The following is a 56821-nucleotide window of genomic DNA, read 5'->3' on the forward strand; positions in this document are numbered from 1 at the left end:
CCGACGTGGATCTGGCCGGCGTCGGCGGTGATCAGGGTGGAGAGGATCTTCACGGCGGTGGTCTTGCCGGCGCCGTTCGGCCCGAGCAGGGAGAACACGGACCCGGCCGGGATGTGCAGGTCGATGCCGTCGAGCACGGTCTTGTCGCCGTAGGACTTGCGCAGACCGACGGCGGAAACGGCGGCGGGCGACGGCGCACAGGACTGCCGTGGCGTGGGCATGACAGAAGAAGGCATGGAGTCCTCCCTTTCGGAGGCTGGAGCGACGGGGGAACGGGCGGGTTCGCGGGGCCGGCACTCAGGCCCGGGCGCGGCGGACGTCGATGTTGCCGTGCCGGGTCCGGGCGCGGACCTCGACGGTGTCCCCGTCCTTCTCCGGGGCTTCGGAGGCGGTGAGGGTGTTGCGCACCCATCCGTGGTCGGAGCTGACGTCGAGCCAGGCGGCCGCGCCCTCGCGGATGCCGACCTCGATGGCGCCGTAGGAGGTCTCCAACTGGACGGTGCCGCGGGCGACGTCGGCGACACGCAGCGTGCCGTGGGCGGTGGTGGCGGCGACGGAGCCCTCGGCGCGCGCGATGTCGATGTCGCCGTTGGAGCCCCTCACCCTCAGGTCGCCGGTGACGGCGCCGACGGTCGTGGTGCCGTGCGAGTTCTTCAGTACGGCGGAGCCGTCGGCGGTACCGACGCGCAGGCTGCCGGAGCTGGTGGTGATCTCGGAGGCGCCCTCGATCCGGTCGACGGTGATCGAACCGTGGGAGGCGGTCAGGTGGAGCGGCCCGGTCGTGTCGAGGCGGACGTCGCCGGACGAGGTCTTCACGCGGACCTCGCCCAGCCGGCCCTCGCCGAGCACCTGGGCCCAGGCGCCGGTCATGTCGACGCGCGAACCGGTGGGCAGTTCGACGGTCACGTCGACGGTGCCGGTGCGCCCGAAGAGGTTGCGCTGCTTGGGCGTCCTGACGGTCAGGACCCCGCTCGCGTACGTGACTTCGGTCTGGTCGGCCGACCGCACGTCCTGGTCCTTCTTCGGGTCGCGGGGCCGGACTTCGACGACGGTGTCGAGGCGGTCGCCCGCGGCGAACTGGATGGAACCGGCGTCCACGTGGGCGGTGACCGAAATCGGTTCGGGCGTGTCGAAAGAAGGCATGGCTGTCCCGTCCTCATGAGTCCTTGGGGCGTCCCGGCTGGTGGGACGCGGTGTGGGTGAAGTGGTGCGGGGTGAAGCGCGGCGGGCGGAGGGGCTAGCGCACCCAGCCCGTGAAGCTCTGTCCGACGGTCCGGGCCCTCTCCGTCGTCCGCGGCGTGCCACCGCCGTCGACCGCGGCGGACACGGCCCGCACGAGCCACGCGTTGACCGACAGGCCCTCGCGGCCGGCGGCCTCCTCGGCGCGGGTCTTGAGGTGAGCCGGCAGCCGCAGGTTGACGCGGGCGGTGCCGCCCTCGTCGCCCTCGGCGGGTGCCGCCTGCGCCGTGAGCGCCTCGACGGGCGCGGCCGGCTCCGCGGGGCGCCCCTCGGCGGGCGGCAGCGTCACCACGAAGTCGGGGTCGAGCCCGCGCAGCCGTACGTCGACCGAGCCGGGGGCGAGTTCGCGCGTGATCTCGTCCATCGCGGCGGAGAGCACGTGGAGCATGGTCAGCCGGGTCGCCGACTCCAGCGGAGCGGTGAGCCGCTCGGCCAGCTCGCGGGCGTCCTCCCCGCCGGCTTCGGCGGCCACCGCGAGTTCACGGCGCAGGGTGTCGACATACGGGGTCAGATCCATGACGCCATAATGGCACCACGATGGCGCCATCCGCAAGCCTGACGGCGCCTCACGTGGTCCGCGCTCTCGGATCACTCTCCTGACCTGCACATACAGGAAGCGGGCGGGGTGATCCAGGGAGGCACCACACCCACTCCGAGCCGCCATGGCGCATGGCATGGCGCCGAGTGGCGCCATGTGGCACCACATGGCGTCACATGGCGCCAACCGGTCCGTCCCCCACGGGCGAAGGGCATCGGCAACGGGGCTGCGCACCCGGGCCCGCGACGTGGTGCGGCCCGGTCAGCGGCGCTCGTTCACGTCGTCGACGACGAGGGACACGCCGATGCCCAGCAGCCAGACGTCCTTGGCCAGCGCGATCCCCTGCTCGGTCGGGCGCAGGCCGCCTTCCTCCCGCATCCCCGGAACGCGCAGGTAGAGCCCGAGCGTGCCGACGGAGAACGCGGTCAGCGCGCCACCGGCGACAGCGGCGGGGACCACCGGCAGGAGCAGGGCGGTGGCGATGGCGAGTTCCCCGGCGGCCAGCAGCCGGACGAACTTACGGGCGTCCTGCCCGCCCAGGAACGGGTAGGCCGTGGCGGCGAACTGCTGCAATCCCTCGGCGGTGGCCTCGTCCGCACCGATTTTCGAGAGCCCCGAGCTCAGGAAGAACGTGCCGGCCGTGAGCCTGAGCGGCAGTTGCCGCGCCAGGGCGGATCTCCATGCGCAACCGGTTGTCATGCGGAGCCTCCCGACATCGACCCCACATACCACCCTGCCACCCCTCCGGGGCCTGTCAAAACGGGGCTCCCGGCCGGACTGGACGCGCCTACGAGAACCAGCCGCCCGACGGGGCGGCCCTTCGTAGAATCGACCCAGGAACGGCTTGACCGGCGAACCTGCGGCAACGTAACTTCGACCGCACCTACTCGTGAGCCGCTGTACTGGAAGGGGGCGAAGCCGGATGTCGACCATCTCCGCGGTGCTTCGCCTGTCCCACCAGATCGCCTGGGCTCCGGGTCGTGTCGCACACGGCTGCTGACCAGCCCCCTTCCCGGCGTGCCCGATCGCGGCCCCGGCACCTTCCCCTCTCTCTCACCGCTCACGGCACCTCGCTGCGTGCCGATGTGCCGCGCCGCGCGTTGTCCGGATGCGGCGTCCCTGAACGAGAAAGCACTTGCAATGGCGACTAGGACAGTCAGATCGGCCACGCTCCGGAACGAGGACGCGCGATGGTAGCGGCGCGGATCACGGTCAACGGGAAAGAAACACCGATTTCACCGGCCGCACCCCACACCACCGTGCTGGATTTCCTGCGCGAGCGCGGCCTCACCGGCACCAAGGAGGGCTGCGCCGAGGGCGAATGCGGCGCCTGTTCCGTCCTGGTGGCCCGCCCCGGGGTGAACAAGCCCACCGACTGGGTCGCGGTCAACGCCTGCCTGGTGCCGGTGGCGGCGCTCGACGGCCAAGAGGTCATCACCTCCGAAGGTCTCGCCACCGTCGACGAATCCGGTACGCCCACCGCGCTGCACCCCGTGCAGGAGGAGATGGCCGTCCGCGGCGGATCCCAATGCGGTTACTGCACACCGGGGTTCATCTGCAGCATGGCCGCCGAGTACTACCGTCCCGACCGCTGCGCGCACGCCGGTCCGGCCGACGGCGCCCAGTCCGCCACCGGCGCCGCCGCCGACCCGGAGCACGGTCCGAACGGTTTCGATCTGCACGCGCTGAGCGGAAACCTGTGCCGGTGCACCGGATACCGCCCGATCCGCGACGCCGCGTACGCCGTCGGGACGCCCGCCGAGGACGACGCCCTCGCGCAGCGCCGCGAACAGTCCCCGCCCGCACCGGTCGCCACCGCCTACACCCGGAACGACAGCACGTTCCTGCGGCCGGGCACCCTGGCCGAAGCCCTGCGGCTGCTGCGCGAGCGGCCGGACGCGGTCGTGGTCGCCGGCAGCACCGACTGGGGCGTGGAGGTGAACATCCGGGCCCGCCGCGCCAGTTGCGTGGTCGCGATCGACCGGCTGCCCGAACTGCGGGAGCTGCGCGTCGAGTCCGACCACATCGAGATCGGGGCGGCGCAGACGCTCACCGAGATCGAACGCCGCCTCGACGGCCGCGTCCCCCTGCTGGCGGAGCTGTTCCCGCAGTTCGCGTCCCGGCTCATCCGCAACGGTGCGACCCTCGGCGGCAACCTGGGCACCGGCTCCCCCATCGGTGACAGCCCGCCCGTACTGCTCGCGCTGGAGGCGTCGGTGGTGCTCGCCGACGCCGACGGGGAGCGGGAGGTCCCCCTCTGCGACTACTTCACCGGCTACCGGCAGAGCGTGCGCCGTCCCGGCGAGCTGATCCGCGCGGTCCGGGTCCCGCTGCCGCTGTCGCCGGTCGCCGCCTTCCACAAGATCGCCAAGCGGCGCTTCGACGACATCTCCAGCGTCGCGGTCGCCTTCGCCCTCGACATCGAGGACGGGATCGTCCGCAAGGCGCGGATCGGTCTGGGCGGCGTGGCCGCCACCCCGATCCGCGCCCTCGCCGCCGAGGCGGCCCTGGAGGGCGAACCGTGGACGGCGCAGACCGTCGACGCCGCGTCCCGGGCGCTGCGGGCCCAGGGCACACCCATGGACGACCACCGCGCCAGTGCCGGCTACCGCTCCGCGATGCTCGGCCAGAGCCTGCTGAAGCTGTACGCGCGAACCACCGAGGAGGTGTCGTCATGAGCCATCTGTCCGACCGTCCCGAAAAGCCCGTCGTCGGCGTTTCGATGCCGCACGAGAGCGCCAACCTGCACGTCACCGGCGCCGCGCTGTACACCGACGACCTGGTCCAGCGCACCAAGGACGTACTGCACGCCCACCCGGTCCAGGTCATGAAGGCGCACGGCAGGATCACCGCGCTGCGCACCGAACCCGCGCTCGCCGTGCCCGGTGTGGTGCGCGTCCTGACCGGTGCCGACGTGCCGGGTGTCAACGACGCCGGGATGAAGCACGACGAACCGCTGTTCCCCGACGAGGTCATGTTCCACGGCCACGCGGTCGCCTGGGTGCTCGCCGAAACCCTGGAGGCGGCCCGGCTGGGTGCGGCGGCCGTCGAGGTGGACCTCGACGAGAAGCCCTCCGTGGTCACGCTGCGGGAAGCGATCGAGGCCGAGAGCTTCCACGGCGCCCGGCCCGTCATGGTGACCGGTGACGTCGACGCCGGCTTCGACGACTCCGCCCACGTGTTCACCGGCGAGTTCCACTTCTCCGACCAGGAACACTTCTATCTCGAAACGCACGCGGCGCTGGCCCACGTCGACGAGAACGGGCAGATGTTCGTCCAGAGCAGCACCCAGCACCCCTCGGAGACGCAGGAGATCGTGGCGCACGTCCTCGGCCTGCACAGCCACGAGGTCACCGTGCAGTGCCTGCGGATGGGCGGCGGCTTCGGCGGCAAGGAGATGCAGCCGCACGGGTTCGCGGCCGTCGCCGCGCTCGGCGCCAGGCTGACCGGCCGGCCGGTGCGGGTGCGGCTCAACCGGACCCAGGACCTGACCATGTCCGGCAAGCGCCACGGCTTCCACGCCACCTGGAAGATCGGCTTCGACGCCGAGGGCCGCATCCAGGCCCTGGACGCCACCCTGACCGCGGACGGCGGCTGGAGCCTGGACCTGTCCGAGCCCGTGGTGGCCCGCGCGCTGTGCCACATCGACAACACCTATTGGATCCCCCACGCGCGCGTCACCGGCCGCATCGCCAAGACCAACAAGGTCTCCAACACCGCCTTCCGCGGCTTCGGCGGACCGCAGGGCATGCTGGTGATCGAGGACATCATGGGCCGGTGCGCGCCACTGCTCGGCCTGGATCCGATGGAGCTGCGCGCACGCAACTTCTACCGGCAGGGCCAGTCGACGCCGTACGGTCAGCCGGTCCCCCGCCCCGAGCGGATCTCCGTCGTCTGGCAGCAGGTGCAGGAGGACGCCCGCATCGCCGACCGGCGGCGCGAGATCGAGGCGTTCAACGCCACGCACCCGCACACCAAGCGGGCGCTCGCGCTCACCGGGATCAAGTTCGGGATCTCGTTCAACCTCACCGCCTTCAACCAGGCCGGCGCGCTGGTACTGGTCTACAAGGACGGCTCGGTCCTGATCAACCACGGCGGCACCGAGATGGGGCAGGGCCTGCACACCAAGATGCTGCAGGTGGCCGCGACGACGCTGGGCATCCCGCTGCACAAGGTGCGGCTGGCTCCGACGCGCACGGACAAGGTCCCCAACACCTCCGCCACCGCCGCCAGCGCCGGGGCCGACCTCAACGGCGCGGCGGTGAAGAACGCCTGCGAGCAGATCCGCGAGCGCCTCCTCCAGGTGGCCGGCACCCAGCTGGGGGCGAACGCCTCGGACGTGCGCATCGTCGAGGGCGTCGCACGCGTCCTCGGCAACGACAAGGAGCTGGCCTGGGACGACCTGGTGCGCACCGCGTACTTCCAGCGGGTCCAGCTGTCGGCGGCCGGTTTCTACCGGACCGAGGGACTGCACTGGGACGCGAAGGCCTTCCACGGCTCGCCGTTCAAGTACTTCTCCTACGGCGCCGCCGCGACGGAGGTGGAGGTGGACGGGTTCACCGGCGCCTACCGGATCCGGCGCGTGGACATCGTGCACGACGTCGGCGACAGCCTCTCCCCGATGATCGACATCGGTCAGGTCGAGGGCGGTTTCGTGCAGGGCGCGGGCTGGCTCACGCTGGAGGACATGCGCTGGGACGCCGGTGACGGGCCGAACCGCGGCCGGCTGCTGACGCAGGCCGCGAGCACGTACAAGCTGCCGAGCTTCTCGGAGATGCCCGAGGAGTTCAACGTCAGGCTGCTGGAGAACGCCACCGAGGAGGGCGCGGTCTACGGGTCCAAGGCGGTCGGCGAACCTCCGCTGATGCTGGCGTTCTCGGTGCGGGAAGCGCTGCGGGAGGCCGCCGCCGCGTTCGGGCCCGGCGGGGTCAGCGTGGAACTCGCCTCCCCCGCGACACCGGAGGCGGTGTACTGGGCGGTCGAAGCGGTCCGCGCGGGCGGCGCGCGGCAGGGCGCCGACGCGCCCGGCGGCAGTGAAGTCGCCACTGAGGCAAGTGCTTTGAGTCATGCCTGACATGAGCTGGGTGGCCGCGGTCGCGCGGTTGCGGGCACGCCGGGAACCCGGTGTGCTCGTGACCGTCGCGACCGTGCGCGGCCACGCGCCCCGCCGGGCCGGTGCCAAACTCGTCGTGGGCCGGACCGAGACGTGGGGTTCGATCGGCGGCGGCAACATCGAGGCGGTCGCCATCGACCGGGCGCGCGAGCTGAACGGCGCGGCCGATCCCGAGCCGGAGCTGATGGAGTTCGCCCTGAACGACAAGGTCACCGGCCGGCACGGCGTGCAGTGCTGCGGCGGAGCGGTGACCGTGCTGCTCGAACCGCTGCCGGTGGTCCAGGCGGTGGCGGTCTTCGGCGTCGGGCACGTCGGACTGGAGCTGGCGCGCATCCTCGCCCGCCACCACCTCGATCTGCACCTGATCGACACCCGGCCGGACATGCTCACCGACGAGCGGCTCGGCGTGCTCGCGGACCCGGTGGCGCGGATCGACGTGCACCACACCCCGCTGCTTCCGGAGGAGGTGCTCGCGGAACTGCCGCCGGGCACCCACGTCCTGATCATGACCCATGATCATGCCGAGGACGCCGCCCTGTGCGACGCCGCCCTGCGCACCCCTGGTCTCGGCTCGGTCGGCCTGATCGGCTCGGCCGCCAAATGGGCGCGGTTCCGGCAACGCCTGGCCGACGAGGGCGGCCACGACGCCGCCGCCATCGACCGGATCAAGACCCCGATCGGGATCGCGGGGATCACCGGCAAGGAACCCGCCACGATCGCGGTGAGCGTCGCGGCGGACCTGCTCCGGACCTTCGAACAGGAGCGCCGCTGGGCCGCACCGGACACGCTGGCCGCGGTGGCGGACCCCCCGGTGGCCAGCAGCGCCTGAGACGCCGCGGGCGAGCCGTGCCGCAACGGCCTAAAGTGGGACCGACAGGCACATACGGCATGTCCGACGGCCTTCGAGGTGCCCCTGCCGAGGCTGGCCGTTCGGCTGGCCCGGGAGGCGTGATGACCGTACCCTCCGACGCGTCGCCACGGCACGCGCAGAGCGACCCCGAGGACGTCCTCAGACAGCTCGGGGGCTCGTGGCACTGGGCGCTCGGCTTCGCCCTCGCCACGTTGATCCCCGGCATCCTTGTACTCGTCTGGCCGGACGAGACGCTGCACGTCCTGGCCGTGATCATCGGTCTGCAGCTCCTGGTGGCGGGCGGCTTCCGGTTCGTCACCGCCTTCTCGCACGGCAGCGACGGGGGCGGCAGCAGACTGGCGGGCATCCTCATCGCCATGCTGGCGTTCCTGGCGGGCGTCCTCGTCCTGCGGCATCCGATGCAGACGATCGGCGCGCTGTCGCTGATCGTCGGGGTGTTCTGGCTGCTGACCGGAGTGCTCACGGCGTACGTCGCGATCGCGGACCGCGCGCTCGTGCACCGCGGCCTGCTCTTCGCCGTGGGCGCCCTCGGCGCCGTCGCCGGCATCGTGGTCCTGTGCTTCCCGGTGGACTCCGCGGTCGCGCTGACCCGGCTGCTGGGACTGTGGCTCGTCCTGCTCGGCGTGTTCGAAGTGGTGATGGCCCTCGCACTGCGTTCCGCCACCCGCCGCACATGACGGAAGCCGTCGACGGGTCACGGCACTAGTGCCGTGGCCGGGAGGGTCAGTTCGAAGCGGCAGCCGCCGGGGACGTTGTGGACGTCCGCGTGCCCGGAGTGGGCTTCGACGATGCCCCGGACGATGGCCAGGCCCAGGCCCGCGCCCGCGGGAGGGGTACGGGCCCGGGAGCCCCGCCAGCCGGTGTCGAAGACGCGGGGCAGGTCCTCCTCGGGGATCCCGCCGCACGCGTCGGTGACGGACAGCACCACGGCGTCCGCCCGGCGTTCGGCGGCGATCGCGACGGTGCCGTCGGCCGGGGTGTGGCGGATGGCGTTGACCAGGAGGTTGGACAGCACCCGGGTCATCTCCTTGCCGTCGACCTCCACCGGCAGCGGGGCGACGTTCCCGCCGGCCAGCCGTACGCCGTGCTCACGGGCCAGCGCGTCCGCTCCCGCGAGCGCGTCGCCGACCAGGTCGTAGAGGGACATGCGGGTGGGGGTGAGGGAGAGGGCGCCCGCGTGGATGCGGGACAGCTCGAACAGGTCGGTGACCATGGAGTTGAGGCGCTCCACCTCCGCGCGCATCTGCCGGTGGTAGCGGGCCGGGTCGGCCACGATGCCGTCCTCCAGCGCTTCCGACATGGCGCGCAGCCCGGCCAGCGGGGTCCGTAGGTCGTGCGAGATCCAGGCCACGAGCTCGCGCCGCGAGGTCTCCAGGGCCCGCTCGCGTTCGCGCGAGGCGGCGAGGCGCTCAGCGGTGAGGGCCAGCTCGCGGCTCAGCGCCGCGAGTTCGGCGGGGGCCGGTGCGGCGGGAGCCGTGAAGGTGCCTTCCTCCCCGAAGTCGTGTGCCGCGCGGACGAGTTCCCGGCAGCGCCGCACGACCTGCCGGCCCAGCAGCAGGGCCGTGCCCAGCGACACGGCCGCGGCCATGGCGACGACCGTGGTCACCACGGCGAGGTCGTGGGAGGAGAGGAACATCGCCCACGCCACCGCGAGCGTCCCGAAGAGCATCGCGGACACGGCGACCGCCGCGACGACCGCGAGGGTGACGGCGACGCTGCGCCGCCGCAGTATCCGCAGTGCGACGGCTCCGAGGAGCCCGGCGGCGCCCGCGCCGAGGAAGGCGTACAGGGCGATCAGCAGCAGGTCACGCACGGCGGTCCTCCGTACGTGCCCCGGGCGTGGCTTCCGCGTGCCCGGACGGGGAGGGGCCCGCTTCGAAGCGGTATCCGGCACCCCACACGGTCCGGATCAGCCGCGGATCGGCCGGGTCCTTCTCGATCTTGGCGCGGAGTCTGCGGACGTGGACGGTGACGGTGGACAGGTCGCCGAAGTCCCAGCCCCAGACCTCGCGCATCAGCCGTTCCCGGTCGCAGACCTGACCGGCGTGCCGGAGGAAGTAGGCGAGGAGGTCGAACTCCCTCAGGGTGAGGGCCAGCTCCGCGCCGTCCCGCGTCGCCCGGCGGGCGGCGGGGTCCACGGCCAGGCCGGCCGCCGCGAGCCGGGGTTCGTCGGCGGGGGCCGCCGTCGACGCCCTGCGCAGGACCGACCGGACGCGCAGGACCAGCTCGCGCGGGCTGAAGGGCTTGGTCACGTAGTCGTCCGCGCCGACTTCGAGGCCCAGGATCCGGTCGTCTTCGTCGCCGCGCGCGGTGAGCATGACCACGGCCACGGGAGGCCTCCCGTCCGCCCGCGCACGCAGCCGGCGGCAGACCTCCAGGCCGTCCATGCCGGGCAGCATCAGGTCGAGGACGACGAGGTCGGGGCGGTGCCTGGCGGCGGCCTCCAGGGCGGCCGGGCCGTCGGCGGCCCGGTGCACCGTGAATCCGGCCCGCTCCAGGTAGCCCGTCACGACCTCCGAGACGGTCGGATCGTCGTCCACCACCAGGACACGGCCGGTGCCCTGCCGGGTGGCGGGGGCACGCTCGGTTTCGCTACGGGATTCCATGGTCCCAGGGTGACACCGTGCCGCACGGCGCGGAGCCGCGCCCGCCGCCGTGCGGCCCGGCGTCCGCGTTCCGTAAGGTCTCGCCCGGAGCCCTTCGTCAACCCGGCGCGGGCGGTCGCCTCCGTCCGGTCAGTCGACGCCCAGCAGGCGCCGCCTGTCTTCGGGGCGGGACCGGAACTCCGCGCAGGGCGCCTCGTGGACGATGCGGCCCTTCTGCATGACCGCCACGTTCCGGGCGACGGAGAAGGCGAGCCCCAGGTTCTGTTCGACGAGGACCACCGACATGCCCTGCGCGCTCACCTCACGGATGACCTCGCCGACTTGGGCGACGATCGCCGGGGCGAGGCCGTCGGACGGCTCGTCGAGGAGCAGCAGGCGCGGGTTCCCCAGCAGGGACCGGGCGATCGCGAGCATCTGCTGTTCCCCGCCGGAGAGCTGGTCACCGCGGTGCCCGAGCCGCTCCCCGAGCCGTGGGAGCAGGTCGAGGACGCGGGCCCTCGTCCACGGCCCGCGCGTCGAGGGCCGCGACGCGATGGCCAGGTGCTCGGCCACGGTCAGCGGTGCGAAGACCCGGCGCCCCTGCGGTACGACGCCCACCCCGGCCCGGGCGATCACGTCGACGCGGGATCCGGCGATCTCCCGGCCGCCGAGGGTGACGCTGCCCCCGTACGGCCGGACGAGGCCCATGACGGTGGAGACGAGGGTGGTCTTCCCGACCCCGTTGCGGCCGAGGACCGCGACGGTCCCGCCTTCGTCGAGGTCGAGGTCGACGCCGCCCAGGACCACGCCCCCGGCGTATCCGGAGCTCAGGCCGCGGATGCTCAGGAACGGCTTCACGAGGCGGCCTCCGTCGTGCCGAGGTAGGCGCTCTGGACCTCGCCCGAGGCCCGCACCTCGTCCGGGGAGCCGGTCTTCAGGTGTCTGCCGAGGTGCATGACGGTCACCGTGTCGGCGAGCTCGAAGACCATGTCGAGGTCGTGTTCGATCAGGAGCACCGTCACCTCGTCCGGCAGGGCCGCGACGAGTCCGGTGAGCCGCGCCGTCTCCGCAGGCGACATGCCGGCGGCCGGCTCGTCCAGCAACAGCAGCCGGGGTTCGGTGGCCAGCGCGACGGCGACCTCCAGCTGCCGCCGTTCGCCGTGCGAGAGGTCGGCCGCCCGGACGTCGTGCCGGGTGGGCAGCCCGACCCGCTCCAGCAGCGTCCGGGCCCGTGCGAGCGCCGCCGTCCGGGCGGTCACCTTCCGCAGGCCGCCGAGTCCGGCACCGGCCGGGCGCAGCACGGCGAGCAGGACGTTCTCCAGCACGGTCTCGCGCATGAAGAGGCTGGAGTGCTGGAACGTCGCGGCGACACCGAGTCCGACCCGGCGGTCCACGGGCAGCCGGGTCACGTCCTGGCCGTCGACGAGGATGGTTCCGGCGGTCGTCGCCAGCGTTCCCGAGATCAGGCCGAACAGCGTCGACTTTCCGGCGCCGTTCGGGCCGATGACGGCGTGCCGGGCACCGCGGCGCACGGTGAGGTCGACCTCGTCCAGGGCCCGGAAGGAGCCGAAGTGCCGTGAGACCGAGCGTAGTTCCAGTAGGGCGTGTTCCGTCACGTGGTCCTCTTCCGGGTCGGCTTGGGCGGGAGCCGTACTCCGGCCAGCCCGCGGGGCAGCGCGTAGACGGCGGCGACGAAGAACAGTCCGAGCAGCAGCGGCCCGCGGCCCGCGACGGCTTCGAGGTTTCCGAGGTAGTCGCGGGTGACCCAGACGAGCGCGGCTCCCGCGCAGGCCCCCCACAGCGAGCCGGAGCCGCCGATGACGACGGCGAGCAGGGCGAGTGCGGCGATCTCGAATCCGGCGTCGCCGGGCGAGACGAACCGCTGCACGGACACCCACAGGGCCCCGGCGACGCCGGCCAGCGCACCGGCGCCGCAGTAGACGGCCAGGGCGTAGCGACGGGTGGGGTACCCGATCGCGCTCATGCGGCGCTCGTTGTCGCGGATGCCGCGCAGGGCCAGGGCGAACGGTGTCGAGCCCAGGCGGGAGACGGCCGCGAACAGGGCCAGGAACACGGCCAGGACGTAGCAGTACACCAGTCCGTCCAGCTCCAGCGCGGCCATGCCCGGCAGTGGTACGACGGGCGGGACGCCGGACAGGCCGTCGGTGCCGTTGGTCAGCGATTTCCAGTTCACGGCGGCGCTGTAGGCGATCTCGCCGATGGCGAGCGTCAGCATCAGGAACACCACGCCCCGGGCCCGCACCGCCAGCCATCCCGTGGGCACGGCCACCAGCGCGGAGACCGCGGCGGCGATGAGCAGTTGGTAGGCGCCGACGTCGGTGAGCCGCGTCGCGACGACGGCCGCCGTATAGGCACCGACGCCGAAGTAGGCCGACTGGCCGAGGGTCGGCAGTCCGGTCAGGCCGGTGAGCAGGTTGACGCTGATCGCGAGGAGGGCGAACACCAGGATCCGCGACAGCGTGCCGATGGCGTACGGGCCGAGGACGAACGGGGCCGCCGCGAGCGCGAGGGCGACGGCGGCCGGGGACAGCCGCCGGACGGCGGATCCGGCGGGCCGGGGCGGGCTCATGCGCGCACCCCCGACGGGACCAGGCCGTGCGGGCGGACGACGAGCACGGCGAGCATGGTGCCGAAGAGCAGGAAGGGCGCGTACTCCGGCAGCAGCGCCACCCCGAGCGTCTGCACCTGGCCGATGAGGAGCGCGCCGGCGAGCGCGCCGCGCACGGATCCGAGACCGCCGACGACCACGACGACGAGCGAGAGGACGAGGACGGTCTCGTCGACGCCCGGGCCGGGGCCCAGGATCGGTGCTCCGAGGACGCCGCCGACCACGGCCAGGGCCGCGCCGAGGGCGAAGACCCCGTAGAGCACCCTGCGGATGTCCACGCCCAGGGCGCGGACCATGTCCCGGTCGGCGACGGTGGCCCGCACCAGGGCTCCGAGCGAGGTGCGTTCGAACAGCAGGTACACGAGGGCGGCGAGGCCGGCCGCGACGCCGATGAAGACGAGCCGGTACACCGGATAGGCGTGGCCGAGGAGGTCCACCGTGCCGCGGAGCGCGGTGGGCGGGTCGGTGGGCAGCACGTCGCCGCCGAAGGCCGCGGCGAGGAGGTCGGCGACGATGAAGGTGACGCCGAGCGTCAGCACGGCCTGGTCCAGGTGCCCGCGCCGGGCGAGCGGCTGGGTGAGGAACGTCAGTGCCGCTCCGCCCAGGGTGCCCAGCAGGGCGCCGGCCGCCAGCGCGAGGAGCAGGCCCCACAGGCTTCCGTCGGACAGGGCGTAGGCGACGTAGGCCCCGGCGAGGTAGAGGGTGCCGTGGGCGAGGTTGAGCACGTCCATCATGCCGAAGACCAGGGACAGGCCGACCGCGATCGTGAACAGCAGCAGACCGAAGGCGATCCCGTCGATGACGCTGACGAAGTTGCCGTCCAACCATCCGTACACGTCAGCCGCCCAGGCGGACGAGTTCGGAGCTGACGGTGTTGGCCCCCTGCTTGACCTCGCGCAGGTACCAGGGCTGGACGGGCGTGCCGCCGCTGTTGAACCGCCAGGTGCCCCGCGGGCTGTCGATGTCCCCCGCCTTGGCGATGGCGGCGTTGACCGTCTCCGGGGTCACCGTCTCGCCTGCGGTCCCGATCGCCCGGTCGAGCACCTGCGCCGCGTCCCATGACGCCATCGCGTAGGTGGTCGGGTCGGTGCCGTAGGCGGACCGGTAGGCGGGGGCGAACTGTCCGTTGGCCGCGTTGTCCAGGTCCGCGCTGTAGTTGAGTGCGGTGAGGATGCCCTCGGCCGCCTCTCCCTGCCCCTTGAGCACTCCGCCCTCGGTGAGGAAGCCGGGCGCGTAGAGCGGGATCTTGCCGGCCAGGCCGAAGTCCCGGTACTGCTTGACGAAGTCGACGGCCGCACCTCCGGCGTAGAAGCAGAAGACGGCCTTGGCTCCGGACCGCTCGATCTGCGCGAGGTACGGCTGGAAGTTCTTGGTGCCGGGGAAGGGCGTGTAGACCTCCTCCCCCGCGATCTTGCCGCCCGCCGGGAGGAAGGTGGACTTGAAGCCGTCCACCTCGTCCTTGCCCGCCTGGTAGCCGGCGGCGATCAGGAAGACCGGGCCGCCGGCCTTCTCGGCCACGTGCTTGCCGAGGGCCTTGCCGGGTTCGTCGTTGACGTACGAGGTCCGCCAGATGTACTCGGTCCCGGTCAGGGTCGTGGGCGAGGCGTTCGAGCCGACGAGCGGGACCTTGCTGCTCTCGAAGAGGTCCTTGACCCCGTTGATGGTGGCCGAGCTGACCACGCCGCTCACCGCCAGCACGCGGTCCTGTTTGACCAGCTTCTCGGCCGCCGCCTTGCCCGAGTCGGCCGTCTCCCCCTCGTCCGCGACCACGATCTCCACCGCGCGCCCGCCGAGCTTGCCGCCGTGCCTTTGGACGTAGAGCTCGAAGCCCTGCTTCATGTCGTCGCCCAGCGCCTTGTAGGTCCCCGACTGCGGGACGAGGAGCCCGATCTTCACGGGCCCGTTCTGCTGGTCGCCGTCGCCCGTCCCCAGGCTGGCGCCACCACATGCCGTGGTCAGGAAGAGAGCTGCCGTCGTCACGGCGATCAGACCAACGGGACGAAATCGACCTGCCATGGAAACTCCGAACGTAGTCAACCATCCCTTGCGGGACGGATGTTGCTGATGGGGCTGCCTTGAGGGGTCCGGGCGGAGGGGCCGGCCCGGGGATGGTCCGGCGACCGGTCGGGGTGCGCGTTTCGCCTCCGCCCGGACGGGCCCGGAGCGAGGGCCGGGGTCGGGGCGAGCGCGTCGGCCGCCCGGCGGGGATACCGGAGGTGACACGTGTCTATCGTGTATATACGACGCACGTCAAGAGTTCGCGATATCACCGGCTCCACGGGAGCCGGGACCCTTGACCCCGGCCCCATTCATGTCGTAACACTGACCCTCGTCAAAATCACGCCATGCCGATTCGGCGACGGGCTCTTGATCAGTCAGGGAGTGAAGCACCATGACCGACGATCCATCGCGGCGCAAGGTCCTCAGGAACGGCGGGGTCCTGGCCGGTGCCGCGCTGCTCTCCGGCATGCCGGGCGGGGGCGCGGCGCAGGCCGCCCCGCACCCGGCCGCCGCCTCCTCACCCGTGGTGGACGCGCCCGCGGGCCGGCTGCGCGGAAGCACGGAAGGGGGCCTCGCCGTCTTCAAGGGCGTGCCCTACGCGGCGCCGCCCGTCGGCCCCCTCCGCTGGCGGCCGGCCCGGCCCCACCCCGGCTGGCAGGGGACGCGCGACGCGACCGCCTTCGGGCCGAGCGCGCCGCAGCCCTACCGGGAAGGCGGCGACCAGGTACTCGGAACGCACGGCTCACCACCCTTCGACGAGGACTGCCTCACGCTCAACGTCTGGACGCCCGGAACCGGCGGCGCCAAGCGGCCGGTGATGGTGTGGATCCACGGCGGCGGCTTCGTCTCCGGATCCGGCTCGATGCCCCAGTACTCCGGCGAGACCTTCGCGCGGGACGGTGACCTCGTCGTCGTGACGGTCAACTACCGCCTCGGGCCGCTGGGTTACCTCTACTTCGGGGAGGACGGCGCCGGCGGGAACTTCTGGCTCACCGACCAGCTCGCCGCGCTGAACTGGGTACGGGACAACATCGCCGCGTTCGGCGGCGACCCGGACGAGATCACCGTCGCCGGACAGTCCGGCGGTGCGCTGTCGGTCGCGGCGCTGGCCGGTGCCAGGACGGCCAAGGGCCGCCCACTGTTCCGGCGCGCGATCCTGCAGAGCCCGCCGCTCGGCCTGAAGATCCCCACCCGGGCCGAATCCCTGCAGCGCAGCGCCACCTTCCTGGACATCGTCGGAGCCAAGGACGTGGCGGAGCTCCGCGCCGTGCCCTGGCAGCGCCTGATCGCCGCCACCTTCGAGATGTTCGGGCGCACCGCACAGTGGGGGTACTGGTCGACCCCGTACCTGCCGGTGCTCGACGAGGTCACGCTGGACCGCGACCCGGCCGATCTGCTGCTCAGCGGCGCCGGGGCCGACATCGAGGTCCTGGTCGGCTGGACCAGGGAGGAGGCGAACTTCGCCTTCGCCCTCAGCGAGCCGTACGCGGCGGCGACCAAGGAGCAGGTGCTCGCCAGGGCCCGGAACACCTTCGGCAGCCGGGCCGCCCAGGCCTACACCGCCTACGAGGAGGCCCGGCCGGGCGCCCGCCCGCTGGACGTCCTCATGGACCTGATCACCGACGACCTGTTCCGCATGCCGTGCGTGGCGCTGGCCGAACGGCGGGCGGCCCGCGGCCGTCCGGTCTGGGCCTACCAGTTCAACCTCCCGACGCCCGCGCACGACGGCCGGCTCGCGGCCGCGCACTGCCTGGAGCTGCCGTTCGTGTTCCACAACTTCGACAAGTGGTCGCAGGCCCCCTTCCTGGCGGGGCTGGCCCCCCGGGTCCGTGACGGTCTCGCCGCGACCGTGCACGCGTCCTGGATCTCCTTCGTCCGCACGGGCGACCCCAACCAGCACCCCATGCCGCGGTGGGACCGCTACGGACGGGACTCCCGCACGACCATGACCCTCGACTCGGTCACCACCGCCACCGAGGACGTCGCCGGATACTGGCGCCGACTGCACCATCCGGCGGTCCCGTAGGCCGGGTCGTCACGGTCGAGCCACCGGGTCCCGCGCCGCCGCGCCCCGCGGGACCCGGTGCCGCCGCCAGTGCGAAACCCTCCAAGCCCGGCCGGGCATCGTTGTACCGGTCAAGATCACCGCGGGCGTCCGCACGACCGCAGACTGGTGGGACGGGGCGGCCGGGGCGGCCGCCGCGGCCCTGTCCGTGCCGACACCCGGGACACCACACCGTGAACGAACGCGTCATCGCGCCCAAGAGCCGGGGCTTCCTGTTCCTCGACTCCCACCCAGAAGGCTGCCGACGGCTGGTGGACGAGATGTGGCGGGCCGTCCCCGCCCCGCTCGCCGCCGGGGGCGAAGGGCCGGTGGCCCTGGTCATCGGCTCGTCCGCCGGGTACGGCCTGGCCGCCACGATCGCGGGCCTGGCCCGTGTCGGCATCCGCGGCATCGGCGTGTGCTTCGAGAAGGCGCCCGCGCGGCGCACCGGTACGGCCGGCTGGTACCGCACCGCCGCCACCGACCGGCTCGCCCGCCTGCACGGGCGGGACATGGTCTTCCTCAACGGCGACGCGTTCGGCGACGCCATGAAGGAGCAGGTCGCCGATCTCCTCGCCGAGCGGTTCGGGGGACGGCTCGACTACCTGGTCTACTCGGTGGCCGCGCCCCGCCGCACGGACCCGGACACCGGCGAGGTGTACGCGTCGGTCCTCAAGCCGGTCGGCTCGCGGCACACCACCAAGACCCTCGTCTTCGACGACCACGGCGCCCCGGAGGTCAAGGAGGTGACCACCGCGCCGGCCGAGGGCGACGACGTCGAGCAGACCGTGGCGGTGATGGGCGGCGCCGACTGGGAACGGTGGATCACGTTCCTGGCCGGCCGGTCCCTGCTTGCCGAGGGCTTCACCACCGCCGCCCTGTCCTACATCGGCTCGCCCCTGACCGCGGCGATCTACCGGCAGGGCACGATCGGCGCCGCGAAGGCCCATCTCGAAGCCACCGCACGCACGTTGGACGAGCGCCTCGGCAAGACCCTGGGCGGCCGGGCCGTCACCTCGGTCAACGCCGCTGCCGTCACCCAGTCCTCCACCGCCATCCCCGGCATCGCCCTGTACACCGGGCTGCTGCGCGGTGTCCTCGGCGACGCGATGGTGGCACCCGTCGGGCAACTGGTCTCTCTGTGGGACCAGTTGACGGGCGCTCAGCCCCTCGCCCTCGACGACGAGGGCCGGGTCCGCCTCGACACCTGGGAACTCGACCCCGCCGTGCAGAACGCCGTCGCCGAACGCTGGAACACCGCCACCGGCGACACCGTCACCGAGCTCGCCGACCTCGGCTGGTTCGGCGACGAGGTCCGCCGCCTCTACGGCTTCTGCGTCGACGGCGTCGACTACACCGCCCCCGTCGAGACCGACGTCCCCTGGCCCGCCCGCCAGGACGTGCCAGGGGACGCCCCGGTCACGGCGCCAGGCCGGTGACCTGCCGTACGTGCAGCAGGCTCGGCTCGGCCAGTACCTCGTGGAGTTGCTGGAAGGTCTGCCGCGCGGCGACCGCGTTCCAGTCCGCGGGGAGCAGCTCGCTCGGCAGACCGGGGTCGAGGTAGGGCAGCCGGCGCCATTGGGTGAGCATGGGTACGTAGTGGCGGAAGGCCTCGCCGCCGTCGATGTCCCGCTGCCGCGCGAGTCCGGCGGCGACGGGGCCGTACGCGTCGGTGAACGTGGCGTACTGCTCCTGGATCGCCGGGAAGTCCCACCACGAGCTGACCGTCCCGGGCAGGTCGCTGAAGGCGGCGTAGTCCGCGGCGAACAGGTGGACGTACTCGCTGAGGCCGCGCCGGACGAGCATGTCGCGGGCGTCGCCGAGGAGCCGGCCGGGTGCCAGCCAGACGCCGGGGGCGATGTTGCCGAAGCCGAGCCAGGTGAGCCGGGTGCGGAGCTGGTAGCGGTACGAGCGCTCGGACTCCGGTACGGAGAACACGGCCATCGCCCAGCCGTCGGCGAGCTCCGCCGGCTCCAGGCTGCCGAAGATACGCCGGTCGCCCTCGTCGAAGACGGGGTGCGCGGCCGGGCTCAGCCGGTAGCCGGTGGCGCCGCGGTGTTCCGGTTCGAGTACGCCCTTCTTCTTGAGCCGGGAGATCGCCGAACGCGCCGCCGGGCCGTCGACGTCCAGCTCGGACATCAGGGTGATCAGGTCGGCGACGGAGATCCAGCCGCCGAGCCGGCGCGCGAACGCCCCGTAGACCGTGTTGATCAACGAGCTGGGCCTGAGGGGACTGTCCGCCATGATCGCCTTCCGTCGTCTGCGGTCGCGATCCTACCGAGCCCGGCGGACGGGGCGCCGTCCAGGTCCGGGTCACGGCGGGCCGGACGTGCGGCGACGGGGCGGCGCGGCGGCGTCACCGCGCGGTGGGCGACTGCCGCGCCGGCGGCGATTCGGCGTGGGCGCCGGACAGGAGGTGGCCCGCGCCGGGGGCCACGGCCGGGAGGTCCAGGGCGCGCAGCATCTGGTGGACGGTGCACACGGCCGCCGAGACGACGGGCTTGCCGAGGAGCTGTTCGGCTTCGTCGATCGCGCCCAGCGAGGGCATCTGGACGCAGGCGGAGAGCACGAAGGCGTCGGCGTCGGCGTGGTCCAGGGCCTGGGCGAGGCCGGGGAGCCGTGCGGGGTCGTGTGCGGCGACGTCGAGGTTGTCGGGGATCTCCAGGGCCTGGTAGTCGAGCACCTCGATGCCCTCGTGGGTGAGGTAGTCGACGACGGTCTTCGTCAGCGGGCGCATGTACGGTGCGATCAGGGCGATCTTCTTCGCCTTGAGGGTGTGCAGGCCGTGCACGAGGGCTCCGGCGCTGGTGACGACGGGGGCCGGGGCGCCGTTCTCCACGGTGCGCACGTGCAGGCGTTCCTCGGAGGTGCGGTGGTAGCCGAGCCCCGTGCTCATGATGGCGACCAGGCAGGCGTAGCCCAGTACGTCCACCCGCGCGTCGGAGAGCTCGACGGCGCAGCGGTCCGAGTCGGCATCCATGGCCTTGAGCTGTTCCGGGGTGACGTGGGTCATCCGCATGCGGCTGGAGTGGAAGGTGAAGCGTTCCGGCGCGATGGTTTCCCGGGCGCGCAGGATCGCGGGGACCTCGGTCTCCATGGTGACGTTGGAGCTCGGCACGATCTGGCCGATGCGGTAGGTACGGGGGGCGCGGGCGGACATGTCGCTCCTCAGCGGGCGTCGACGACGGGGTTGGTCAGGGTGCCGATGCCTTCGACGGTGGCCTCGACGGTGTCTCCGGGGTGCAGGAACTCGGGAGGGACCATGCCGGCGCCGACGCCGGCGGGTGAGCCGGTGGCGATGACGTCCCCGGGCTCCAGGGTGACGCCGGAGGTGATGTCGGCGATGAGGCGGGCGATGGGGAAGAGCATGTGGCGGGTGTTCGACTTCTGCTTGGTGACTCCGTTGACGCGCAGCGAGAGGTCGAGGTCCATCGGGTCGGGGATGTCGTCGGCCGTGACGACGGCGGGGCCGAAGGGCGCGTAGGAGTCCTGGCCCTTGGAGAAGAACCACTGGCCCGAGCGGCGCTGGTCGCGGGCACTGATGTCGTTGACGATGCTGAAGCCGAAGATGTGGTCGTACGCGTCCTCCTCGCTCACCCGGAAGGCGGTGCGGCCGATGACGACGGCCAGTTCGCACTCCCAGTCCAGCTGGGTGGTGAGGTCGGCGTTGTGCAGGACGGGCTGTCCGGGGCCGGTGACGGCGGTGGCGGGCTTGCTGAAGAGCACGGGGCGCGTGGGCCGCTCCTTGTCGGTGTCCAGGCTGCGGCTGGATTCCGCCACGTGCTCGACGTAGTTCAGACCGACCCCGATGATCTTGCCGGGGCGCAGCGGGGCCCGCAGGGTCACCGCCTCGGCCGGGTGCACGGCCTCGGCGGGCCAGGCCGCGGGTCCGGCGGCCAGCAGGCCGCGTGCGGTCTCCTGGGCGGGTGCGCCGGCCCGGATGAACGACAGCAGGTCCAGGGGCAGTTCCACGGCGGCCCGTTCGGCCAGGGCCGCGAGGTCGACGACGTGGTCGTCGACCTGGGCTCCGAGGCGCACGGAATCGTCGTCGAGGGTGTAGCTGATCAGCCGCATGGGGGCTCCTTGCGTGGGAGGGGGATGGTGCGCGGGGGCGGGGCTCCGCCGCACCGGCGCCGGTGTCAGGGCCGGCGGCGTCCGGTGCGGCGGAGCGGTTCAGGCGGTGGGCTGGTGCCCGCCGTTGTCGGTGTAGGCCTCTTCGCGGTGGAAGCCGAGCGAGCGCATGACGGGGAAGTCGTTGAAGGAGAAGAGGCAGGCGTCCTCGGACAGGTCGAGGTTGTGGTGCTCGTGCCAGGCCCAGGAGGGCACGCAGAACATGTCGCCCCGCTGCCACTCGAACCGCTGTCCGGCGATCACCGAGACGCCGCGTCCCTTGGCGGCGGTGTAGATCACCGAGCCGGTGTGGCGGTGGGCCCGCGTGGCCTGGCCGGGGCGCAGGAGCTGCAGGTGGGCGCCCATGGTCGGCATGACGGAGCCGCCGGTGACCGGGTTGGTGTACTCCGCTATGACGCCGTCGTACGGAGATCCCTCGGTGGCCCTGGCGAGGCCCCGCAGGGCCTCGTAGGTGGGCTCCCAGGGGAAGGCGAGCAGCGGGGAGTAGGGCCGGGTCCACTTCTCGACGCCGTACGGCAGCAGGTTCCCGCCGTAGGTGAGCACGGAGGAGTTGATGACCTTTCCGGGGGTCTGGTACAGCTCGGGGTGGACCTCGTAGAAGCCGGCGTCCAGGGCGTTGACGAGCGGGATGTCGAGGCCGTCCTGCCAGATGACGGGGGCGTCGTCGGCCTCGTTCCCGTGCTCGTGCCAGGTGCCGTTGGGGGTGATCGCGAAGTCGCCGGGGCCGACGCGCAGCTTCTGTCCGTCGACGATCGTCCAGGCTCCGGTGCCCTCGTGGACGAAGCGGAGCGCGGCGGCCTGGTGGCGGTGGGCGGTCATCGCCTCGCCGGGGCCCATGATCTGCAGGCCGGTGTAGAGGAGTCCGACGGCGGCGCTGACGTCCTTGCGGCCCGGGTTGACGAGCATCACGACGCGGCGGCCCGCGTCGTCGGCCTTGACGAGGTCGAGGGCCTTGCGGACCAGGGGGCGCAGTTCGCTGTAGCGCCACAGGACGGGTACGGACTTCGGCTGCGGGTACCAGGGCTCGATGTCGTTGGCCACGGTCCACAGCGCACCGGCCTGGAGCTGGGCGAGTTCGCCGTAGAACGCGGTGAGTTCAGGGGAGTCGGACACCCGGGCTCGGCCCAGTCGGCTGTCGTCGTACTCGGTGGTCATGCGTCCTCCTTCGTGATGCCGGTGGATTCCGTGGAGAGGGGCGGGAGGGGTGACGGGGGCGGGAAGGGCGGCGCGGCGTGCGCCGGGTCCGTCGCGAAGGTCACGGGGGTGCGGGGGCGGTTGTCGACGTGGAGCTGGAAGACGTCGAACCGGTTGTAGTGGCCGACAATGTCGTGCATCTGCTTGGGCTGGATGCACCTGGCCAGGTCGATCTCGGCGTACACGATGCCCTCGGTGTCGATCAGCGGCTCGGTGACGGGCCGGCCGTCGGGGCCGAAGACGCCGGACAGGGCGCTGCGGGGGCGGGCGAGCGTGCGGCGCGCCTCCTCGTCGTCGCCCGCGATGGCGTCGACGATTTCCGGGGAGATCGTCGAGCAGGCCACGACGGAGAACACCTTGCCCTCGAAGCTGTGGGCGGCGGTGCGGACGGCGATGGCGTCCGCCATGTCGTAGTCGGCCGGTGCCACCGGCAGGGCGATGTAGCAGGAAGCGTGGACCAGTTCGCCCTGGGCGAGGAGGGTGAAGCGGGCGAGGGTGTTGGTGTTCTCCCCGCAGGCGAGGGCCCCGAGCGGGCCGACGGGGGTGGGGTGGACCTTCAGCGAACTGCCGTCACCGCCGGTCCAGGTCAGCTTCTCGGCCCAGGTCGGCACCAGCTTGCGGTGGACGCCGAGGAGGGCGCCGTCGGGGCCGATGGTGAGGAGGGTGTTGTAGAGGACGCCGAGGCTGTGCGGGCCGCGTTCGTTGACGCCGATGACGAGGACGACCCCGTACTGGCGGGCGGCGGACCGCAGTCGGTCGACGTACGGGCCGGGGACGTCGACGGCCGAGCGGTAGAGCCGCTCGAACCAGGGCGAGCCCTGGACCGGGTTCATCGTCCAGTTCCAGTACGGATAGCCGGGGACGAACACCTCGGGGAAGACGACCAGTTCGGCGCCGCCGGCCGCGGCCTCCGCGATCAGGGCGATCGTCTTGTCGACGGTCGCCGCGGCGTCCAGGTAGACGGGAGCCGCCTGCACGGCCGCGGCGGTGAAGCGTGGCAGATCCATCGGTACTCCAGGTCAGCGGGCGGATGCGGCGGCGGTCGCGGGGAGGCTCGGAACCCAGCGCAGGTGCACGGGGGCGGAAGGCTCGCGGAGCAGCTGGAGCCGGGGCGCGATCCGGTCGGTGCGCGCACCCGGCGGGCGGCCGCTGCCCGCCCGCCAGGAGGCCGGCCAGGGCGCCGCCGGACCGCTGTAGTCCTGGGCGGCGGCGGCGTGCAGCGTCCACAGGGGGTCGTGCAGCTGCGCACGGCCGACACCGCACAGGTCGGCCCGGCCCGCCAGGATGATCGAGTTCACGTCGTCGTACGTGGAGATCGCGCCGACCGCGATGGTCGGGACGTCCGTGGCGTTGCGGATCAGGTCCGCGTACGGGGTCTGGTAGCTGCGCCCGTACCGGGGCCGCTCGTGGGCGACGACCTCGCCGGTGGAGACGTCGATGGCGTCGGCTCCCGCCTCGGCGAGCGCGCGGGCGATGCCGACCGCGTCGGCCTCGCTCAGGCCGCCCTGCGCCCAGTCGGCCGCCGAGATCCGGACGAGCAGCGCCTTGCCGAACGGCCACACCGCCCGTACGGCGCGCAGCACTTCCAGGGGGAAGCGCAGCCGGCCGGCCAGGCTTCCGCCGTACTCGTCGGTGCGCCGGTTGGTCAGCGGGGAGAGGAACCCGGACATCAAGTGGCCGTGCCCGTACTGGAGTTCCAGGGCGTCGAAGCCCGCCCGGTCGGCCCGCTGGGCCGCGCGCACGAAGTCCCGTACGAGGGTGTCCATGTCGGCGCGGGTCGCTTCGCGCGGCACCGGGCTCCGGTCGTCCCAGGCCAGCGGGGAGGCGGCGATCGGCGGCCCGTCGGCATGGGCCGCCGCGCGGCGGCCGGCGTGGGTGAGCTGGATGCCCAGGCAGGTGCCGTCCTGGCCGGGCCGGCCGTGGACGAAGTCGGCGATGTGCCGCCAGGCGGACTCGTGTTCGTCGGTGTACAGGCCGGGGCAGCCCGCGGTGGCGCGCCCCGCGGCGCTGACGGCGGTCATCCCGGCGAGCACGAGACCGCTGCCGCCGAGGGCCTGGGTGCTCAGGTGGACGAGGTCGAAGTCGCCGGGGACTCCCTCGCGTGCGGTGTACAGGGCGGTGGGCGGTACGACGACCCGGTTGCGCAGGAGCAGTCCGCCGAGCCGGAAGGGGCGGAACATGGGCGGCACGGGCGAGGAGGAGTTGACGGCGGTGGTGAACCCCTCGTCACGTACGCGCAGGTTGTCGTAGGTGACGCGGCGGCTGCGGGTGAGGAGGTTGAAGGCGAACTGCGGGGGTTCCTGGGCCGTGTAGCGGCCGATGTTCTCGAACCATTCGAGGCTGGCCTGGGCGGCTCGCTGGGTGGATTCGACGACGGGCCGGCGTTCGTTCTCGTAGGCGGCGAGCGCCGAGGTCACGTCGGGGTGTTCGTGCAGGCAGGCGGCCAGTGCGAGCGCGTCCTCCATGGCGAGCTTGGTGCCGGAGCCGATGGAGAAGTGGGCGGTGTGGGCGGCGTCGCCGAGCAGGACGACGTTGCCGTGGCGCCAGGAGGCGTTGCGGACGGTCGTGAAGCGGATCCACTTCGAGGCGTTGGGGATCAGGCGGTGGCCGTCGAGGTGTTCGGCGAGGATCTCCTCGCAGAGCCGCACGCTCGCCTCGTCGCTCTCGCCGCGTGCGAACTCCCGGTCGGCGAGGGCTTCGAAGCCCGCCCGGCGCCAGTCGTCCTCCGCGATCTCGACGATGAACGTGCTGCGCTCGCCGTCGTAGGGATAGGCGTGGACCTGGATGCTGCCGAAGTCCCGCTTCTCGACGATGAAGGTGAACGCCTCGAAGACGCGGTCGGTGGACAGCCACATGTAGCGGCAGTGGCGCTCGTCCAGGTCGGGGCGGAAGCTCGCCGCATAGGCCTCGCGGGCCGTGGAGCGGATTCCGTCGGCGGCGACCACCAGGTCGTAGGCGGCGGAGAGTTCCTCGACGGGCGGCGCCTGGGTGCCGTAGCGCACCTCCACGCCGAGGTCCGCGCAGCGCTTCTGCAGGATCTCCCGCAGCCGGTTGCGGTCCAGGGCGGCGAAGCCGTGGCCACCGGAGACGTGGACCTCGCCGTCGTAGCGGACGTCGATGTCGCTCCACCGGGCGAACTCCGCGGACATCGCCGCGAACACGGCGGGGTCGGCCTGTGCGATGCCGTCCAGCGTCTCGTCGGAGAAGACGACGCCGAAGCCGAAGGCGTCGTCGCGGGCGTTGCGCTCCCAGACCGTGATCCGCCACTCCGGTGAGAGCTGCTGGGCCAGGGCCGCGAAGTACAGCCCGCCGGGCCCGCCTCCGATGACTGCTACGCGCACGGTGTTCCTCCTAGTGGTTCCGGAATCAGAGTATGTTGCATATTTGGCGATCGTCAAGATTCCAACACATCGCGAGACGGGTGCCCGGCCCGTCGCCCCGGATCACGCGAACAGCTCGGGGGCCTGCGGACCGGCCTTGGTGAGGACCTCCCGCACGTCGTCGGGCCAGGCCGCGGAGCCGGTGGCGCGCGGAGCCGAGTGGGCGATGACCATGCGCCCGGTGGCGGCCGGCTCCTCCCCCTCGCCGCGGACGGTGAAGGCGTAGTGCAGGGAGCTGGTTCCGACCTCGGTGACCTCCAGCTCGGTGCGGACGGTCTCGCCGAACCACAGCCGGGCCCGGTAGTCGGCCTCGAAGTGGACGCGGGGGGTGCTGCCGAAGAGGTGGGCCAGTCCCAGCCGCCGCAGCAGGACGGCCTCCGCCGCCTCGACCCAGCGCACCACCGTGGAGTGGTGGTAGTGGCCGGCCGCGTCGGTGTCGGGCCATTCGACGCGCCGCTCGACGATGACGCTGGGCAGGTTCCGCGCGAGGGCTTCGGGGCATCCCGCGGCGCAGCTGTCCGCCGCCGCGGAATCCGCGGGCCGCGGTCCGGAGGTGTCCGTCGTCGTGCCTTCCGTCGACCCCGAGGGGATGGGGCGGGAGGCGTGCCGGGCGCGCTCGCGCAGCTCGGCGCGCCGGAGCTTTCCGTTGCTCGTGCGCGGGAGGCCGGTGACGAACTCGACGGCGCGCGGGTACTTGTAGGGCGCGACGGTCCGCTTCACGTGGTCCTGGAGCTCCTTGACCGTCGCCGCGCCGGGCGCGGTTCCGGGGCGCAGGACCACGTACGCCTTGACGATCGTCCCGCGCTCGTCGTCCGGGGCTCCGACGACGCCGCATTCCTCGACCCAGGGATGGGTGGCGAGCGCCTTCTCGACCTCGGGGCCGGCGATGTTGTACCCGGAGGAGACGATCATGTCGTCGCTCCGGGCCACGTACCAGAAGTAGCCGTCGGCGTCGCGGACGTAGGTGTCGCCGGTGACGTTCCAGCCGTTCCTTACGTACGCGGTCTGGCGCGGGTCCTCCATGTAGCGGCAGCCCGTGGGGCCGGTGACCGCGAGGAGGCCGGGCTGCCCGTCGGGGACGGGCTCGCCCTCCGCGTCGACCACCCGGGCCCGGTACCCGGGAACGGGTCTGCCCGTGGCGCCGGGGCGTATGTCGCCGTCGGACGCCGAGATGAACACGTGGAGCATCTCGGTGGCACCGATGCCGTCGATGATGCCCAGCCCGGTCGCGGCGTGGAACTCCTCCCACACCGCCGCCGGCAGCGCCTCCCCGGCGGACACGCAGCGGCGCAGGCCCGACAGCCGGCCCACCGCGCCGGCCGCCATGATCGCCCGGTAGGCGGTGGGCGCCGTGAAGAGCACCGTGACTGCGTGCTCCTCCACGAGCTCGGCCAGCCGCTGCGGCGCGGCCTGTTCGACCAGCAGCGTCGACGCACCCACGGAGAGCGGGAAGACCACCAGTCCGCCGAGTCCGAACGTGAAGGCCAGGGGCGGGGTTCCGGTGAAGACGTCGTCCTGGCGGGGCCGCAGGACGTGGCGGGAGAAGGTGTCGGCGTTGGCCAGCACGTCGCGGTGGAAGTGCAGGGTCGCCTTCGGCCGCCCTGTCGTTCCCGAGGTGAAGGCGATCAGCGCCACGTCGTCCGCCGCGGTGGCGACGGTGGAGAACCGGCCGTCCTTCGCGGCACACCGTGCGACCAGGTCCTCCTCGCCCGGACCTCCGTAGGCCAGCACGGCGGGGCCGGACGTGCCGGTGGCCGCCAGTTCGCCGAGGTAGCGGTGGTCGCACACGGCGACGGCCGGCCGGCTGATCCCGTAGAGCTCCGCGAGCTCACCGGCGCGCAGCAGCGGCATCGTGGTGACGGCCACGCCGCCGGCCTTCAGCACCCCGAACCAGGTGGCCACGAGCCAGGGGTTGTTGGGCCCGCGCAGCAGCACCCGGTTGCCGGGGACGAGGCCGAAGTCCTCGGTCAGCACCTGGGCGACCTGATTGGCGCGTTCCAGCAGGTCGCCGTAGGTCCACCGCTCCGTGGGAGTCAGCAGACAGGGCCGGTCGGCCCCCCAGCGCAGGACGGCGTCGTCGAGCAGTCGACCGGCGCAGTTGAGCCGGTCCGGATAGTGCAACTCCGGTAGGTCGAAGTGGAGTTCTGGCCAGAGGGCGAAGGGCGGGAGCCGATCGCGACAGAACGTGTCGACATGGGCGGACGGGGAGAGCTCCATGGGGCGGCACCTCAATCTCGGGGCAGCGGGGAGAGTGAAGCAAGTATCTCGCTAAACTTGCGACCGTCAATGATGCGCGATATCCGAGTTAGTTAACAGCGTGTTGCGCGGCGCCGTCCACTGGCCGCGCTCCACCGTCTGTTACACGTGTAACATGCTAGGCACCCCCGCCGGAGAAGTTCAAGGATTTCGGACAAACCGGACCTGAACCCGGACCGCTCGACGAGAGCCGGAAAATGCCGGCCGGGGATGTCGAGAACCCGCGTCCGGCTCCGTCCCCGGTATGAAGGCGGCCACAATGGGCCGCAGGAGCGACGAGGAGAACCACCATGGCCAAGTACCTGCTGTTGAAGCACTACCGGGGCGCGCCGGCCGCGGTCAACGACGTGCCGATGGACCGGTGGAGCCCGGAGGAGATCACGGCACACGTGCGGTACATGCACGACTTCGCGGCCCGGCTGGAGGAGACCGGCGAGTTCGTCGACGGCCAGGCCCTCGCCCCCGAGGGCGCGTGGGTCCGCTACGACGGCGAGGGGCGCCCGCCCGTCACCGACGGGCCGTTCGCGGAGACCAAGGACCTCATCGCCGGCTGGATGATCATCGACGTCGACAGCTACGAACGCGCCATCGAACTGGCCGGGGAACTCTCGGCCGCACCCGGAGCGGGAGGCAAGCCCATCCACGAGTGGCTGGAGGTGCGCCCCTTCCTGACCGCGCCGCCCACCGTCACGGAGTAAGCGCGCCGTGACGTCACCGATCGACGAGGTCCTGCTCAGGAGCCTCACACCGGGCGTCCTCGCCGTCCTCGTCCGCCGCGGAGCGGACTTCGCGGCGGCCGAGGACGCCGTACAGGACGCCCTCGTCGAGGCGCTCCGCGTCTGGGCCGCGGACCCCCCGCGGGACGCCAAGGGCTGGCTGGTCACGGTCGCCTGGCGCAAGTTCCTCGACGCCACGCGCGCCGACACCGCCCGCCGCCGGCGCGAGGACCGCGTCGAGGAGGAACCGGCGCCCGGCCCCGCGCCCGGGGCGGACGACACGCTCCAGCTCTACTTCCTGTGCGCCCACCCGTCGCTGACCCCGGCATCGGCGGTCGCGCTCACGCTGCGCGCCGTCGGCGGGCTGACCACCCGCCAGATCGCCGAGGCCTACCTGGTGCCCGAGGCGACCATGGCGCAGCGCATCAGCCGGGCCAAGCGCACCGTATCCGGCGTGCGCTTCGACCGGCCCGGCGACGTCGCCACCGTGCTGCGCGTCCTCTACCTCGTCTTCAACGAGGGCTACTCCGGCGACGTCGACCTCGCCGCCGAGGCCATTCGGCTCACCCGGCAGCTCGCGGCCCGCATCGACCACCCCGAGGTGGCCGGGCTGCTGGCCCTCATGCTGCTCCACCACGCCCGGCGGGCCGCCCGGACCGAGTCCGACGGCCGCCTGGTGCCGCTCGCCGAGCAGGACCGGCGCCGGTGGGACACCGCGCTGATCGCCGAGGGGGTGGGGATCCTCCAGGCGGCCCTCGCCCGTGACCGGCTGGGCGAGTTCCAGGCCCAGGCCGCCATCGCGGCCCTCCACGCCGACGCGCCCACCGCCGAGGAGACCGACTGGGTGCAGATCGTCGAGTGGTACGACGAGCTCGCGGGCCTGACCGACAACCCCGTAGTCCGCCTCAACCGCGCGGTGGCCGTCGGGGAGGCCGACGGGCCGCGCGCCGGCCTGGCGGCGCTCGCGGCGCTGGACGCCGCACTGCCCCGCCACACGGCGGTGACGGCGTACCTCCACGAGCGCGACGGCGACCTGGCGACGGCGGCGCGGCTGTACGCGGAGGCGGCCCACAAGGCGCCCAACCTCGCCGAGCGCGATCACCTGACGCGCCAGGCGGCCCGGCTCAACGCCCGCCGGCCCGGTTGACGGGCCGCACGCCGGGCGCGTCGTCGGGCGTCGGGCGCGTCGTCGGGCGTCGGGCGTCGGGCGTCGGGCGCGTCGTCGGGCGTCGGGCGTCGGGCGTCGGGCGTCGGGCGTCGGGCGTCGGGCGCGTCGTCGGGCGTCGGGCCACCTTCCCGGGTCAGCCGAGCCGGAGGCCGAACCCGTAGGGGAACAGCGGGTCCGTGGAGTCGTCGGGCACGTCCTCGTGCCCGGCGACGACGCTGTCCATCGAGCGGGGGAGCTCGAAGGGCAGCCTCCCTTCGGCCGCCGCCCGGCCGAAGAGCACGTCGAGCAGTGCGGTGTCCGAGGCCCCGAAATCGGCCACGAGGGCGGCCGCCCGGTCGGCGATCTCGGGTATGACCGCCGCCCGGTCCAGGAAGATGTCGACGACGGCCGGAACGGCGGAGGCGACGTCGAGCACGGGCCGCAGCTCGTCCTCGGTGAAGTCGAGGCGGCCCGCCCGGAAGAACGACTCGAAGCCGGTCGTCCGTTCCTTGTCGTACGGGGCCGAGATGCGCAGGACGGCCACATCGGCCTCCTCCGGGGTCTCCACGACGGTCGCGTACCGCGCGGCGACGGCGGGATCGACGCCCTCCGTGTAGATCCTGATCCCGGCATCGAGCGGCAGCAGGGGTTCCGCGGCGCCGGCGGGGCGGTCCTTGAGGACGGTGACAGAGCGGCTCTGCGCGGCCAGGCCGGCCGCGGTGAACTCCGGGTTTCCGCAGATCCGCGCGGCGCGGTCGGGGTCCGCGTACGGGTCGTCGAAGAGGCCGAGGACGAACTTCTCCCTCAGCAGTCGCGCGACCGACCGGTCGATGCGCTCGGTCGTCACCCGGCCGGTGCGGACGAGTTCGACGACGAGCTCGGGTGCCGCCTCGCCGCCGAGCTGGTCGGCTCCGGCGTCGAGGATGCGTTCCACCCGGGTGGGCCGGTCCAGTTCCTCCACGCCCCAGGCGCGGGCGGGGAAGGGGCTCCCGAAGATCTGCGTGTCGGTGACCAGGCCCCAGTCGGTGCAGATGATGCCGTCGAAGCCGTACTTCTCGCGCAGCAGACCGGTGATGACGCCCTTGTTGAAGCCGAAGCCGACCTCCTCGTACGGCGTTCCGACCGGCATGGCGTAGTACGGCATGACCTGCGAGGTGCCGGCGGCGAAGGCGGCCTCGAAGGGGATCAGGTGGTAGTCGAAGTTGTCGCCCGGGTAGACCTGTTCGCGTCCGTACGGGAAGTGCGCGTCCTCCCCGTTCAGCTGCGGTCCCGCGCCGGGGAAGTGCTTCGTCATCGCCGAGACGCTGCCGGCGCCGAGCTCCTCGCCCTGGAGCCCCCGGACGTACGCGGCGACCATCCGCGCGGCCACTGCGGCGTCGGAGCCGAAGGTGCCCAGGACGCGGGGCCAGCGGGGCTCGGTGGCCAGGTCGGCCGTGGGGTGGAGGGCCAGGCGGATGCCGACCGCGAGGTACTCCTGGCGCACGATGTCGGCGTGGCCGCGCACGAGTTCCTCGTCGCCGACGGCGGCCAGGCCCGGTGGTTCCGGCCACAGGGAGAACCCGTCCGTCTGCGCGCCCGCCGCGGGGTTGTCGACGAATCCGTTGCGGGGGTCGGTGGAGACGGTCACCGGGATCCCGAGGCGCGTCGTGGCGGCGAGGTCCTGGAGGCGGTTGTTCCATTCCGCCATGCGGCGCGGGGCCGCCGCGCCGAACAGGTTGAAGTGGCTCATGAGCTTGCCGGTGACCATCGCGGAGGTGGAGGCCCGCATCGGGTCGTCGTCGGGTGCTCCCGGCTCCGGTTCCACGAGGGAGCCGTCGGGGTTGATGGTGATCATGGTGTGGAAGAGGAGGCCGGCCTTTTCCTCCAGCGTCATGCGGGCCAGGAGGTCGGCGACGCGCTCGGCCACGGGGAGCCGGGGGTCCTCGTAGGGTTCCATGACGCCGTTGCCGTTCAGGTCCCGGAACGGCGTGCCGTCCGGAGCGGCCAGGACGCGCGGCCGTGCCGCCGGGGTGTGTGCCATCGAATGCTCCTCCGAGCTTCAGGGGCGTACGGGCCGCCCCTCGGGACTGCGGGCTCCATGGGCCGGCCCCGGGCGCTCCCAGCGCACCCGGGACCGGCACGCCGCTCCCCCCGGCGCGGCGTCCCCAGCCGCGAGATTACACGTGTAACTCACGAAACCGCAGCCCTCGGCGGCATCTGTGACCGGCCAGGGCACTCCACAGGCAGCGTGCGCTGGCCCCCGCCCATCCGGTTCAGCAGGGTTTGCGCCAGGTGTCCAGCTCCGGGTTCTTCAGCATCGAGGACAACTTGAGCCGGCGGGCCTGCGGGCAGAAGGCCGAGGGGGCTCCCTCGTACTCGACGTGGAAGACCGCCTTGCCGGCCTTGATGAAGGGGGTCAGCGCCTCGCACTCGCCGAACTGGGCGCACTCCTCGTTGACCGCGAAGTCGTAGACGCCCTCCAGCTGGGGAATCTGCGCCAGGTCGTTCTTGAGGCCCACCGACAGCCCCCGGGCGTGGGCGATCTCGGCGATCATGCGGTTGTAGGCGAGCTGGTGCTCCGGGGTGAGCGGGAACCCGGTGTCGTTGCCGTAGCCCTCCACCAGATCGGGTTCCACCGCGTCGAAGCCCTTGTCGCGGCACATGTCGAAGCGGCGTTCCATGATCGGGCGCAGCTGGTCGATCCGGCGGATGTCCAGCCACCGTTCGCCCTTCCAGCCGTTGGGCTTGCCGAACAGCGTGGCGGGGAAGGCGTCCCGGTCCGGCCGGAAGTCCTCCCACGCCCCGACGTTGATGTAGCAGATCACCTTGCGGCCGTCCCGGTGCAGCCGGGCCACGTCGGCCGCCGAGTTCTCGAACCCGTCGATGTCGTACACGGGGACGTCCACCGAGGGGTCGGAGCGTCCGTCGAGCTGCCACTGCCAGGCCAGCCCGGGTTCGGGCTTCCAGCGGGGCTTCGCCTGGCCGCCGGGAGCGGCAGTGGAGCCGGTGCCGCCGCTGCCGGGCGAGCCGCCGGCGGACGCGGTGGCCGCCGGTGACCCCGGGGGCGGGGACGGGGGGACGGAGGAGGAGGGGTCGGGTGATCCGGGCGTCGGCCCCTGGGTGCCGGCGCCCGGACCGGAGGGCGGCGGTGCGGCGGCGTCGTCATCGTCGCCGGAGGTGGTGGTGCAGCCCGTCAGGACCAGGCCCGTCAGGACGGCCACCAGGCCGATCCGGGCCGGCAGGGTGCGGATCATCGTTCCGTTCCGGTGAGTGCGGGGGTCAACTGCGCCCATGGATTGGGCAGTTCGCCCGACACCGGCCCGGACACCGCCGCTCCGCGCTCGCGCGCGGTGCGTACGGCGAGCGGGACCAGGGCCTCGGGCACCCCGTAGACGAGGTGGCAGAACCGTTCGGGGTCGTGCCGGGCCGTCCACGCGGGTCTGGTGAAGGACGAGACGTACGTCGACCAGTGTCCTTCGAAGGTGACGGTCAGGTCCGCGAGGCGCACGTACGCGGACACCGGATGGACGCCCGGGTTCAGCACGACGGGCGTCGCCCCCAGCCTGCGCAGGGAGCGGATCAGCCGACGGGTACCGGGCAGTTCCTGCCGCGTCGGGTCCACCCGGTCGAGGAAGCAGCCGTCGACCGCGTACCACTCCTGGTAGCGGCACATCTCGTGGATCACCTCGGCCTGGCCGCGGGCCCCGTACGCGGTGTCCACGTAGCCGAGGAGGCGGGCGCCGGCCGTCCGCAGCGCGGCGGCCGCCGAGGCGAACGCCGGGTCGGGGCGCTCGCCGGGCCCGTCGGCCGGGTTGATCACCACCCCGTACGTGTCGGCGGCGCCGGTGATGAGGCGGTGCCAGGCGCCCGGATCCTCGGCGGGGTGGACGTACAGCGGAACCAGCAGGGTCATGGTGTTCGGGGTCCTCCCGGGAAGGTCGCCGCCCACAGCGTGGCGAGGGTGTCGCCGAGTGCGTGGACCGGGCGCCAGCCGATGGCCTCGTCGGCGGCGGTGATGTCGGAGCACTGCCACGACACCTGGGCCGAACGGACCGACCCGCTCGCCTCCTCCTCGATGCGGCCCCGGAAGCCCGCCCGCTCGGCCAGGCCCCGGACCAGCTCGCGGACCGGCACGGCCCGGCCGGCGCCGATGTTCAGGACGGGCGGCAGCGGGCCCGGGGCGGTGACCGCGAGCGCCACCGCGTGCGCGACGTCGCGCACGTCCACGAAGTCGCGGTACGCCGAGAGGTCGCCCAGCCGCAGCACCGCTTCCGGGTCCGCGCCGGCCTCCCGCAGCAGTGCCGCGATCCGCCCCGGCAGTCCGCTCGGCGGGGCGCCGGGGCCCACCGGGTTGCCCACGCGCAGGACGACGCCGTCGAGCCCGGAGGCGGCCACGGCCACGGTGCCGGCCAGTTTGGTCGCGCCGTACGGGGTGACCGGGCGGGTCGCGGCCGACTCGGCGACCCGGGTGGGTGGCTCCCCCGGCCCGTACTCGGCCGCCGAACCCAGGTGCACCAGTCGTGCCGCGGGCGCCGCCTCCCGCAGCGCGGCGCACAGCAGCGCGGGGCCGCGGGCGTTGACCTCCGCCAGCGTCACGGCGTCCCCGCCGGTGGCGCCCGCGCAGTTGACCACCGCGTCGGGTGCGGCCGCGGCCAGGACGCCCGCCAGCCGTTCGGGCCGGTCGGCCGCGAGGTCGACGCCGAAGTCGGCGTCGGGAGAGCGGCCGCCGTCGAACACCCGCGCGCCCGGGAGGGCGCGCAGGCGTTCGGCCACATGGGCGCCCAGGTAGCCGGTCCGGCCCAGGACGAGAATGCGCATGAGGTGCTCAGGCTCCCTTGAGCAGCAAGGACTTGCGGCTGGTGAACTCGGCGTTGGCCCGGTCGTAGTCGTCGGGGCGCCCGATGTCGAGCCAGTAGCCGTCGAAGGCGTAGGAGTGCGGCGGGTTCTGGCCGGCCAGCAGGTCGAGGACCAACTCGTCGAAGCCGAGCGGCAGTCCGGGGGTGTAGTGGTCGAGGGTGGACCGGCTGATGCCGTACACGCCCATGGAGACGTGGTAGTCCATGCTGGGCTTCTCGGTGAAGCCGACCACCCGACTGGCGTCGGTGGTCAGCACCCCGAAGTCGATGTGCACCTTGCGCGGGTACGTCGCGATGGTCAGCGGCGCTCCCGAGGCTTCGTGCGTGCGCAGCACGTCGGCGTAGTCGAGGTCGGTGAGGACGTCTCCGTTCATCACGAGGAACCGCTCGGGCAGGCGGTCGCGCAGGTTGAGCAGGGGGCCCATGGTGCCCAGCGGGCTCTCCTCCGTGGCGTAGTCGATGCTCATGCCCCACTGGGAGCCGTCACCGACGTAGGCCCGGATGATCTCGCCCAGGTGTCCGATGGCGATGGTGCACCGGGTGAACCCGGCCGTGGAGAGCTGGCGCAGCACGATCTCCAGGATCGTGTGCTGGTCGCCGATGGGCACGAGGGGCTTGGGCAGGGCCGTGGTGTAGGGCCGCAGCCGGACGCCCTTGCCGCCCGCCAGGATCACTGCGTACATGGGTCTCCTCCTTGGGTTGCGTGGGGGGACGGTGGGTGGGGTGGGAACGGGGTGGACGTGGGTGGACCGCGGGGCGGTCAGATGTTGTAGATGCCGGTCTTGTAGCGGGCCAGGTTGGCCGGGTCACGGAAGAAGTCGACGGTGTGCGCGAGGCCTTCCTCCAGGCTGTGCCGTGGTTGCCAGCCGGTGGCGGCGGTGAGCCGGCTCGCGTCGGCGACCAGGCGCATCACCTCGGAGGCGGGCGGCCGCAGGCGTTCGCCGTCCTCGCGGACCTCGATCGGGACGTCCATGACCTTGCCGATCAGGGTCACCAGGTCCGCGACGGAGATCTCGCCGCCGGTACCGGAGTTGAAGGTGTGTCCGACCACGCGGTCGGCCGGTGCGGTGCCGGCCGCGAGGAAGGCCTGCGCGGTGTCCTTGACGAAGCTGAAGTCGCGGGTGGGCCGCAGGTCGCCGAGGGTGATGACGCGTTCGCCGGCCGCCACCTGGCCGATGACGGTGGGGATCACCGCGCGCATCGACTGGCGCGGCCCGTAGGTGTTGAACGGGCGCAGGGTCACCACCGGGGTCTCGAAGCTGGCGTGGTAGCTGTCGGCCAGCCGGTCGCCGCCCGCCTTCGAGGCGGCGTACGGGGACTGGGTGTTGACGGGGTGGTCCTCGGTGATCGGCACGGTCCGCGCGGTGCCGTACGTCTCGCTGGTCGAGGTGTGCACCAGGCGCGGCGTGCCGAGCGCGCGGACCGCCTCCAGTACGTTGAGGGTGCCCGTGACGTTGGTGTCGACGTAGCTGTGCGGGGCCCGGTAGGAATACGGGATCGCGATGAGCGCGGCCAAGTGGTAGGCGGCGTCGGCGCCTTCGAGGAGTCCGCGGACGGATCCGGGGTCCCGGACGTCACCGAGGACGATCTCCACCTGGTCGAGGACGTCGGGAGCGAGCGTCTCCAGCCACCCGTACGAGGAGAAGGAGTTGTACTGGGCCATGGCGCGGACCCGGAAGCCACGGGCGACGAGGGCCTCGGTGAGGTGGGAGCCGATGAAGCCCTCGGCTCCGGTGACGGCGGCGAGCGGTGCGGTGGTCAACTGATCTGCCTCTCGGATGTGTGGGCGATGCGTACGGGAGTCGGTGACGGGCGGTCGTGCCCGGCGGCGGATCCTCGGCCCGCCGGGCCGTCAGCCGTGCCGGGCCGGGCGCCCGAGGATCCACAGGGCGCAGACGACGAGGCCCGGCGCGGCGAGGCCGCAGGACAGGGTCAGGGCCGGCGCACCCGCCGCCGGCCCGAGGAAGGTGGCGGTGGCGGCGCCGGCCGCCGCCGCCCCGCAGAGCAGCGCCGGCGGCCAGGCCACGCCGAAGGCCTGGAGCAGCAGCGCGGTCCACAGGGTCGCGGCGAGCAGCAGCAACGCGGCCGGGGCGGCGCCGGTCAGCAGTGCCACGGGCAGCAGGAGCAGCAGGTAGGCCGCCAGACAGAGCCCCAGGACCCCGGCGGACCGCAGCAGGAACCCGGAGGGCGTCGAGGCCGCGCCGAGGGCGGTGACGGACAGGCCGCGGAAGCGGTACAGCAGCCACTCGGCCGGACCCATGCTCACGGTCAGCGCGATCACCGCGTACGGCTCCAACCGCCCCTCCAGCAGGACCAGTACGGCCGCGGCCAGCCCGAAGAGGCCGTACGGGAGGGACCGGGACAGCGGGAGCCGGGCGCCCCCGTCCGGCGCCGCCGGGGCGGCGTACGCACCGTGCAGTGCGCGGGCGGCCATCCCCAGCGTCGCGAGGAGCGTCAGGGCCGGGAGCCCCGCGCGGAGCAGGGGCCCGGGCTCCCACCAGGGCAGGACGGCGGCCCCCGCGATCAGCGGCGTGAGCGCGATCAGCAGCAGCCGCTCGCGGCCCAGCACCAGCAGGTTCCCGGCGGCGGCCAGGTAGAGCGACTGGGCGGCGACTGCCCAGGTGACGGAGCCGCCTCCGGTGGCCGCCGCGCCGGCCGCCGTGGCGACGGCCGCCCCGAGCGGCGCCCCCGTCAGGAGGGTCCGGCCCGCCTCGCGGCGGCCGGCCACCATCCGCAGGTAGGCGCGGTGCCCCAGGGCCTGGCCCCACGCCCAGGACACGATGCCGGCGACGATCAGGGCGGTGGCGTGCCGGCCGGGGTTCCACAGGGGCGCGGTGAGCAGGTAGGCGAGTCCCGGGAGGGCGAAGAGCACGCCGCGCAGCAGGCACCGTACGGTGTCGGGGCGCCACGGGTCGGGCGCCTTGACGGGCTCCGGGAAGACCCTCGGCACCCGCTCGTACAGCGCGGCGGCGAGCGAGAAGATGTTGGGGTGCCCGTACCGGCCGCGGATGGTCTCGGCCGACAGGCCTTCGGCCTCCAGCAGGGCGGCCACCTCGTACGGGTGGACGGCCGGCCCGACGCGGTCGGCCAGTTCGGCGGCGAGCCGGCTGACCTCCGCCTCGTCGGGTCCGGGCAGTTTGAGGGCGAGGGTGGTCTCGGCCCACGCCCGCCGGGGCGGGCGCGCCGCGGTGTCGGCCAGCCTCAGCGCCAGGGTGTCCTGGTGCGCGCCGCCGGGTTCGAGTGACATCGGCCCGCTCATCCGGCGAGGCTCCCCGTGCCGGTGGCCGCGGAGGGCACGGACGGACGGGCCCGGTCCTGTCTGCGTGCCCGTCCGGTGGCGACCGCGACCGGGGTGAGCACCACCGGCACGGGCGTCGGGGCGGGGAGTTCGCTGCGCACGGCCGCTCTTTCCGCGACGCGTGCGGTCCGCTCCGCGGGTCGGCCCGCCGTCGTGCTGGGCGTGCGGTCGAGTCCGGGGAGTTCCAGGTAGATGGAGCGGAAGGTGTCGATGGTCTGGCGCAGGGTGAACTGTTCGATGACCCGCAGCCGGGCCGCCTCGCCCATCGCCGCGCGCCGCCGGGAGTCTCCCAGCAGTTCCAGGGCGGCTTCGGCCATGGCCGCCGGATCGCGCGGCGGGACCACCAGGCCGGCGTCGCCGACCGCCTCGCGGACCCCGCCGACGTCGGTGGACACGGTCGCCCGGCCGCAGGACATGGCCTCGATGAGGGTGAACGGGAAGCCCTCGCTGATGCTGGAGAGCATCACGACGTTGCCCGCCGCGTAGGCGTCCTTGATGTCGTCGACCCTGCCCTCGAAGGTGACCGCGTCCGCGTGCCCGAGGTCGCGGGCCAGCGCCTCGCAGCGTTCCCGGTACGCCTCCCCGCCGCGCGGTGTGCCGCCGAACAGCCGCAGCCGGGCCTCGGGGACGCGTTCGCGGACCAGGGCGAAGGCCCGGATCAGGGTCTCCAGGTCCTTGATCGGGTCGACGCGGCCGGCCCAGCTGAGGGTCGGCGCCTGCGGCTCCGGCCCGGCGGGCGGGAACGCGGCGGGGTCGACGCCGTTGTAGACCGTACGGATGGCCTGCGGATCGGCGCCGCCCTGCTCCTCCCAGAGCCGGTTGTAGCGGTTGCCGGGGGTGATCAGTGCGGCCCGCCGGTAGCTCTCCTCGGCCAGCAGCCGGAAGAAGCCGAGGACGACGGCCTTCACGGGCCAGCGGTACGGGGCCGTGCGGTAGCCGAGGTAGCGTTCGCGCAGGTAGACCCCGTGTTCGGTCAACAGCAGCGGGACGCCGTGCCGCTCCAGCGCGGCGAGCCCGGGCAGTACGGCGACGCCGCCGCTGACCGCGTGGGCCACGCCGTGTTCCGGTGGCGGGGCGGCCAGCGGGCGCAGGGCGTGTTCGAGCAGGGAGGTCGCGGTGAGAGCGTCGTGCAGGGTGGGCCGGGCCTCGCGCGCGGCGAGCCCCGGGCGGTTCCAGACCGCCGCGAGCACCGCGATCGCGTGGTCCCCGCGCAGGTAGGGGCTCAGGGCCCCGTCGGACGCGGCCCGCGCCATCGTGGAGAGGGCGGGGGCGAACCCGGCCTCCGCACAGGGGTCGAGCAGCGCGGTGAGGAACTGTTCGTAGGCGCCGGAGAGCCTGCGGTGACCGCGTCCCCGCGGGGCGCGGCCCTCCGGGGGTGCGCCCCACATGGGTACCGACCTGACGCCGAGGACGTGACCGGGCAGGTCCCAGACCAGCGGTTCGCGGCCGGTGCCGGTGACGGCTATGACGTCGAAGTCGACGTCGGGCATGCCCTGGACGAGTTGATCGCACCAGACGCTGACGCCGCCGTGACTGTGGGGATAGGTGCCTTCGGTGAGCAGGGTGACGTGCGGCGCGCCGGTGCGTCGCGCGCCGTGGTGAACGTGCATGGGTGTGCTCCACGGCCGGTGTGTGGGGGTGGTCGGGCCGGTCCGGGCCGTGTGCGGCCCGGACCGGCGGGACGCCGGTTCAGCGCCGGTCGGTGTCCGTCGCGCCCTCGCGCACGGCGGGCGGGACGCGGGTACCGGGTGCGGGTGCGGTGCCGGTCGCCGGCCGGGGTGCCGCCAGGGCGGACGGGGCCGCGGGCGTCGTTGCCGGCAGGGTCAGGGTGAGCGCGGTGCCGGTCGAGGCGGTCCATCCGGAGGCCCGGCCCGCGTAGGGGCTGCCGAACGCGGCGCCGCCCAGCAGGGTGCCGGCGGGCAGGGTCGCGGTGACGTCGAGCCCGTTCGGTGCCACGACGGTGACCGTGCCGCCGACGCGGTAGGCGGTGACCTGGCCGGCCCGGACCGCGCTCTTCCAGGCTCCGCGGCGGGCGAGTTCGGCCCCGACGTCCTTCATCCGCTCGTTGACCAGCGGGGTGTTGGCGGCGAACAGCGCGTCGTAGCCGTCGATGACGCCGTTCAGCACCGGGTAGGCCAGGCGCTCTTCGGCCAGGTTCGACTGGTGGATGAAGTGCGGCTTCGGGTCGTTCGAGAGGACGTGTCCGAGTGCGGTCCGGGTCTCCGTCGGCACGATCCGGTCGGCGTACCCGGTGGTGGTGTCCAGGGGTGCGGTCAGGCAGGTCGTGGTGTCCGCGTGGTCCTCGCAGATGCCGCTGCCGCCCTGGGCCCGGGAGGTGTAGATCCAGTTGTACTCGTCGACCGCCTCGGCGGCCTTCCCGACGTTGTAGTAGATGTTCATCGGGTAGCGGGCCACGGTCGAGGCGGATCCGACCCGGCGCTGTTCCGGGTCCCGGGAGTTGTCGGAGGCGAGCCACTTGACGCCGTTGCCGGTCAGGGAGAGCGCCAGGTTCGGGTTGTCCTGCGGCTGTTGGGGCAGGACCGCCATGCCCGAGTGCTCGCCGGTGACCAGCTCGTCGTTCTGCAGGGGCAGGCCGAAGTTCTGGCCCCACAGGCGGTTGAGGACGATCTCGTCGTCGATCGCCGCCCGGCTGACCCACTTCGTGGTGCCGCCCGGCTGGGTGGCGCACCGCCACGGCACCACACTGGTGTCCTGTTCGCAGCCCAGGAAGGCGTGCGTGTAGGTGTGGTTGATCCAGCGGAACCGGTCGCGGTCGGCCTGGAGCTTGTCGGCCAGCTCGTCGACGCCGTTGTTGTCCTCGCGCTGGTCGAGGCTGCCGGCGCCGTTGTAGACCATGTCGAGGGTGAAGGCGCGTCCGGCCTGCCAGTTCTTGGCGTACTCCGCGTCCGCGGCGGTCATGCGGATGGGGTTGGGCGTCCCGCCGCCACCCGCGCAGTCGACGTCGCCGGGGGTGCAGTTGAGCTGTGTGTCCCAGCGGTCGTCGGCGGCGAACACGTCGTCGACGTGGACGGAGAAGTAGTTGCGGGAGGCGCCCAGGTGCACGCCCGCGGTCATCCACTCGACGATTCCGCGGGCCAGCAGCCGGTACTGCTGCTGGTAGCGGTTGTACACGAAGGTCACGACGAGTTCGCGGCGGCCGTCGTGGCGGTACTCGCCGACGAGCGAGCCGCGGCGCGCGGTGCCCGGGATGGGGGCGTCGACGTAGGTGGTGAAGTCGGCGCCGGATGCGGGCTGCGCGAGGTAGGCGTAACTCTCGCCCACGGAGGGCGAGTTGTCCTCGAAGGGTACGGCTCCTTCGAGGTAGCCGAACGGGCCGGCGCGGCCGGCCGGGGTGACCGCCGCCTGCACCCCGTCGACGCTGCCCGCGTAGCCGCCGGGGACGAAGTACTGGAGGCCGACCTGGGGGCGCGCGTAGGTGTAGGCGTCGACCTGCGGGACGTCGTACGTCTGCTCGTAGGTGGCGAGGGCCGCCATCTCGGCGGAGCCCGCCGCGAACGGGTTGTCGTTGGGCAGGACGACCGCCTGGAACTTCGCGCGCGGCCGGCCGTCGACGGTGTCGGCGAGGAAGGCCGGGTCGATCGTGGGCCGGTCCGGCCGGGTGAGGTCGACCTGCGTGTACGGCGTTCCCGCCGATTCCAGCTCCGAGGTGATGGCCTGAACGGCCGGACCGCCGTCGGTCACGACCAGCACCCGCAGGTCCACGCGGGGTGCGGTGGTGTCGGCGTGCGCCGTTCCGGCCGGCAGTCCGACGGCTGCGATGAGCGCGCCCACCGATAACACGGCGGTGCGTATGCTTCGCTTCATGCGGTGAAAGTCCCCTCCCCGGGCAGGGGTGAGCGCGGCGCGCACGAAGCGGACGCCCCCCCTTGCGCGACGCCGGCATCCCCCTCAGAAACCAGTCGTCGACGCATCCGTCGCGTCACATAGTGATACCTCTGTGTAGCTTTCGTGGGGATGCCGCGAAAACCGACGGAAAAACGCAGGTAACCAACTCGACCCGAACAGGGCCGCGTTGACCCTTCCGTCCGCTTCCGTGGACCGCCGGCGGCCCGGGTCCGCCGGTCGTGAGGGCCGGTCCGGAGCCGGGTGGCGCGCCGGCGGACCGAGACGGTCCGCCGGCGCGCCACGCCAGTGGTTCAGACCAATTGGACGGGCGGTCGGGGGCTCTTTCCGGCCACTCCCCGCCGCACCGGAGGGGCCGTCAGGCGCAGAGGACCCGCGTCTCGGGCGTGTAGACCGGACCGGCGCTGGTGCTCGTGCTGTCACTGAACTCGGCGTAGTAGTACGAGTAGAAGCCGATGTTTCCGTTGCAACCGGAATCGGCGGCCACCTGGAGCGTCAGCGTCACGGTGCGGCTCTGGCCGGGCGGTATGGTCGCGCCGTAGTTGGCGCCGAGGTCGGACGGGCCGACCCCCGAGCAGGAGGTGGCGCCGGCCGGGGTCGCCAGGCTGCAGGCGGTGAAGCTGTACTTGAGGTCGGCGCGCTGGGTGGTGAGCCAGGTCGGGGCGATGCTCTGGTAGGCGAACCAGATGTCGTAGGTCTTGTTGTTGGTGAGCGTCATCGAGAGGTTCACCGTGCCGCCGGGGGTGACGGTCGCGGCGTTCGTGGTGAACGTCAGGGCGGCCGGCGCCGGGTCGGCCTGCGCCACGGGGGCGAGGCCGAACAGCGACAGGACGAAGGCGAGGAGGGCGGCGAGACCGAGGCGGCTCTTCAGGGGTGATCGCATGGCCCGGGAGGCTAGGACGGCGCCTCGCGCGCCGTCTGCCCCCCGGGGGAGCGCGGGGGCGCGGAACGGCCGGAAGTGTGCGCCCCGTGAAGGACCCGCGGGGAACTCGCGACGGAGGGTCACGCACCGTAGAGCGGCAGTCCACGGTGGGTTCCCGCCGGGGAGCGGGGCGCCCCCTCTCGCGCGGCACCGCCGGAAGCGCGAATGGCGCGTACATATCAACGGTAAGGCGCGGAATACGGGACACCGCTTCGCCGTCCACGCGTACGACGGGGCCCGGCCGACGGCTGGTTCCCCACGCCGGACCCCGCCCGCCGGACCCCGCCCGCCGGGTCGCGCCCGCCGGTCGCGCCCGGTCGGCGTCGTATACGGCGGTCGGGTGGAACCGCCGGCGCCGGCGCCGCGAGTCCGGCGAGCCGCCGGGGCCCACCGCCGCGGCGGCCGGAAGCTGTGGCCCGTCACCGGGAGTGGCCGAGGGCAGGGCGAGCAGCGGCAGAGGGGTCTGCATGTCGACATTCACGTGGGGTGCGCGCAGGGGCCGGGGACGGGTCGCGGGAGGCGGCCGCCGGCGCCGCGCCGACCGGATCGGCGCGGCGGTGGCCCTGGGCCTGGCACTCGCCGTGGCCCTGCCGGGCACCGCACTGGCCGCCCCGGGCGATCCGGACCCCACGTTCGGCGGCGGCGACGGGATCGTGACCACCGACCTCGGCTCCTCCGAAGCCGCCGCCGACATGGTGGTACAGCCCGACGGCAAGATCGTCGCCGTGGGCGGTGACGTGTCGGACTTCGTCGGCAACTTCGCGGCGGTCCGCTACAACGCCGACGGCAGCCCGGACACCACGTTCGGCGACGGCGGAAAGGTGTCCACGGACATCGCCGGAGGCTCCGACACGGCCAACGGCGTGGCCCTCCAGGCCGACGGCAAGATCGTCGTCGTCGGCGTCAGCGAGAACCTCGAAGGCGGCGTCGCCTGGTTCACGGTGGTCCGCTACAACCCGGACGGCAGCCTGGACACGACCTTCGACGGCGACGGCAAAGCGGTCACCGACTTCGGCGGCGGTGGCGCCGACCAGGGCTCCGACGTGGCGGTGCAGGCCGACGGCAAGATCGTCGCCGCCGGCGGGGTCGGCGGCGTGTTTGCCCTGGCCCGGTACAACGCCCTGGACGGCAGCCTGGACACCACCTTCGACGGCGACGGCAAGCTGTTCACCGACTTCGGCGGCCTCCAGGAGGGCAGCACGGCGTACGGACTGGCGCTGCAGGCCGACGGCAGGATCATCGCCGCGGGCGACACGACCGAGGGCCTCGTACGGGACTTCGCGCTGGCCCGGTACAACTCCGACGGCAGTGCGGACACGAGCTTCAGCGGCGACGGCAGGCTGACCACCGACCTGGGATCCATGGACACCGCCCAGGACGTGGTGGTGCAGTCCGACGGCAGGATCGTGGCCGTGGGCGGCTCCGGTCCTGCCTTCGCCCTGGCCCGCTACACCGCGAACGGCACCCTCGACACGGCCTTCGACGGCGACGGCAGGGTGACCACCAACCTCGGCGGGCCCCAGGGCGGCAGTTCCGCGTACGACGTGGTCCAGCAGGCCGACGGCAAGCTCGTCGCCGTCGGTGGCGGCAACGGCGACTTCGCGCTGGCCCGCTACCTCACCAACGGCAGCCTGGACACGGGCTTCGGCGGTGGCGACGGCACGGTCACCACGAACCTCGGGGGCGCCGACCTGGCCCGCTCGGCGGCGCTGCTGCCCGACGGCAGGATCCTCACCGCAGGCGGCGGCGGGGCCGGCGAGGACTTCGCACTGGCCCGGTACGAGGGCGGCGGCACCACTCCGCCGGCGCCCACCGCGGACCTGGCCGTCACCGTGGCGGGCCCCGGCACGGTCTCCATCGGCGACCAGGCGACCTACACGGTGACGGTGCGCAACACCAGCGCCACCACCCCCGCGACGGCGGTCACGCTCGCCGACACCCTCACCGGCGCCGGCGGCACCGTCGTCTCGGCCGTGCCCGGCCAGGGCAGTTGCACGCGCACCGCCACCACCGCGAACTGCACCCTCGGCACCCTCGCCGCGGGCGCCGCCACCACCGTGACCGTGGTGGCCGAGCCCCGGAGCACCGGCCCCCTCTCCGACACCGCCACGGCGGACGCGGCGGAGAGCGACCCGGTGCCCGGCAACGACAGGGCCACGGCGAACACCACCGTCAACAACGCCCGCGGCTGCACGATCATCGGCACCAGCGGCGCGGACACCCTGAACGGCGGCTACTTCACCGACGTGATCTGCGCTCTCGGCGGCAACGACACGATCCGCCCGGGCTACGGGAACGACACGGTCCACGGCGGTGCGGGCAACGACGACGTCGACGGCGGCTACGGCGACGACACCCTGAACGGCGGCCCCGGAAACGACACCCTGCTGGGCAACTTCGGCAACGACCGGCTCAACACGGTCGACGCCGTCGCCGGCAACGACAGCGCGAACGGCGGCCTCGGCACCGACACCTGCACGACCGACCCGGGCGACACCCGCGTCAGCTGCCCGTAGGCCGTCAGGACGGCGTCCCGCCGGTCCGGGCGAGGCCCTCCGGCGTCTCCTCCCCGTCGGTCCACCAGACGCCGAGCCGCTGGCGGACCAGGAGCCAGCCGCCCTCGGGACCCCGCCGGAAGTCCCAGTCGTACGGGCCGCCCATCGAGTAGGGCGAAGAGCCCTGCCCGCTCCCCGTGACGGCGACGAACCACATGTAGCCGACGCCCGTCGCCCGGTCCCCCTCCACCTGGAAGTCCATGTTCAGGATGTGGTGCTGCATGCTCGGGAAGTGCGCCTCCGCCTCCTCCACCTTCGCCCGGACCGCCTCCCTCCCGCGGATCTCTCCCCACGGCCCGAACTCCAGCACCGCGTCCTGCGCCCAGCACTCGATCCACGACCGCCAGTCCTTGCGGTCCAGGGCCCGCCAGCCCCGGATCATGAGCCGCCGCAGCGCGTCCTTGTCCTCCAGGTCCCGCAGCCGGCGCGACAGGTCCTCGTACGTCCCGGCGGTCACTGGGCACTCGCGGCGGGACGTACGACGATCTCGTTGACGTCGACCCCGGCCGGCTGGGCGACGGCGAACGCGATGGCCCCCGCGATGGCGGACGCGGGCAGCGCCACGGCGCGGTAGGCCTTCATGGCCGCCCTCGCGGCAGGATCGGAGATCCCTTCGGCCAGCTCGGACTCGGTCACGCCCGGCGAGACCAGAGTGACCCGGACGGAGCCGTCCGACTCCTGGCGCAGCCCTTCGGAAACGGCGCGGACGGCGAACTTGGTCGCGCAGTAGACGGCCGCGGTGGGCGACACCTCGTACGCGCCGACGGAGGCGACGTTCACGAAGTGCCCGCCGCCCTGGGCCCGCATCACGGGCAGGGCCGCGGCGATCCCGTGCAGTACGCCCCGGACGTTCACGTCGATCATCCGGTCCCACTCGTCGACCTCCAGCGCCTCCAGCGGCGAGAGCGGCATCACCCCGGCGTTGTTGACCAGGACGTCCAGCCGGCCGTACCGCTCCCGGGCGGCGGCCACGAAGGCCCGTACGTCGGCGGCGTCGGTGACGTCCAGCCGCCGGAAGGCCGCGGTGCCACCCGCCTCGCCGATCTCGCGGCTCAGCGCCTCGAGCCGGTCGGTGCGCCGCGCGCCCAGCAGCAGCCGGTGGCCGTCGGCGGCGAGCCGCCGGGCCGTCGCCTCCCCGATCCCGCTGCTGGCTCCGGTGACGGCCACGACCTTGGCTTCGTTCCTCATACCTGTCCTACTCCTCGTTCGAAGCGGATGACTCCGCCCGACCGAGTCTGCGCAGGCCGCGTCCGGCCAGCCAGGACGCGTCACACCCTGGCAACGCGCCTCCCCGCCGCCTAGTGCCGTGAAGCAATCGATCGTATCGATCGGTTCGGCTCGGTTCGGTTCCCTATGATGGCGGGCACCGGTGCGCACCGCCCGCGCCGTCACGATCCCAGGGGGACCCGATGAGACCGCACGTGAACCAACGGCAGGCGCAGGTGCGCGAGATCCTGCGGGTGCGCGGCAGTGTCCGCGTGGCGGAGCTCGCCCAGGAGCTCGGCGTCTCCCCCGTGACCCTGCGGCGGGACATCGAGGCGATGGCGGCGCGGGGCGAGATCCAGCGGATGCACGGGGTGATCAGCAAGGTGGCGGCGGGGCATGCCGCCCCGGCCGCACCGGCGGCCCGGGCCGCCGCACCGGCCGGTGGCGGTGGTGAGGGCCTGGTGATCGGCATGGTCGTGCCCACGACCGAGTACTACTACGCCGACGTCGTCCGCGGGGCACGTGAGGTCGTCGAGGCCCGGGGGGCGAGGCTCACCGTGGGACTGACCCGGTACCTGCCGGGCGAGGACCGTACGCAGGCGGACCGGCTGCTGTCCACGGGTGCGGACGGGCTGCTGCTGACCCCGACCTGGGACGCGGGCTCGCCCGGGCCGGGCGAGGGCGCCTGGACGGCGGAACTGCCCGTGCCGACCGTCCTCGTGGAGCGGTGGGCTCCGCCGGGCCATCCGGCGGCGGCGCTGGACCGGGTGGCGTCGGACCACGCGCACGGCGCGGCGCGGGCCGTTCAGCACCTGGCGGAGCTCGGCCACCGGCGGATCGCGCTGGCCAGCCGGGAGACGCCGACGTCCGCACGGCTGCGGGCCGGATTCGGGGCGGCCGTGACCGCGCTCGGACTGGAGCCCGCGCCCGCGTGGCCCGGGGCGGACGCGGCGGCCGGACAGGGACCGCGCGGGGAGGCCGAACTGTTCGCGCGGACGCTGGACTACCTGTGCGCGGCGGTCGAGGAGAGCGGAGTGACCGCCGCCCTGATCCACAGCGACACGGACGCGATCATGCTGATCCCGCGGCTCCAGGCGCGGGGGGTGCGGGTGCCCGAGGACCTGGTGGTCATCACCTATGACGACGAGGTCGCCGGACTGGCCGACGTACCGCTGACGGCCGTCGCGCCCGCCAAGCGCGAGGTGGGCGCGCGGGCGGCGGCGCTCCTGCTGGACCGGCTGGCGCCGGACGCCCCGCAGGACGTTCCCCGCCAGCACCTGGAACTGCTCCCGCACCTGACCGTTCGAACGAATCGATCCCTACGCACCTCTTGAGCGATATTTCGATCGCATGCTAAAAATCCGGTGAACGGGGCGCCCCCCTCCCCGCTCCCCTGGAGGCTCCATGTCCGGCCCATGGTCCCGCCGTTCCTTCCTGCGCCTCTCCGGTACCGCCGCCCTGCTCGGCCCGGTCTCCTCGACCGGCGTCCTCGCCCCGGCCGGCGGCGCGTTCGCCGCCGACGCGTACGACACCCTCCGGCTCAAGTGGCGGGACATGGTGCTGGGCACCGGGTTCGACCCGGCGGCCGCCCCCTTCGCGGAGAAGCTGGCGCTGCTGGGCGCCCGGGCCTCCGAGGTCCGCTCCACGATGGCCGCCGTCAGCGGATCCCTCTGGCCGGACCTGCCCCTGACCGTCTCCCGTTCGATCACCGGCAGTTACGCCCGCCTGGCCACCATGGCGCAGGCCTACGCCCAGCCCGGCACGGGCCTGACCGGCAGCACGGCGCTGGTAGCGGAGATCAAGGCCGGCCTGGACCACCTCTACGACCAGGCCTACAACCCGTCGACGAGCCAGTTCGGCAACTGGTGGGACTTCCAGATCGGCTCACCGCAGATCCTGCTGGACATCAGCACGATCCTCCACGACCGGCTCTCCGCCACCCAGATCGGCAACCACCTGGCCGCCGTCGACACGTTCGTCCCCGACTCCTCGGTCACGCACTACACCGGCACCAGCACCGGAGCCAACCGGGTCGACCTGTGCCGCTCACTGGCGCTGCGCGGCGTCCTCGGCAAGAGCGCCGCCAAGATCGCACTCGCGAGCAGCGCCCTCTCCCCCGTCTTCCCCTTCGTCACCGACGGGGACGGCTTCTACGCCGACGGGTCGTTCGTCCAGCACGGCCACCTCGCCCACACCGGCTCCTACGGGGCGGTGCTGCTCGGCGGACTGGCGAGCCTCTTCTCCCTCCTCGACGGCTCCGCCTGGGCGGTCGAGGACCCCAACCGGCAGCTCGTCTTCGACTCGGTGGAAAGGTCCTACGCCCCGTTCCTCTACAACGGCCTGATGATGGACGCCGTCTCCGGACGCTCCACCAGCCGGGGCAACCCGAGGACCGGCGCCTACGGTTTCCAGGGTGGCGACCACGGCCGCGGGCACGACGTCCTGTCCTCCATCGCCCTGCTGGGCACCGCCGCGAGCAGTGCGGAGGACCGGCACTGGCGCGGATTGGTGAAGGGCTGGATCCGGCGCGACTACTACAGCCCCGTGCTCGCCGACACCGACCTGGGCATCGCGGCACTGGCCCGGCTCAAGGCCGTACACGAGGACGACGATGTCACCGCGATCGCCGAGCCGACCGCGCACCGGATCTTCCCCGGCATGGACCGGGCCGTCCACCGCCGGCCCGGCTGGGCGGCCTCCGTCAGTATGGCCTCGAAGCGGATGGGGTTCTACGAAACGGGCAACGGGGAGAACCTGCGCGGCTGGCACGCCGGCGCCGGGATGCTCCAGTGGTGGGGGGACACGTACGGCAACGGCCAGTACACCGACGCCTTCTGGCCGACCGTCGACCCGTACCGGCTGCCCGGGACCACCGTTTCGAAGAAGGTGCTCGCCGACGCCGAGGGCGGCGCCTGGGGCCTGCCGCGGCCGGACGTGAACTGGGTCGGCGGCGCCACGGACGGAGAGTACGCCGCCCTCGGCCAGTTCGTCCGCGGACTGTCCAGCACGCTGTACGCGAAGAAGTCCTGGTTCTGCCTGGCCGACTCGGTGGTCTGCCTCGCGGGCGCCGTCCGCTGCGCCGACGGCACCACGGTCGAGACCGTGGTCGAGAACCGCAACCTCGGCGCCACGGGAACCCAGGCCCTTACCGTCAACGGCGCCGCCCAGTCCACGGCCCTCGGCTGGTCGGCCACGCTCACCGGAACCAACTGGGCGCAGATCGCCGGGCACGGCGGGTACGTGTTCCCCGGCGGAGCCACGGTCCAGGCGCTGCGCCAGGCCAGGACGGGGTCTTGGCGCGACGTCAACACCGGCGGCACCACCGACCCGGTCACCCGTCGCTACCTGACCCTCTGGATCGACCACGGCGTGGACCCGGTCGACGCGGCCTGCGTCCACGTCCTGATGCCGGGGGCCACGACCACGGCCACCGCGGCACGGGCCGCCGCCACCGGCTGGCTGACCGTCCTCGCCAACGACAACGACCGGCAGGGCATCAGGGTGCCCTCGCTCGGCTTCACCGCCGTCAACTTCTGGTTCGCCGGGACGGTCGGCACCCTGACCGCCGACGGCCCCGCCTGCGTACTGGTCCGGGAGCACGGAGACGGCACCGCCACCCTCTGCGTGTCGGACCCCATGCGGATGCGGGACGCCCTCACGGTCCGCTGGAACCGCCCGGTGGCCTCCGTGATCTCCCAGCCGGCCACGGTCACCTCCGCGACCACCGGCTCCTCACTCACGCTCACCTTCGGAGACCTCACCGGGAAGGCGGGAGCGACCCAGCGGATCGAGGTCGTCCTGGGCTGAAGCGACGGGCTTCGTGAACGGCCCGTGCGGTCCGGCGGGACGTTCGGGCCCGTGTGCCCTGCGGTTACTTCACCGCTCCGGCCGTCAGTCCCGAGCGCCAGAAGCGCTGCAGGCAGAGGAAGGCGATCACCAGCGGGATCACCGCGATGAGGGAACCCGTGATGGCCAGCGAGTACATTTCGGGGCTCTCGGTGGTCGAGATGTTCCACATGTGGAGGCCGAGGTTGACGGGGTACAGGTCCTTGTCGTTGAGCATGATCAGCGCGCCGTAGAAGTTGTTCCAGCTCGCCGTGAAGGAGAACAGGAACAGCGTCGTGAATCCGGGGGCGAGCATCGGCAGCGCGATCGTACGGAACGTCCGCACCTCGCCGGCGCCGTCGACCCTGGCCGCCTCGATGACCTCGTACGGGACGTAGCCCTCGGAGAAGACGCGGGCGAGGTAGACGCCGAAGGGGTTGACGAGCGAGGGGATGAGCAGGGCCCAGTAGGTGTTGGTGAGCCCGGCCTCGGCGGCCAGGAGGTACATCGGCAGGGTCAGGACCGCTCCGGGTACGAGGACGCCGGCGAGGACCACGCCGAAGAGCTTCTCCTTGCCCGCGAAGGCGTACTTGTCGAAGGCGTATCCGGCCGCGACCGACAGGAGCGAGGAGAGGGCGGATCCGACGACGGCGTAGACGGCCGTGTTGAGCAGCCAGCGTCCGTAGATGCCGTCGTCGTGCGTGAACACCTCGTGGACGTTGGAGAAGAGGTTGAACTCCCCGAGCGCGAAGCCGTTGGTGGCGAAGAGGTCGCGGCGGTTCTTGGTGGCGGCGATCAGCAGCCAGCCGACCGGCATCAGCGTGTAGAGCGCCACCATGATCAGTACGGTGTTGACGGCGGTCCTGGAGGCCCAGGCGCGCGGGGCGCGGGGCCGGCGCGGCGGCGTCGGGCCGACGGGCGGCCCGGCGGCCGGTCCGGCGGTGCGGGTGGCGAGGGTGTGCGTGCTCATGATTCCTGCCACCGCTTCCCGATCCGGGTGACCACGAAGGACAGTGCCCCGGCCACGAGGGCCAGCAGCAGCGACGCGGCGGCCGCGGCGGCGTAGTCCTGGTCGACGAAGGCCTTGCTGACGATGTACATCGTGGGCGACCAGTCGTTGCCGAGTGCCTGCGCCTTGTCGGAGAGCAGTCTGGGCTCGGTGAAGAGCTGGATCGCTCCGACGCAGGTGAACAGGACGGTCATGACGACGGAGGACCGGATGACCGGGACCTTGATGCCCAGGGCGATGCGCCAGGCGCCCGCTCCGTCCACGGTGGCGGCCTCGACGACCTCGCGGGGCACCGCCTGGAGCGCCGCGAAGAAGATCACCATGTTGTAGCCGATCCACTGCCAGACGGCGATGTTGACCATCGACGAGAGGGAGTGGGCGGGTGAGAGGAAGTTCCAGCTGCCGCCCGCGTCGTCGATCCATTCGACGACGGGGCTGAGTCCGGGGGTGTAGAGGTAGATCCAGATGATCGCGGCGATCAGTCCGGGCACGGCGTGCGGCAGGAAGAAGGCGAGCTGGAAGAAGCGCTTGGCGCGGGCGTAGCCCGAATCGACCAGCAGGGCCAGGCCGAGCGCGGCGCCGATCACCACCGGGATGTACAGCGCGCAGTACGTGGCGACGTGCAGGAAGGAGGTGCGGAACTCCGGATCGGCCAGCACCGCCGAGTAGTTCGCGAGACCCGCGAAGGTCCGTTCGACGCCGCCGAATCCGAGTCCCGAGGACTGCTCCCGGAACGCGCTCATCCAGCCCGCGTAGACGACGGGTGCCACCATGACGAGGGCGAACAGGACGAAGAACGGGACGAGGAACAGGGCCACGGCGCCGCGCTGGTTGCGGCGCAGCGTGTTTCCGGCGCGTGCCGGAGCGAGGGGAGGTGATGCCACGGTCGGCTCCTTGGCGGTGCGGGTGGTTCAGACGTCCGGCTTCCGCGGAGGGGGTGACCGCACGGGGGGCGCGGCCGCCCCGTGGCGTCACTTCGCGAGCTTGAGTCCGCGGCTCTCGATGGCCGTCCGGGCCGATTCCTGAGCCTTCGCCAGACCGTCGGCGAGGCCGTTCTTCGCCGCCTCGTCCTTGAAGTCGGCGTTGACCTTGCCCCAGACCGGGCCCCAGGTCCAGCCGGGGACGATCGTGTCGATCTGCTCGCCGGTCAGCTTGTAGAAGTCCTGGCCGCCGAAGTAGGAGGGGTCGAAGGCCTTCGCCGCCACCGCGGCCATGTCCCGGTTCGCGGGCAGGCTGGTGCTCGGGTTCTTCAGGGCGCCGATCCGGGCCGTCATCGCGGCCGGGTCCGTGGTCACCCACTTGACGAACTCGGCGGCGGCTTCGGTGTGCTTGCTGCCCTTGGGCACGGCGAAGCTGGTGCCTCCGAACATGCCGCTGGCCGGGGTGCCCCAGTGGGGGACGGGGGCGACGCCCCACTTGCCCTTGAGGTCCGGCATGGTGGAGATCATGGTGCCGCCGCTCCACGCCGCGCCCACGATGCTGGCGGAGGTGCCGTCGGCCCTGGACTTGTTCTCCTCCGGTGTGCCGGAGCCGTAGTTGAAGACCAGGTCGTCCTTGAGCATCCCCTGCCAGAAGGCGGCGACCTTCTGCGAGGGGGCGTCGTCGATCTGCGGCTTCCAGGCGCCGTCCTCGATCCGGAACCACTTGGCGCCGGCCTGCCAGGAGAGCGTGGCTTGCAGCGGGGTGTCGGTCGGGAAGTTGCCTATGCGCGCCGTGGGGTCCGCCGCTTTGATCTTCTCGGCGGCCGCGCGGTACTCGTCCCAGGTCGTCGGCACGGACACGCCGTACTTCTCGAAGAGGTCCTTGCGGTAGAAGTACACCTGCGGGGTCGCGTCGAAGGGGACCGACCAGGTCTTGCCCCCGAAGGTCACCAGGTCCTGGATGCCGGCCGGGAAGCTCTTCTTCACCAGCTCGCCCGAGGAGGCGGTGAGGTCCTCCAGGTAGCCCTGGCTCGCGAACTCCGGGACCATGGCGTACTCGATGGTCGTGACGTCGGGCGCGCCGCCGGCCTTGATCGCGTTGCTGATCTTGCTGTAGCCGTCGGGGCCGCCCGGTATCTGGGAGAACCGGACCTGGATGTCGGTGTGCGTCTTGTTGAACTCCGCGGCGGCTGCCTCGGCACCGGCCGTCCAGGTCCAGTAGGTGATCGTCACGGGCTTGCCGTCGTCCTTCGCGGCCGACGGGGTGGTGGGGCCCGAACCGCAGGCGGAGGTCAGCAGGGCGAGGGACACCGCCGCGGCCACCGCGCCGTGGACGCGCAAGGACTGAGCCTTCATCTGTACTGCTCCTTGGCGAGTGGACTGAACGATGTGAATCATTCGCCCAGGCTTCTTGAACGTCAAGACCATATGAACTTTCGATCAATACGATCGGATTGCCAGGCGTCACGGGGGTCGAAGATCCCCCTAAGCGGTGCGGTCCAGGTCTTCGCGCCGGACCCCGTGCAGGAAGGGCAGGCCGCGGGCGTAGCGGGCGATCTCTCCGATCGCCGAGTCGGCCATGCGGTGGAGTTCGTTGCCGAGCGAGCCCGCGATGTGCGGAGTGAGCAGCACGTTGGGCAGGTCGTACAGGGGCGAGTCGGCCGGCAGGACCTCTGGCTCGGTGACGTCGATGACCGCCTGTAGGCGGCCGGAGGCCAACTCTGCGGTCAGCGCGGCCGAATCGACGAGCGAACCGCGGGCCGTGTTGATCAGGGTCGCGCCGTCACGCATCAGTGCCAGCCGTCGGCGGTCGATCATCGCCTCCGTCTCGGGCAGGGCGGGGGCGTGCAGGCTGACCACGTCGGACGTCCGGCACAGTTCGTCGAGGCTCACGCTGCGGACGTCGAGCGCCTTGGCCCGGTCGTCCGTCACGTACGGGTCGTAGAGGAGGAGTTCGAGGTCGTACGGGCGCAGCAGCTCGATCACCCGGCGGCCGATCCGGGAGGCGCCGACGATGCCGACGGTCCTGCCGTAGTTGCCCGCGTGCGGGTACCGCAGGTGCCACTCGTGCCTGCCGCCCCGGACCGTGCGGTACTCCTCGCGCAGTTGCAGCACGCGCTTGTTGGAGAGCAGGACCGTGGCGACGGTGTACTCGGCCACGGGGCGGGAGTTGGCCAGGGCGGCGGTGGAGACGGTGATGCCGCGCTCCCAGCAGGCGTCGGTGACCAGGTGTTTGACGGACCCGGCGGCGTGGACGACCGCTTTGAGGCGCGGTGCGGCCGCGAGCACACCTGCGTCGACGGGAGGGGCTCCCCAGAAGGTGAGGAGGACCTCCGCCTCGGCCAGGGCCACCGCCACCTCGGGTCTGCCGAAGTCGTCGGCGACGACTTCCGGGTCGAGCTCGGCCACCGCGTGGAGCCGGCGGGCGGCGCGCTCGTCCAGGAGGCGGGGAAGGAGTTCCGGGGCCATCGCGAGCAGGACCCGTGGGCGGCGAACGGACATCAGGGATGCTCCTTGTGGCTGGGTGAGGCCACGCCGACCTTATGAAGCCGTGATCCGATCGTCAAGATCTATCAATCATATGGATCGAATCGATCGAAACAATCATCACTGTGGATTCCGGATCCTGCCGTCAGTGACGCGTATGGAGTGGGCCGGTGGCCGTATGGGTCCCGTTACGGAGTGACCGCCGGGGCGCCGGGGCGGGGATAGCTTCGGTTGCACGTCCCGGACCGCCTCCCCGCGCCGGGACGTCATCTGCCACCCGTGGTTCCCCGAGGAGGGCCCCATGTGCTTGTTCCAGTACGACGATTCCGACTCCGAGCCTGAGGAACAGAGCCCGGCCGGGCCCCTGTACGTGCCCGCCCGGCCGGGAGGAGCGCACGTCGTCGTGCGGCTGTTCCGCACCCCGCTGGGAGCCCGTACCGCCGTCGGTTTCACCAGCCCGGAACGGCTGGCCGCCACGCTCGGTACGGCCCAGCCCTGGATCCGGCTCTCCGAGGCCGCACTCCGCGCGATGGCCCGGCCGCTCGGCGCGTCCCTGCTGACCGTCGACCCGGCCCTCACCGCGCCCCCCGTCACCGCGGCGGGTACCGGGCCCGCCGGAGCGCTGCTCACACGGGTGTCCGACGCCACGGCCCGCACGGCCTGAAGGGGGAGCAGACCATGACCATCGCCGTTCTCCCGCAGACGCCCGCCGGTACCGGTGAGCTGTCCGTATGGCCCGCGTCCACGACGCCGCTCCCCCACGGGGGCCTGGCCGTCGGCGGGGTTCCCCTCACCGAGATCGCCGAGCGGTTCGCCACCCCCGTCTACGTACTGGACGAGGACGAGTTCCGCGGGCGCTGCCGGACGTACCGCGACGCCTTCCCCGACGCGGACGTGCTGTACGCGGCCAAGGCGTTCCTCTCCCGCGCCGTGGTCCACTGGGTCCGGGCGGAGGGGCTGGGCCTGGACGTGTGCTCGGCCGGAGAGCTGGAGCTCGCCGTCACCACCGGATTCCCGCCCGAGCGCATCGTGCTGCACGGGAACGCCAAGTCCCCCCACGACCTGGAGGCCGCCCTGCGCCTCGGTGTGGGACGGATCGTCATCGACAGCCCGTCCGAGATCGCCAGGATCGCCGCCGCCGTCGGCCCGGGCGGCCGCCAGAAGGTCATGGTGCGGGTGGTCCCGGGCGTCTCGGCCGGCGGCCACGACAAGATCCGTACGGGCACGGACGACCAGAAGTTCGGCCTGTCCCTCACCGACGGCGGCGCACAGCACGCCGTCACCCGGATCCTGGGCCAGCCCCGGCTCGACCTGACCGGCTTGCACTGCCACATCGGATCCCAGATCTCCGACGTGAAGCCCTACCTGGTCGCCCTGCGCCGGATGATCGGGCTCATGGCACGCATCCGTGACACGCACGGCGTGGCCCTGCCCGAGCTCGACATGGGAGGCGGCCACGGCATCGCCTACCGGCCCGGCGAACCCGCCCTCGACCTCGCCTGCCTCGCCCGGCGGCTGCGTACGGAACTCGTCGACGGCTGCGCCGCCGCGGGACTGCCCGTGCCCCGGCTCGCGATCGAACCCGGACGGGCCGTCGTGGGCCCCGCCGGAGTCGCCCTCTACCGGGTGCTCACCGTCAAGCACACCGGCGAGAAGGTGTTCGTCGCCGTCGACGGCGGCATGAGCGACAACCCGCGCCCCGCCCTGTACGGCGTGCGGTACGCGCCCCGGCTCGTCGGCCGCCACTCGACGGCCGCGCCCCGCACGGCCACGGTCGTCGGCCGCCACTGCGAGGCGGGCGACGTCCTCGCCTCCGACGTCCGGCTGCCGGGCGACATCCACCCCGGCGACCTGCTCGCCGTACCGGTGGCCGGCGCCTACCAGCTGTCCATGGCCTCCGGCTACAACCTCGTCGGCCGCCCCGCCGTCGTCGCCGTCCACGAGGGCACGGCCCGGCTCCTCGTCCGGCGCGAAACCCTGGAGGACTACCGCAGCCGGGACATCGGCCTCTGACGGCCACCGCCCGCGCCGCCGCCCGCGCCGCCGCCCGCGCCGC

The 56821-nt window shown here is 72.7% G+C and carries 47 protein-coding genes and 1 pseudogene; 13 read left to right on the plus strand and 35 right to left on the minus strand.

Going from position 1 to position 56821, the window contains the following annotated elements; all coding sequences use genetic code 11:
• The 4 genes from ABZZ17_RS30720 to ABZZ17_RS30735 all read right to left on the minus strand — a co-directional run.
• Positions 1-236 (minus strand): ATP-binding cassette domain-containing protein (locus tag ABZZ17_RS30720; RefSeq protein ID WP_356880828.1); only part of this gene is annotated, 236 nt, incomplete at its 3' end.
• Between the two features lie 61 nt (positions 237-297).
• Positions 298-1143: a DUF4097 family beta strand repeat-containing protein gene (locus ABZZ17_RS30725; RefSeq protein ID WP_356880830.1), complete on the minus strand. Its 846-nt coding sequence runs from the start codon at positions 1141-1143 to the stop codon at positions 298-300.
• A gap of 94 nt (positions 1144-1237) precedes the next feature.
• On the minus strand, positions 1238-1756 hold the full coding sequence (locus ABZZ17_RS30730; protein ID WP_356880832.1) for a hypothetical protein: 519 nt from the start codon (positions 1754-1756) through the stop codon (positions 1238-1240).
• A gap of 282 nt (positions 1757-2038) precedes the next feature.
• A complete protein-coding gene (locus ABZZ17_RS30735; protein WP_356880834.1) occupies positions 2039-2476 on the minus strand; it encodes a hypothetical protein in 438 nt (145 codons plus the stop codon).
• A 491-nt stretch (positions 2477-2967) separates the two neighbouring features.
• Between ABZZ17_RS30735 and ABZZ17_RS30740 the strand changes: the two genes are divergently transcribed.
• The 4 genes from ABZZ17_RS30740 to ABZZ17_RS30755 all read left to right on the plus strand — a co-directional run bounded on the left by ABZZ17_RS30740 (position 2968) and on the right by ABZZ17_RS30755 (position 8438).
• Positions 2968-4455 carry an FAD binding domain-containing protein gene (locus ABZZ17_RS30740; RefSeq protein WP_356880836.1) on the plus strand — a complete coding sequence of 496 codons (1488 nt, stop codon included), beginning with the start codon at positions 2968-2970 and terminating at the stop codon, positions 4453-4455.
• Entirely contained in the window at positions 4452-6851 is a 2400-nt protein-coding gene (gene xdhB, locus ABZZ17_RS30745) for a xanthine dehydrogenase molybdopterin binding subunit (protein ID WP_356880838.1), read from the plus strand. Before ABZZ17_RS30740 ends, xdhB begins: the two co-directional genes overlap by 4 nt.
• A 1-nt stretch (position 6852) precedes the next feature.
• Positions 6853-7719, plus strand: coding sequence for a xanthine dehydrogenase accessory protein XdhC (gene xdhC / locus ABZZ17_RS30750; protein ID WP_356880912.1), 867 nt, complete (start codon positions 6853-6855; stop codon positions 7717-7719).
• A gap of 122 nt (positions 7720-7841) precedes the next feature.
• On the plus strand, positions 7842-8438 hold the full coding sequence (locus ABZZ17_RS30755; RefSeq protein ID WP_356880840.1) for a DUF308 domain-containing protein: 597 nt from the start codon (positions 7842-7844) through the stop codon (positions 8436-8438).
• A gap of 17 nt (positions 8439-8455) precedes the next feature.
• Here the strand turns inward: ABZZ17_RS30755 and ABZZ17_RS30760 are convergent, their stop codons facing one another.
• The 7 genes from ABZZ17_RS30760 to ABZZ17_RS30790 all read right to left on the minus strand — a co-directional run bounded on the left by ABZZ17_RS30760 (position 8456) and on the right by ABZZ17_RS30790 (position 14955).
• Complete coding sequence (locus tag ABZZ17_RS30760) at positions 8456-9574, minus strand: HAMP domain-containing sensor histidine kinase (protein ID WP_356880842.1); 1119 nt, start codon at positions 9572-9574, stop codon at positions 8456-8458.
• Positions 9567-10367, minus strand: a complete 801-nt coding sequence (locus ABZZ17_RS30765) for a response regulator transcription factor (protein WP_356880844.1) — start codon at positions 10365-10367, stop codon at positions 9567-9569. Before ABZZ17_RS30765 ends, ABZZ17_RS30760 begins: the two co-directional genes overlap by 8 nt.
• Positions 10368-10496: 129 nt before the next feature.
• Complete coding sequence (locus tag ABZZ17_RS30770) at positions 10497-11204, minus strand: ABC transporter ATP-binding protein (RefSeq protein ID WP_356880846.1); 708 nt, start codon at positions 11202-11204, stop codon at positions 10497-10499.
• A complete protein-coding gene (locus tag ABZZ17_RS30775; protein ID WP_356880848.1) occupies positions 11201-11962 on the minus strand; it encodes an ABC transporter ATP-binding protein in 762 nt (253 codons plus the stop codon). Before ABZZ17_RS30775 ends, ABZZ17_RS30770 begins: the two co-directional genes overlap by 4 nt.
• Positions 11959-12936: a branched-chain amino acid ABC transporter permease gene (locus ABZZ17_RS30780; RefSeq protein ID WP_356880850.1), complete on the minus strand. Its 978-nt coding sequence runs from the start codon at positions 12934-12936 to the stop codon at positions 11959-11961. The genes ABZZ17_RS30775 and ABZZ17_RS30780 overlap by 4 nt, the downstream gene beginning before the upstream one ends.
• Positions 12933-13811, minus strand: a complete 879-nt coding sequence (locus tag ABZZ17_RS30785) for a branched-chain amino acid ABC transporter permease (protein WP_356880852.1) — start codon at positions 13809-13811, stop codon at positions 12933-12935. The genes ABZZ17_RS30780 and ABZZ17_RS30785 overlap by 4 nt, the downstream gene beginning before the upstream one ends.
• A 1-nt stretch (position 13812) precedes the next feature.
• Entirely contained in the window at positions 13813-14955 is a 1143-nt protein-coding gene (locus ABZZ17_RS30790) for an ABC transporter substrate-binding protein (RefSeq protein ID WP_356880853.1), read from the minus strand.
• Between the two features lie 412 nt (positions 14956-15367).
• On the opposite strand from ABZZ17_RS30790, the gene ABZZ17_RS30795 reads away from it, so the two are divergent.
• The gene (locus tag ABZZ17_RS30795; protein WP_356880854.1) at positions 15368-17002 is read left to right on the plus strand and encodes a carboxylesterase family protein; all 1635 of its coding nucleotides are present in this window, start codon (positions 15368-15370) and stop codon (positions 17000-17002) included.
• 212 nt (positions 17003-17214) lie between these two features.
• A complete protein-coding gene (gene fabV / locus ABZZ17_RS30800; RefSeq protein WP_356880856.1) occupies positions 17215-18459 on the plus strand; it encodes an enoyl-[acyl-carrier-protein] reductase FabV in 1245 nt (414 codons plus the stop codon).
• Here the strand turns inward: fabV and ABZZ17_RS30805 are convergent.
• From ABZZ17_RS30805 to ABZZ17_RS30840, 8 genes and pseudogenes are all read right to left on the minus strand, one after another.
• Entirely contained in the window at positions 18440-19264 is an 825-nt protein-coding gene (locus tag ABZZ17_RS30805) for a PaaX family transcriptional regulator C-terminal domain-containing protein (RefSeq protein WP_356880858.1), read from the minus strand. The genes fabV and ABZZ17_RS30805 overlap by 20 nt on opposite strands.
• 112 nt (positions 19265-19376) lie before the next feature.
• Positions 19377-20180, minus strand: coding sequence for an Asp/Glu racemase (locus ABZZ17_RS30810; RefSeq protein WP_356880860.1), 804 nt, complete (start codon positions 20178-20180; stop codon positions 19377-19379).
• Positions 20181-20188: 8 nt separating this feature from the next.
• Positions 20189-21094: a fumarylacetoacetate hydrolase family protein gene (locus tag ABZZ17_RS30815; RefSeq protein ID WP_356880862.1), complete on the minus strand. Its 906-nt coding sequence runs from the start codon at positions 21092-21094 to the stop codon at positions 20189-20191.
• Positions 21095-21193: 99 nt separating this feature from the next.
• Positions 21194-22306, minus strand: a complete 1113-nt coding sequence (locus ABZZ17_RS30820; RefSeq protein WP_356880864.1) for a cupin domain-containing protein — start codon at positions 22304-22306, stop codon at positions 21194-21196.
• Entirely contained in the window at positions 22303-23352 is a 1050-nt protein-coding gene (locus ABZZ17_RS30825) for a carbon-nitrogen hydrolase family protein (RefSeq protein WP_356880866.1), read from the minus strand. Before ABZZ17_RS30825 ends, ABZZ17_RS30820 begins: the two co-directional genes overlap by 4 nt.
• Positions 23353-23364: 12 nt before the next feature.
• Positions 23365-25686 carry an FAD-dependent monooxygenase gene (locus ABZZ17_RS30830; RefSeq protein ID WP_356880868.1) on the minus strand — a complete coding sequence of 774 codons (2322 nt, stop codon included), beginning with the start codon at positions 25684-25686 and terminating at the stop codon, positions 23365-23367.
• 102 nt (positions 25687-25788) lie between these two features.
• Positions 25789-26349 carry a thioesterase family protein gene (locus tag ABZZ17_RS30835; protein WP_356880914.1) on the minus strand — a complete coding sequence of 187 codons (561 nt, stop codon included), beginning with the start codon at positions 26347-26349 and terminating at the stop codon, positions 25789-25791.
• Positions 26341-27942: pseudogene (locus tag ABZZ17_RS30840) on the minus strand (AMP-binding protein); the annotation flags it as partial. The pseudogene ABZZ17_RS30840 and the gene ABZZ17_RS30835, both read right to left, overlap by 9 nt.
• A 329-nt stretch (positions 27943-28271) precedes the next feature.
• Here ABZZ17_RS30840 and ABZZ17_RS30845 point away from each other — a divergent pair.
• Positions 28272-28679, plus strand: a complete 408-nt coding sequence (locus ABZZ17_RS30845; RefSeq protein WP_356880870.1) for a YciI family protein — start codon at positions 28272-28274, stop codon at positions 28677-28679.
• 19 nt (positions 28680-28698) lie between these two features.
• Positions 28699-29844, plus strand: a complete 1146-nt coding sequence (locus ABZZ17_RS30850; RefSeq protein ID WP_356880916.1) for a DUF6596 domain-containing protein — start codon at positions 28699-28701, stop codon at positions 29842-29844.
• A gap of 154 nt (positions 29845-29998) precedes the next feature.
• On the opposite strand, the gene ABZZ17_RS30855 is transcribed toward ABZZ17_RS30850, so the two are convergent.
• The 10 genes from ABZZ17_RS30855 to ABZZ17_RS30900 form a co-directional block, all read right to left on the minus strand.
• Positions 29999-31864: a glycoside hydrolase family 3 N-terminal domain-containing protein gene (locus tag ABZZ17_RS30855; protein ID WP_356880872.1), complete on the minus strand. Its 1866-nt coding sequence runs from the start codon at positions 31862-31864 to the stop codon at positions 29999-30001.
• Between the two features lie 232 nt (positions 31865-32096).
• Positions 32097-33077: an endo alpha-1,4 polygalactosaminidase gene (locus ABZZ17_RS30860; protein ID WP_356880874.1), complete on the minus strand. Its 981-nt coding sequence runs from the start codon at positions 33075-33077 to the stop codon at positions 32097-32099.
• Positions 33074-33736 (minus strand): spherulation-specific family 4 protein, encoded by a 663-nt coding sequence (locus ABZZ17_RS30865; RefSeq protein WP_356880876.1) that lies wholly within the window; start codon positions 33734-33736, stop codon positions 33074-33076. Before ABZZ17_RS30865 ends, ABZZ17_RS30860 begins: the two co-directional genes overlap by 4 nt.
• Positions 33733-34641, minus strand: a complete 909-nt coding sequence (locus tag ABZZ17_RS30870) for an NAD-dependent epimerase/dehydratase family protein (RefSeq protein WP_356880878.1) — start codon at positions 34639-34641, stop codon at positions 33733-33735. Before ABZZ17_RS30870 ends, ABZZ17_RS30865 begins: the two co-directional genes overlap by 4 nt.
• Positions 34642-34648: 7 nt before the next feature.
• Positions 34649-35362: a sugar phosphate nucleotidyltransferase gene (locus ABZZ17_RS30875; protein ID WP_356880880.1), complete on the minus strand. Its 714-nt coding sequence runs from the start codon at positions 35360-35362 to the stop codon at positions 34649-34651.
• Positions 35363-35439: 77 nt separating this feature from the next.
• Positions 35440-36441, minus strand: coding sequence for a GDP-mannose 4,6-dehydratase (locus ABZZ17_RS30880; RefSeq protein ID WP_356880882.1), 1002 nt, complete (start codon positions 36439-36441; stop codon positions 35440-35442).
• Between the two features lie 90 nt (positions 36442-36531).
• A complete protein-coding gene (locus tag ABZZ17_RS30885; protein ID WP_356880884.1) occupies positions 36532-37938 on the minus strand; it encodes a hypothetical protein in 1407 nt (468 codons plus the stop codon).
• Positions 37935-39587, minus strand: a complete 1653-nt coding sequence (gene pelF, locus ABZZ17_RS30890) for a GT4 family glycosyltransferase PelF (protein WP_356880886.1) — start codon at positions 39585-39587, stop codon at positions 37935-37937. The genes ABZZ17_RS30885 and pelF overlap by 4 nt, the downstream gene beginning before the upstream one ends.
• Before the next feature lie 79 nt (positions 39588-39666).
• Entirely contained in the window at positions 39667-41802 is a 2136-nt protein-coding gene (locus ABZZ17_RS30895; protein WP_356880888.1) for a hypothetical protein, read from the minus strand.
• Between the two features lie 397 nt (positions 41803-42199).
• Positions 42200-42724 carry a hypothetical protein gene (locus ABZZ17_RS30900; RefSeq protein ID WP_356880890.1) on the minus strand — a complete coding sequence of 175 codons (525 nt, stop codon included), beginning with the start codon at positions 42722-42724 and terminating at the stop codon, positions 42200-42202.
• A 506-nt stretch (positions 42725-43230) separates the two neighbouring features.
• Here ABZZ17_RS30900 and ABZZ17_RS30905 point away from each other — a divergent pair.
• Positions 43231-45279 carry a calcium-binding protein gene (locus ABZZ17_RS30905; protein WP_356880892.1) on the plus strand — a complete coding sequence of 683 codons (2049 nt, stop codon included), beginning with the start codon at positions 43231-43233 and terminating at the stop codon, positions 45277-45279.
• A gap of 4 nt (positions 45280-45283) precedes the next feature.
• Here ABZZ17_RS30905 and ABZZ17_RS30910 read toward each other — a convergent pair whose 3' ends face one another.
• Together ABZZ17_RS30910 and ABZZ17_RS30915 are read right to left on the minus strand one after the other, a co-directional pair.
• Positions 45284-45775 carry a nuclear transport factor 2 family protein gene (locus ABZZ17_RS30910; RefSeq protein WP_356880894.1) on the minus strand — a complete coding sequence of 164 codons (492 nt, stop codon included), beginning with the start codon at positions 45773-45775 and terminating at the stop codon, positions 45284-45286.
• On the minus strand, positions 45772-46506 hold the full coding sequence (locus tag ABZZ17_RS30915; RefSeq protein WP_356880896.1) for an SDR family oxidoreductase: 735 nt from the start codon (positions 46504-46506) through the stop codon (positions 45772-45774). Before ABZZ17_RS30915 ends, ABZZ17_RS30910 begins: the two co-directional genes overlap by 4 nt.
• A 221-nt stretch (positions 46507-46727) precedes the next feature.
• Here ABZZ17_RS30915 and ABZZ17_RS30920 point away from each other — a divergent pair, with 221 nt between their 5' ends.
• Together ABZZ17_RS30920 and ABZZ17_RS30925 are read left to right on the plus strand one after the other, a co-directional pair.
• The gene (locus ABZZ17_RS30920; protein ID WP_356880898.1) at positions 46728-47858 is read left to right on the plus strand and encodes a substrate-binding domain-containing protein; all 1131 of its coding nucleotides are present in this window, start codon (positions 46728-46730) and stop codon (positions 47856-47858) included.
• A gap of 70 nt (positions 47859-47928) precedes the next feature.
• Complete coding sequence (locus ABZZ17_RS30925) at positions 47929-50331, plus strand: polysaccharide lyase 8 family protein (RefSeq protein ID WP_356880899.1); 2403 nt, start codon at positions 47929-47931, stop codon at positions 50329-50331.
• A gap of 64 nt (positions 50332-50395) precedes the next feature.
• On the opposite strand, the gene ABZZ17_RS30930 is transcribed toward ABZZ17_RS30925, so the two are convergent.
• The 4 genes from ABZZ17_RS30930 to ABZZ17_RS30945 form a co-directional block, all read right to left on the minus strand.
• Positions 50396-51319, minus strand: a complete 924-nt coding sequence (locus ABZZ17_RS30930) for a carbohydrate ABC transporter permease (RefSeq protein ID WP_356880901.1) — start codon at positions 51317-51319, stop codon at positions 50396-50398.
• A complete protein-coding gene (locus ABZZ17_RS30935; protein ID WP_356880903.1) occupies positions 51316-52242 on the minus strand; it encodes a sugar ABC transporter permease in 927 nt (308 codons plus the stop codon). Before ABZZ17_RS30935 ends, ABZZ17_RS30930 begins: the two co-directional genes overlap by 4 nt.
• A gap of 87 nt (positions 52243-52329) precedes the next feature.
• The gene (locus ABZZ17_RS30940) at positions 52330-53634 is read right to left on the minus strand and encodes a sugar ABC transporter substrate-binding protein (protein ID WP_356880905.1); all 1305 of its coding nucleotides are present in this window, start codon (positions 53632-53634) and stop codon (positions 52330-52332) included.
• Between the two features lie 129 nt (positions 53635-53763).
• Positions 53764-54780 carry a hydroxyacid dehydrogenase gene (locus tag ABZZ17_RS30945; protein ID WP_356880906.1) on the minus strand — a complete coding sequence of 339 codons (1017 nt, stop codon included), beginning with the start codon at positions 54778-54780 and terminating at the stop codon, positions 53764-53766.
• 286 nt (positions 54781-55066) lie between these two features.
• On the opposite strand from ABZZ17_RS30945, the gene ABZZ17_RS30950 reads away from it, so the two are divergent.
• Together ABZZ17_RS30950 and lysA are read left to right on the plus strand one after the other, a co-directional pair.
• Positions 55067-55429, plus strand: a complete 363-nt coding sequence (locus ABZZ17_RS30950) for an SAV_915 family protein (protein WP_356880908.1) — start codon at positions 55067-55069, stop codon at positions 55427-55429.
• Between the two features lie 14 nt (positions 55430-55443).
• The gene (lysA, locus tag ABZZ17_RS30955) at positions 55444-56778 is read left to right on the plus strand and encodes a diaminopimelate decarboxylase (RefSeq protein ID WP_356880910.1); all 1335 of its coding nucleotides are present in this window, start codon (positions 55444-55446) and stop codon (positions 56776-56778) included.
• Positions 56779-56821: the final 43 nt, after the last annotated feature.

Source organism: Streptomyces sp. NPDC006512, assembly GCF_040611935.1.
In the GTDB taxonomy this organism is placed as follows: Bacteria; Actinomycetota; Actinomycetes; order Streptomycetales; family Streptomycetaceae; genus Streptomyces.

Excerpts from the sequence above, each read along its gene's own strand:
- ABZZ17_RS30725 (WP_356880830.1), bottom strand. The coding sequence starts at position 1,143 with ATGCCTTCTTTCGACACGCCCGAACCGATTTCGGTCACCGCCCACGTG.
- ABZZ17_RS30730 (WP_356880832.1), bottom strand. The coding sequence starts at position 1,756 with ATGGATCTGACCCCGTATGTCGACACCCTGCGCCGTGAACTCGCGGTG.
- ABZZ17_RS30735 (WP_356880834.1), bottom strand. The coding sequence starts at position 2,476 with ATGACAACCGGTTGCGCATGGAGATCCGCCCTGGCGCGGCAACTGCCG.
- ABZZ17_RS30740 (WP_356880836.1), top strand. The coding sequence starts at position 2,968 with ATGGTAGCGGCGCGGATCACGGTCAACGGGAAAGAAACACCGATTTCA.
- xdhB (WP_356880838.1), top strand. The coding sequence starts at position 4,452 with ATGAGCCATCTGTCCGACCGTCCCGAAAAGCCCGTCGTCGGCGTTTCG.
- xdhC (WP_356880912.1), top strand. The coding sequence starts at position 6,853 with ATGAGCTGGGTGGCCGCGGTCGCGCGGTTGCGGGCACGCCGGGAACCC.
- ABZZ17_RS30755 (WP_356880840.1), top strand. The coding sequence starts at position 7,842 with ATGACCGTACCCTCCGACGCGTCGCCACGGCACGCGCAGAGCGACCCC.
- ABZZ17_RS30765 (WP_356880844.1), bottom strand. The coding sequence starts at position 10,367 with ATGGAATCCCGTAGCGAAACCGAGCGTGCCCCCGCCACCCGGCAGGGC.
- ABZZ17_RS30780 (WP_356880850.1), bottom strand. The coding sequence starts at position 12,936 with ATGAGCCCGCCCCGGCCCGCCGGATCCGCCGTCCGGCGGCTGTCCCCG.
- ABZZ17_RS30795 (WP_356880854.1), top strand. The coding sequence starts at position 15,368 with ATGACCGACGATCCATCGCGGCGCAAGGTCCTCAGGAACGGCGGGGTC.
- ABZZ17_RS30805 (WP_356880858.1), bottom strand. The coding sequence starts at position 19,264 with ATGGCGGACAGTCCCCTCAGGCCCAGCTCGTTGATCAACACGGTCTAC.
- ABZZ17_RS30810 (WP_356880860.1), bottom strand. The coding sequence starts at position 20,180 with ATGTCCGCCCGCGCCCCCCGTACCTACCGCATCGGCCAGATCGTGCCG.
- ABZZ17_RS30815 (WP_356880862.1), bottom strand. The coding sequence starts at position 21,094 with ATGCGGCTGATCAGCTACACCCTCGACGACGATTCCGTGCGCCTCGGA.
- ABZZ17_RS30820 (WP_356880864.1), bottom strand. The coding sequence starts at position 22,306 with ATGACCACCGAGTACGACGACAGCCGACTGGGCCGAGCCCGGGTGTCC.
- ABZZ17_RS30825 (WP_356880866.1), bottom strand. The coding sequence starts at position 23,352 with ATGGATCTGCCACGCTTCACCGCCGCGGCCGTGCAGGCGGCTCCCGTC.
- ABZZ17_RS30845 (WP_356880870.1), top strand. The coding sequence starts at position 28,272 with ATGGCCAAGTACCTGCTGTTGAAGCACTACCGGGGCGCGCCGGCCGCG.
- ABZZ17_RS30855 (WP_356880872.1), bottom strand. The coding sequence starts at position 31,864 with ATGGCACACACCCCGGCGGCACGGCCGCGCGTCCTGGCCGCTCCGGAC.
- ABZZ17_RS30860 (WP_356880874.1), bottom strand. The coding sequence starts at position 33,077 with ATGATCCGCACCCTGCCGGCCCGGATCGGCCTGGTGGCCGTCCTGACG.
- ABZZ17_RS30865 (WP_356880876.1), bottom strand. The coding sequence starts at position 33,736 with ATGACCCTGCTGGTTCCGCTGTACGTCCACCCCGCCGAGGATCCGGGC.
- ABZZ17_RS30870 (WP_356880878.1), bottom strand. The coding sequence starts at position 34,641 with ATGCGCATTCTCGTCCTGGGCCGGACCGGCTACCTGGGCGCCCATGTG.
- ABZZ17_RS30875 (WP_356880880.1), bottom strand. The coding sequence starts at position 35,362 with ATGTACGCAGTGATCCTGGCGGGCGGCAAGGGCGTCCGGCTGCGGCCC.
- ABZZ17_RS30885 (WP_356880884.1), bottom strand. The coding sequence starts at position 37,938 with ATGAGCGGGCCGATGTCACTCGAACCCGGCGGCGCGCACCAGGACACC.
- pelF (WP_356880886.1), bottom strand. The coding sequence starts at position 39,587 with ATGCACGTTCACCACGGCGCGCGACGCACCGGCGCGCCGCACGTCACC.
- ABZZ17_RS30895 (WP_356880888.1), bottom strand. The coding sequence starts at position 41,802 with ATGAAGCGAAGCATACGCACCGCCGTGTTATCGGTGGGCGCGCTCATC.
- ABZZ17_RS30900 (WP_356880890.1), bottom strand. The coding sequence starts at position 42,724 with ATGCGATCACCCCTGAAGAGCCGCCTCGGTCTCGCCGCCCTCCTCGCC.
- ABZZ17_RS30905 (WP_356880892.1), top strand. The coding sequence starts at position 43,231 with ATGTCGACATTCACGTGGGGTGCGCGCAGGGGCCGGGGACGGGTCGCG.
- ABZZ17_RS30915 (WP_356880896.1), bottom strand. The coding sequence starts at position 46,506 with ATGAGGAACGAAGCCAAGGTCGTGGCCGTCACCGGAGCCAGCAGCGGG.
- ABZZ17_RS30920 (WP_356880898.1), top strand. The coding sequence starts at position 46,728 with ATGAGACCGCACGTGAACCAACGGCAGGCGCAGGTGCGCGAGATCCTG.
- ABZZ17_RS30925 (WP_356880899.1), top strand. The coding sequence starts at position 47,929 with ATGTCCGGCCCATGGTCCCGCCGTTCCTTCCTGCGCCTCTCCGGTACC.
- ABZZ17_RS30930 (WP_356880901.1), bottom strand. The coding sequence starts at position 51,319 with ATGAGCACGCACACCCTCGCCACCCGCACCGCCGGACCGGCCGCCGGG.
- ABZZ17_RS30940 (WP_356880905.1), bottom strand. The coding sequence starts at position 53,634 with ATGAAGGCTCAGTCCTTGCGCGTCCACGGCGCGGTGGCCGCGGCGGTG.
- ABZZ17_RS30945 (WP_356880906.1), bottom strand. The coding sequence starts at position 54,780 with ATGTCCGTTCGCCGCCCACGGGTCCTGCTCGCGATGGCCCCGGAACTC.
- ABZZ17_RS30950 (WP_356880908.1), top strand. The coding sequence starts at position 55,067 with ATGTGCTTGTTCCAGTACGACGATTCCGACTCCGAGCCTGAGGAACAG.
- lysA (WP_356880910.1), top strand. The coding sequence starts at position 55,444 with ATGACCATCGCCGTTCTCCCGCAGACGCCCGCCGGTACCGGTGAGCTG.